Below are 47,981 nucleotides of genomic sequence, written 5' to 3'. Positions count from 1 at the left end.
GCTTACTTTTGGGAAAAACAGACCCGAAGTCCAGTTTTAAAGGACTTCGGGCAGGGTTTTTATTCTCTTTGGAGTTTTAGCGGACAGCAATAATAAAGATACATTATTATCACTCCAAATGTAGGATGAATCTTATTGGTTTTATCGGACAGCAATCATAAATATTCAGCCAAAAGTCATCGTTCTCCGTACGCCGTCCGATTGGGTGGCGTACGAAGTCCGGTCGGATTGCGTTCGGTGTCCGATCGGACGGCGTACGGAGAACGATGACTTTTGGCTGAATAATACCCATCTTAGGGCAAATAAAAATGTGCCAAGACCCTAAGATTATTGCTAACCTAACGAGTCTTGGCACATTCTAATTGATAATAATATTCTAATTGATTATTATATTCTAATAAGTCAATTACATAATGCTTATTTCGTCAACAAAGAGGAACGCCGGCTTTCCCTTTCCGCTATGCCATTCGGGTATGCTGCGCTCCGATGCAGCCTTCACCTTTACGTAGCGAGCCTTTGTAGGCTGGAAGTCGAGCTTGTGAGTGTAAACCTTGTCGGCTGCGTTCTCGCCCAATGCCGGCAACTGCTTTGCAGCCACCTGCTTGAACGTCTTGCCGTCCTGCGAAACGCTCACCTCGATGTCGCGTGCGTCGAAGATCCATGAGCCTTTATCCACGCAGGTGTTGAACTCTACGTGCGAGATTACAGAAGGTTTCTGCATGTCGATAACAGCCTCAAGGTCGTTCTCGCAGAAGCCGAGCCAGCGTCCGGTGCCGAAGCCCGTGTCGCCAAGCAGTCCGTCGGTCAGCGCAGCCGCACCGTTGTAGGTGTAGCTCTTGTGAGTGGGCTGCAGTAGTGTGACGGGGCAAGCCGTTGCCTTGTTGAAGTTTATCTCCTGACGGCTCACGCTGCTTCGTTTGCCGTCGCGGAAGGCAGCCGCGCAGATGTTGGCTGACTTCTGCAGAACGATGGCTCCGGTGTAGAGCTGGCTGTCGGCTGTCGGCTCCGTGCCGTCGAGCGTGTAGCGTATCTCTGCGTCGCCGGTTGTGGTGAGGTGTACTACAATCTCGTGCCACTTCGTGTCGGCGTCAACGTGTATGTCTACGTTGAAGAGATGCTTGGCGTAGTTGTAGCCCAAGTGGTCGTAGAGATGGGTGAAGTCGACGAGGCGGCTTGTGAAGTCGGCGTAGTTCTTCAGCTCGGGCTGGCTCCACTGCACCTCGCTCAGCGCCGCCATACGCGGCAGAGCCATGTACTGCATCTGCTTGAATGTAGGCATGTACTCGGTCCAGATATTCGCCTGCACGCCGATGATGTGGCGTGCCTCGTCGGCTGTAAGCTCCTTCGGCATCGGTTCGTAAGAGTAGACGCGCTCCAGCGGCAGGTAGCCGCCGATAGCCTCCGGCTCGTTAGCCTTGTCGAGCGACTGGTAGTAGTCGAAGTAGAGGTAGCTGTTCGGTGTCATCACCACGTCGTGATGCTGCTTTGCAGCCGCGATGCCGCCAGCCTCTCCGCGCCACGACATAACGGTAGCGCCCTCAGCGAGTCCGCCCTCAAGAATCTCGTCCCAACCGATGGTGTTGCGGCCGAGCGACTTGAGGTAGTTTGAGGCGTGTGTGATGACGTAGCTCTGCAGACGCTCCTCGGCTGTGTGGCCGTCCTTCGCCTCAAGATGCAGTTCCTTGATGCGCTCCTGACACTTCGGACACTTCTGCCACTGGGTCTTCGGACACTCGTCGCCGCCTACATGTATGTACTTCGACGGGAAGAGAGCCACAACCTCTTTCAGCACGTCGTCGACGAATTTCATTGTCTTGTCGTTGCCGGCGCAGAGCACGTTGTCAGACACGCCCCACATCTCCCAAACCTTGTACGGACCGCCGGTGCAGCCCAGTTCGGGATAAGCCGCAAGGGCAGCCTGCATGTGTCCCGGCAGGTCGATTTCGGGCACAATCGTGATGTAGCGGTCGGCAGCATACTTCACGATGTCGCGAATCTCCTTCTGTGTGTAGAAGCCTCCGTAAGGCTTGCCGTCATACTTGCCCGTGTTGTGGCCGATGACGGTTTGTGTGCGCTTCGAACCAATCTCGGTGAGCAGCGGATACTTCTTTATTTCGATGCGCCATCCCTGGTCGTCGGTGAGGTGCCAGTGGAAGCGGTTGATGTTGTGCAGGGCGAGCATGTCGATGAACTGGCGTATCTCGTCGGTGCTTACGAAGTGGCGCGACACGTCGAGGTGGGTTCCGCGATAAGAGAAGCGCGGAGCGTCGACGATGTGAGCGCACGGGATGGTCACCTGCGACGCCTTACCGCTTACAACGGGCAGCGACTTGCGCAGGGTCTGTATGCCGTAGAACACTCCCGCTGCCGTTGCGCCGGCGATGCGTACGCTCTTGGCGTCGATGTCGAGCTTGTAGCCCTCGGCGTTGTCTATCGACTTGTCGATTGTGAGCACGATGGTGGCAGCGTTCTTGCTGCTCTTTCCTACAACTGGGCGTACGCCGGTGGTCTGCTCGATGTATGAGGCGAGCAAGGTGGCGTTGCGCTTCATGTCGTTGCTTTTGCTTGCAACCACAATCGATGTCTTGCCGTTGAGGATGAAAGGCGCGTCGTTAGTTATGTCTACCTGCAGCGGTTGGGGCACGATGTTGAAGTCCGCAGTCTGTCCCGATGCGGAGCCGGGCAGGAGGAATGCCGATGAGACAATAGCTCCTGTCAATAGTTTCAGATTCATTGTATTGTTACTTTTGTTTTATTTTAGTAGAATTTGTAACGTTAGGATTTGTTTCTTTTCCCCTTTCATTCTCGTCGTAGGGATAGTGTCATTGGAAGTGCAGACCGTAGATTTCGTTAGGTTTCTTCCAAAATATATATCAGTATTGCAAAGTTAGTGGAAATTGGGGACAATACAAAAAAAACGACAGCAATAATGCCGAAACATCATTGCTGTCGTTCCTTGTGATATCTATATCTTAGGAGGATAGGGTAGGCGTGCTATCCGTCTCCTCCTATGATTAAGTTCGATTAGATCTGCTCGCTCCAATTCTCCTGGCTCTTGCGAACGTAGGTCTGGTAGCGGAGCTTAGCCATCTTCTCTGCCTGGCTGAAGAGTTCGTCAGCCTCCTTCGGGAATGCCTTCTGAACAGAGAGGTAGCGAACCTCACCAAGGAGGAAGTCGCGGAAGTTCTCCCACTTCGGAGCCTTAGAGTCGAGTGTGAACGGGTTCTTGCCCTCGTCAGCCAACAGCGGGTTGAAGCGCCAGAGGTGCCAGTAACCGCAATCAACAGCGAGCTTTTCCTCGTTCTGTGAGCGACCCATACCGCCCTTACGCTTCAGACCGTGGTTGATACACGGAGCGTATGCGATGATGAGTGACGGGCCTGGATAAGCCTCTGCCTCACGGATAGCCTTCAATGTCTGAGCGTTGTCTGCACCCATAGCGATCTGAGCTACGTAGATGTAGCCGTATGTTGTCTGCATGAGGCCGAGGTCCTTCTTGCGGATACGCTTGCCCTGAGCTGCGAACTGGGCGATAGCGCCGAGCGGAGTAGACTTAGACGACTGACCGCCGGTGTTAGAATAAACCTCAGTATCGAGTACGAGGATGTTAACGTCCTCACCAGAAGCCAATACGTGGTCGAGACCGCCGTAACCGATATCGTAAGAAGCACCGTCGCCACCGATAATCCACTGGCTGCGCTTTACGAGGTAGTGGTCGAGAGTCTTGAGCTCTGCGCAAACCGGGCAACCCTTCTCTGCACCAGCAGCGATGAGCGGCTTAAGCTCTGCAGCAGCAGCCTTAGAACCCTCAGAGTCGTTCATGTTAGCCATCCACTTGTCAGCAGCAGCTACGAACTCTGCAGGAACGTGCTCGTCAGCCTTAGCCTCCTCGAGGAGGTGGCAGATGCGCTCCTTCATCTTCTTGTTACCGAGTACCATACCAAGACCGAACTCGCAGAAGTCCTCGAACAGTGAGTTGTCGAATGCCGGACCCTGACCCTTAGCGTTGGTTGTGTAAGGTGTAGACGGGATAGAAGCAGAGTAGATAGAAGAACAGCCAGTAGCGTTAGCAATCATCTGACGGTCGCCGAAGAGCTGAGAGATGAGCTTAACGTACGGAGTCTCACCGCAACCAGAGCAAGCGCCTGAGAACTCGAACAGAGGCTGAGCGAACTGAGAGTTCTTCGGGCTCTGCTTGATGTCTACGAGATCCTGCTTAGAAGCTACGTTGTGAACGAGGTACTCCCAGTTCTGTACTTCCTTCTGCATATCCTCTGCGTCAACGTTGAACGGAACCATCTTGAGAGCCTTCTCAAGCTCGCCGGTCTCCTTGTTCTTCTTGCCCGGGCAAACGTCGGCACAGTTGCCGCAGCCAAGACAGTCGAGTACAGAAGTCTCAATGCGGAAGTGCATACCCTTGAGAGCTGCCGGAGCCTTGATCTCCTGTGTCTCAAGACCCTCGATGCCTGCAAGCTCCTCGTCGGTAAGAACGAACGGACGGATAGCTGCGTGAGGACATACGAACGAACACTTGTTACACTGGATACAGTTCTCTACGTTCCATACCGGAACGAATGCCTCAACACCACGCTTCTCGAAAGCTGCGGTGCCGTTCTGCCATGTACCGTCAACGGTGTCGTGCTTAATGAAGTCAGAAACCTTCAAGAGGTCGCCTGCCTGGCCGTTGATAGGACGAACGAGCTCCTTAACGAATGCCGGAGCGTTGTCTGCCTTAGCCTCCTCGTCAGCGAGGTTAGCCCATGCCGGATCAACAGTGAGCTGCTTGTACTCACCGCCGCGGTCGACAGCTGCGAAGTTCTTGTCTACAACGTCCTGACCCTTCTTAGAGTAAGACTTAACGATGAATGCCTTCATCTGCTCTACTGCGAGATCCAAAGGAATAACCTCTGTGATGCGGAAGAATGCAGACTGGAGGATGGTGTTGGTACGGTTGCCGAGACCAATCTCCTGAGCAATCTTTGTTGCGTTGATATAGTAAACTGTGATGTTGTTCTGAGCGAAGATGCGCTTTACCTTGTTCGGGATGAAGTTAACGAGTTCCTCGCCGTCGAAGATTGTGTTCAAGAGGAAGTAACCGTTCTTGCGCAGACCGCGTGTCACGTCGTACATGTTCAGGTAAGCCTGTACGTGGCAAGCCACGAAGTTAGGAGTATTTACCTGGTATGCGCTGTGGATTGGGCTGTCGCCGAAACGCAAGTGTGAGCAAGTGAAACCGCCTGACTTCTTAGAGTCGTAAGAGAAGTAAGCCTGGCAGTACTTGTTGGTGTTGTTACCGATGATCTGTACAGAGTTCTTGTTAGCACCTACAGTACCATCAGCACCGAGTCCATAGAACTTAGCCTCGAACAAGTCGTCGCCGCCCATCGGAATCTCCTCTTCCTCAGGAAGTGAAGTGAATGTAACGTCGTCAACGATGCCCACTGTGAAGTGGTTCTTAGGCTGCGGGAGCTCGAGGTTCTTGAATACAGCAACGATCTTAGCCGGTGTTGTGTCTGAAGAACCGAGACCGTAACGGCCACCAACGATAAGCGGCTTGCGCTCGTCGTCGTAGAGAGCCGACTTAACGTCGAGGTACAGCGGTTCGCCCTCTGCGCCTGGCTCCTTTGTACGGTCGAGCACGGCGATGCGCTTAACAGTTGCAGGAAGAGCCTTCTTCAGGTAGTCTACTGCGAACGGACGGTAGAGGTGAACAGCAACCATACCTACCTTCTTGCCCTGCTTGTTCAGGTAGTCGATAGCCTCGCGTGCAGGCTCTGTAGCAGAACCCATGAGGATGATTACGTTCTCTGCGTCCTCAGCTCCGTAGTAGTTGAAGAGGTGATACTCGCGACCTGTGATCTTTGTCATCTCCTGGCAGTACTTCTCTACTACCTCAGGGATGCGGTTGTAGTACTCGTTGCAAGCCTCACGGTGTGTGAAGAATGTCTCCGGGTTCTCTGCTGTACCGCGTGTAACAGGGCGCTCAGGTGTGAGTGCACGGTCGCGGAAGCGCTTGATGTAGTCAGGATTTACCAACGGACGGATGTCTTCCATATCCATCTCTTCGATCTTGTGGTACTCGTGTGATGTACGGAAACCGTCGAAGAAGTTGATGAACGGTACTGATGTCTCAAGTGTAGCAAGGTGAGGAACTGCAGAGAGGTCCATAACTTCCTGCACTGAACCAGAGCAGAACATTGCGAAGCCTGTCTGACGGCAAGCCATAACGTCCTGGTGGTCGCCGAAGATACAGAGAGAGTGTGAAGCCAGTGTACGTGCAGAAACGTTGAACACGCACGGCAGCAACTCGCCTGCAACTTTATACATGTTAGGAATCATCAGCAACAGACCCTGCGAAGCAGTGTATGTTGAAGTGAGGGCACCAGCCTGGAGTGAGCCGTGGAGAGCGCCTGCTGCACCAGCCTCTGACTCCATTTCCTGGATAGAAACTCGCTGACCGAAGAGGTTCTTACGACCCTTGGCAGCCCATTCATCTACATGCTCTGCCATCGGAGATGACGGAGTGATAGGATAGATAGCAGCTACTTCTGTGAACATGTAGCTCACATGAGCGGCAGCTGTGTTACCATCACAAGTGATAAATTTTTTTTCTTTAGCCATTTTACTAATTCTTTAATTAGTGAATACTTATAGTGGTTTTTAAACTTTTTCTTTCTAAGCCTTGTTTTCTAAGCCTTCTTAAGCCTTTCTAAGCCTTTCTAAGCCTTTATACTTTCCTTTTTACTCTTTTACTCTTTTACTTTTAATAGAGTAGTCCGAACACCCAGAGCGGAATTTTGTCTGTCTGACCGACGTTGAGGTCGTAGGTGGCGTAGAGTTGTTCTGAGGAGTTGCGTGAGCGTCGCATGTGGTTGGCACTCGTAACGTGGAAGTGCTGCTTGTTGTCGATGATGTATGCGGCGTCGCGGTTGCCCTGGTTTACGCTGTGCTCTTTCCAAAGCATATTCACGAAGAACGTTTCCATCACTTCCTGACGGTCTGCCACGATGGGGTAGATGCAGTACATGAGATTAGGGTTGTACATCATCACCTTCGAAGGCTTCTTCGGGAACTCGTCGCCAGGATGATACATTATGTTTATCAGGCGTGCGTCAGATAGGTATTTGATGTAGTTCATCACCGTGGCGCGACTTGTCTCAATCTCTCCAGCCAAGTTACTGATGTTCGGCGCTTTCAGTCCGTCTACAGCAAGCAGGTAGAGAAGCTTCTTTATTTTTGTGAGATATTTGAGTTCGATTTGTTTTATCAGAAGAATGTCCACTTCAGTCATCATGTTCATCGTCTTGAGCAGATTCTCCTCAAAGTTGCGGTGCTCAAGGAAGAAAGGATAGAAACCATGATGAAGATAGTTGTCGAAGTTGTCGGCAATGTCCACCTTTCTTGCTATTTCGTTAGCTATCTCTACATGATTGGCGAGTATGTCGTCGAGTGTGTGGACGGGTATGTTGTTGCCGGTCTTTAGGTTCAGGTATTCGCGGAACGAGAATCCGCGCAGATTATAGCTCTTTACGATGCCACAAAGTTCGGGGTTTTCCTCCTTCAGTCGCATCACGCTTGAGCCGGTAAAGACGATTTTCAGGTTAGGACATTGGTCGTAGCACTTGCGAAGCTCGCTGCTCCAGTTCTGCTGTTTGAACACCTGGTCGATGAGCAGCACCTCGCCGCCGTGATTATAGAAGTCCATAGCAAAATCGGCGATGCCGCGTCCCTGAAAGTAGAAGTTGTTCATGTTCACGTAGAGGCAGCGGCGGTCGTTTGTGTCGAAGTTCTCCTTGGCATACTGCAAGAGGAATGTAGTCTTTCCGATGCCTCGTGTGCCCTTAATGCCAATGAGACGATCGCTCCAGTCAATCTCGTCCATAAGATTGCGTCTGACTGGTGCGTCCGTATGCTCTACGAGGTATTTATGAGTTTTAAAGAAAGCTTCCATTACTCTGTCTGTTGTTTCAGTTGCTTCAGTTGCTTTGAATGTTTTGCTATTTATTATATAGTCTTCTATAGCTATGCAAAGGTAATATTAATTTCTTTATTTGCAAACTCTGTATTGCAAAAACTGCATTTTTTTTTATTTTTTGCATTTGCATCGTTTGCTGTGTGCTATAATGCGGATATGTAGCCGCTCGAATGTGAAATAAAAGTGGTATTTTTGCACTTGCTTACGAAGTAATAGAAAATCTTACGAAGTAATTAAAGATAATAACAGATGAAGTTACATATATTCAATCCAGAGCACGACATAGCTCTTGCTGCCAATCAAGAACGTTTTACAGCCCCTCATGCGGGTCGACGTCTGCGCACCGACTTAGGATTCATACCTGTTTTCTGGGCTTCTGAAGGCGACATGGTGCTTGTAGACGATGTTGAGGCTGCGATAGAAGCGCGTCGCCATCTGAGTAAGTTTGGCAAAGATGTTGTTTTCGTGACTTATGCCGACTTGAAAGCCTTTGCTTTTGAAGACGTGGAGAGTTTTCAGGTAGATCCGTGGGGCTGGGACCGCACGATAAAAGAGCAGTTGCTGCGTGCGAACAGCAATCTTCAACCATTCATGCCAAGCGACGAAACGCTTGCCGCCATTCGTGAGATGAGCAGCCGCCGCTTCGCTGCAGAACATCTTCTGCCTCTGCTGCGTGAAGCAGGCGAGGAAAAGACCGTAGGCGAAGCCCGTTACTGCACAACGATGGAGGAGGTGAAGCTGACAATGGCGCAGAACGGCAAGAGCGTACTCAAGTCGCCCTGGAGCAGTAGTGGTAGGGGAGTGCGCTATGTAGAAACCGTCGCACCCGACGCGCATCTCGAAGGATGGGCTGCGAATGTCGTAAAACGTCAAGGCGGCATCATGGTAGAGCCACTATATAATAAGGTGTACGACTTCGGACTGGAGTTCTTCAGCAACGCTGATGGCACAATCGACTTCAAGGGAATTTCGCTTTTCGCCACACGCGGCGGTGCTTACGTAGGCAACATACTTGCTACTGAAGCAGACAAGCGCGAGATGCTTTCGCGATATGCCGACCTCGCACTTGTGGATAGCGTCAGCGCGCGTATCTGCAATATTCTTTCAGCTCATTTCAATGGCGTGTATGAGGGCGCTTTCGGTGTAGACATGATGGCTGTAGCACGCGAAGACGGCGACGGCTTCATGCTTCATCCGTGCGTAGAACTCAATCTGCGCCGCACTATGGGACACCTTGCTTTGGCTCTTACGCCAACCATTGCCGAGCCACAGCGCATAATGAGCATCAGTTATGCCGACAAGTATCGCATGAGAATACACGATACAGCTAAGAATTTGCTGAACACATCAATGGTAACTCCTTAGCTATTACACATATTTAAGATTTTATGTGTAGTAAATATTGGTGGTTTTTCTAAGAAAATCAGTAACTTTGCATACGAAAAACATATAAATATACATACGATGAAACAGACAAAGATTGTTGCTTCTATTAGCGATCGCCGTTGTGATGTCGAGTTCCTCCGCAAATTGTTCTTTGCCGGAATGAACGTTGTGCGAATGAACACAGCGCATGCGACGCCTGACGGGATACGTAATATTATAAAGAATGTAAGAACAGTTTCGCCCCACCTTGCCCTTATGATCGACACAAAGGGTCCGGAGGTGAGAACCACTGGCTGCGCCGAGCCTATAGAGTACAAGACAGGCGATGTCGTTAAGATATTCGGTCGTCCGGGTATGGATTCTTCGCACGACATCGTAAACGTTTCTTACATCGACTTTGCCAAGGACGTTAAGGTTGGTGATCATGTGCTCTTCGACGACGGCGAACTCGACATGCTTGTTATAGAGAACGACGGACCGATGCTTGTGGCTCAGGTGCAGAACGACGGTGTGCTTGGTGCGCACAAGAGCGTTAACGTGCCGGGCGAGCACATCGCTCTGCCTGCCATCACGCCGAAGGACCACGACAACATCCTCCTCGCTATCGAGGAAGACATCGACTTCATCGCTCACTCGTTCGTGCGTTCTGCCGATGACGTTTTGGCGATACAGAAGATACTCGACGAGCACAACAGCGACATAAAGATCATCTCTAAGATTGAGAACCAGGAAGGTGTGGACAACATCGACGAGATTATCGACGCTTCTTACGGCATTATGATTGCGCGTGGCGACCTTGGCATCGAGGTGCCTATCGAGCAGATATCTGGCATCCAGCGCCAGATTATCCGCAAGTGCGTGATGAAGAAGAAGCCGGTTATCGTAGCTACCCAGATGCTCCACACGATGATCAAGAATCCGCGTCCTACACGTGCCGAGGTTACCGACATTGCCAACGCCATCTATTCGTATACCGATGCGCTCATGCTTAGCGGCGAGACTGCAAGCGGCAAGTATCCGCTTGAGGCTGTACAGACAATGGCTGCCATCGCAGAGCAGGCAGAGAAAGACCGCTCGGCGTTGGGAGACTACGACGTGCCGATGAACGACAACTGCTCGCAGCGCGAGTTCCTTGCGCATGCAGCTATTGAGGCTACGAAGAAGCTCGGCGTAGCTGGCATCATCACCGACAGTCTTACTGGCGAGACCGTGCGCCACCTGGCTGCATTCCGCGGTCCGAACCCGATTCTTGCCATCTGCTACAAGGATAAGACTCAGCGCTGGCTGAACCTCAGCTTCGGCGTTATCCCCGTTCATCAGAAGGAACACGCGCCGGCTGCATACATGTTCACAGCTGCTTTGCGTATGCTCAGACAGAAGGGCTATATCGGTTCTGACGATAAGATAGCATACCTTAGCGGTAGCTTCGGATTGGGCAACCCGACGGGCACAACATTCCTCGAAATAAATAAGGTAAGTCAGGTGTTCGACAAGTCGTACGAGTTCCACTTGCCTAACAAAGAATAACAATAACAATAGTTATTTATAGCTGTTTGGTAAAACTAATAGTGTTATCAAACGTGATAAAGTCATCGTTCGCGTTCGTGGTCTGATTGGACGGCGAACGCGAACCGATTGGACGGCGAACGCGAACCGATCGGACGGCGAACGCAAACCGATCGGACGGCGAACGCGAACGGTGACTTTTCTTTTATATTTAGCTGGTCGGCTAATGCTTTTTAGTTTCCTTTTCTTTTCTTTTATTCCTCAATGGTCGAGATGCTGTTCTCGAATCTGTGTACGCAGCAGCTTGCTACCTCCACCGGCGCATAGAAGAAATACTTCTTGTAGTTGCGGAACGTCTTTCTCATAGCCTTCGAGTTGTTCGACACGAAGATGCCGGAATTATGGAACTGCCATTCGTCTTGCTTTATCACGATAGGTGCGTCGAGGGCTTCGATAGCCATGTCGTAGGCTTGCGGTGTGACGCTGGTTATGAACGGAATCTCGTCGAGCTCGAATCCGAGCGTCTGTATCAGAATGCTTGCCTCCAACTGTGCAATCTTTGCAAGTTGCAGTCGGCTGAGCCATTTCTCGAGCTTGATAAAATCGATCTTGTCGCCGTCCTTACGCAGATAATCGCCGATGCGCACGATGTTTGCGAAGTGCAAACCGTTGGTAAGGATGGTCTGTGTGGTCTGTACGATGATGTCCAGGAAGTTTAGGGTCTCTATCGACGAGTCTTCGCTGAACGGTTCCGTCTTGCGTATCTTCTTCAGTCGGCTGTTCAGCAGAAGATTCTGCATTCTCGAGAAGCCAGCGTCGGGCAGATTCTGCAGTCCGCCCACGACAGGTATGTCGGCGCGGTCGGCAAAATACTCGCCCAAGCCGTGCGTCTCAGCCAGCTTAGCCAGTACGTTCCATTTGTATTTGGACATGGGCTCTATTTCTTCGCTCATTCCAAACACCGTATTTTGCAGAATACGGAAAAAGTTACGCTTTATTATATCCATATCAGAATTGTGAGATGTTGAGATGGTGAGATGGTGTGGGGTGTTGAGGTGTTGAGGGGTGTTGAGTTTGGTTGGTGCACTTGAGACAAGTGCACCCCCTGAGGGGAGTCGATGTTGAGGGGTGTTGGCTGTTACGAGTATCTGCGTGGCAGACGGAAGACGATAGCCACAACTACGCACAGCGTCAGAGCCATGGGGTAGAACAGATAGGGCATTATTCTGACGGGGTTCAGCTGTGTCAGTCCGGCAGCCATAAGCATCTGTGCGCCGTAAGGAATGAAGCCTTGTGCGCAGCACGAGCACGTGTCGAGCAGACTTGCCACCTTGCGCTTGTCCAGTTCGAAGCGTTCGCTGATGCGTCGTGCGATGTTTCCGGTGGAGATGATAGCCACGGTGTTGTTGGCTGTGCAAAGGTCTACGATAGCCACCATGAGTCCGATTACGGCCTCCGCTCCGCGTTTGCCTTTGATGCCTGCCGTTGTCTTGGCGATGATGAAGTCGATGCCGCCCTTCTTCTGCACTATCTCGAACACGCCGCCCGCAAGCATTGTGATGATGATGAGTTCGCCCATAGAGAGGATGCCGTCGCCCATAGAGTGAAACCACTCGAATACGTCGAAACTTCCGTCGAGCAAGCCGATAACGCCGGTGATAGCCAGTCCGATGGTGAGCACCAGCATCACGTTCATGCCGGCGATGGCTGTAGAGAGAACGGCTATGTAGGGCAGTATCTTCAGATAGTTGATGCCGTGTACATTCACGAGCGGCTGCATCTCCTGACCTAAGAATACGTATAAGGCGAGTGTGATGATGGCAGCCGGCAGCGTGATGAAGAAGTTGACGCGGAACTTGTCGTTCATCTTGCAGCCCTGCGTGCTTGTTGCGGCGATGGTGGTGTCGGAGATGAACGAGAGGTTGTCGCCGAAGAACGCTCCGCCTACAACTACAGCCGTCAGCAGCGCCACGTCGAGCTGCATGGTCTGTGCCAGTCCGGAGGCGATGGGTACAAGAGCCACGATTGTTCCGACGCTCGTGCCAATCGACAGACTGATGAAGCAGGTAGCAATGAAGAGTCCGGGCAGCACCATATTGCTTGGCAGCAGCGAGAGCATGGTGTTCACTGTGGCGTCGACGGCTCCTATCGCCTTTGCCGAGTTGGCAAAGGCGCCAGCCAGTACGAATATCCACAACATCGTCATAATGTTCGGCGAACTGGCTCCGCGGCTGAATACCGCAACGTTCTTCTGCAGATTCTTGCCGCCTGCTATAGCTACGGCGTATATGCCAGAAATCATGAACGCTACGCTTATCGGCACTTTATAGAAGTCGCCGGCTATTATTGATGTTACAAGATACAATGTGATAAAAACCAAAAGAGGGCTTATCGCAAGAACTCCTTTTAAATTGTTCATGTTTATTTTTATTCTACTTAGTCTATCCTTTTAATGTACTTAGTCTTTTCTTTTTGTCTTGGAACTGTGTCTTTGCCGTTTAGAGCTGTGTACGGCGGTAGAAGTCGACGTTCTCTTTCGTCAGAAGCTCTATAGGCATGTAGTTCACCGGCTGCACCTTCTTCTTCAGCACGATGGCCTTGAACAAAGTGTCGACGCAGCTGTATCCCTGCTGGTATCCGTGCTGCGCGATGATGAACGACATGCTTCCCTGGCGCAGACACTCGGCGTTCTTTGCCACCATGTCGTAGCCCATAATCTGTATGTCGCGCATGTTGTTGCGCAGCAGGAACTCGCCCACGATGTGCGCCTTCGAGTTGAGTGTGATGCAATGGTGTATGCTTGGATGCTGCTCAAAGAATTCTTTCAGCATGGCATCGTATTCGTTGCGTGTGCCTTTGAACGGCAGACACAGCTCCGTAATCTTTATCTGTGGGAAATGGTCGTGCATATAATGGCGGAAACCTACTTCGCGGTTCACCTGCTGCTTGCTCGTCACCTTTCCGTCCTTCATCTGTTTCAGGAGCATTATCTCCTTCTCGTTGCTTGCGATGAGCATGAGCATCTTGGCTGCGAAATAGCCGCTGCAGAACGAGTCCTGACCGAAGAACGAGAGCGGCTTGAGGTCGGGCATGTATGAGTCGAGCATTACAAACGGAATCTGTCGCTCGTGGAGAATATCAGTGAATTGTCTTGTTATGTCTATTTCCTGCGGCACTATGATGATGCCGTTCGGGTTCGACTCGAGACATTGCGTGTAGCAGTCGACAAACGACTGGTTGTTGAAACGCTCATAGTACATGATCTTTACGTTAATGTTGAAGTCGCGTCTTACCTCGATGGCTTTCTTCACGCCTTGTTCTATCTCCTCCCAGTAGGCTTCCGACTCGTGCTGCGGTATGAGCGCATAGAACACGTATGTCTTGTTGTAAGCCAGGGCGCTTGCATAGACATTGGGCTGATATTCCATCTCCTTAAGAGCCTTCTCCACTTTCTCACGTGCCGGTGCCGACACATTCGGGCGGTTGTGTAGTACGCGGTCTACTGTTCCGACCGACACGCCTGCTCTTTCTGCGATATCCTTAATTCTGATTTTCTCCATTCTTAATGGTTGTGCGTTTCTTTAGAGTTTGTTATTATATGATTGGCACAATAGGATATTGCTCCAATCCGCATATTATGTGCAAATTTAAAAAAAAATATTGAATTATTCACTCGATAAATGTAACTTTATTGCTTCGCTTGAAGATTTTCCGATTTACATGCGCTTGTCTGATAAAAATTTTGTTATTTTGCATCGAAATTCGAAACGTGTCGAATGTATTTTAGGTATTAAACACTATAAAGATGAAACTGTTCAGAAGTATAGTTGAACTTCAGAATGAGTTGTTTGAAGTTCGGAAGTCAGGAAAGAAAGTAGGTCTTGTGCCCACAATGGGCGCTCTTCATGAGGGCCATGCGTCGCTCGTAAAACGCAGTGTTGCGGAGAATGGGGCGACTGTAGTTTCTGTTTTTCTCAATCCGACCCAGTTCAACGACAAGAAAGACCTCGAGCGCTATCCGCGCACGCTTGATGCAGACTGCGCTTTGTTGGAGGCTTGTGGAGCCGATTATGTTTTCGCTCCGTCAGTAGAGGAGATGTATCCCGTAGAGGATAAGCGCCAGTTCGATTTCCCGCCCGTCACAACGGTGATGGAGGGTGCGCATCGTCCGGGCCATTTCAACGGCGTGTGCCAGGTAGTGTCGCGCTTGTTCTATATTGTACGTCCAGACCGCGCCTATTTCGGCGAGAAAGACTGGCAGCAGATTGCCGTAGTAAAGGCAATGGTGCGCTTCCTCAATCTCAATGTGCAGATTGTAGAATGCACCACGATACGCGAAGAAGACGGCTTGGCTAAGAGTTCGCGCAACACGCTTCTCTCAGCCGACGAGCGCGCCATCGCTCCGCGCATCTACGAGGCGCTGAAGGCGAGCCGCGAGTATGCCAAGACACACACACTGGCAGAGACCCACGAGTATGTAGTCTCTACAATCAACGCCGTAGACGGACTTGAGGTGGAGTATTTTTCAATTGTCGACGGCGACACATTGCTCGATGTAGCTAATTGGGACGACAGCGCGTATGTAGTAGGCTGCATCACGGTTTATTGTGGCAAGACCCCGATACGCCTCATTGACCACATCACCTATAAGAAATAAGATTCTCAGAAATATGATGATAGAAGTATTAAAGTCGAAGATTCATTGTGCGCAGGTAACACAGGCGAATCTTAACTATATCGGCAGCATCACCATCGACGAAGACCTCATGGATGCTGCCAATATGATTGAAGGCGAGAAGGTGCAGATTGTGAACAACAACAACGGTGAGCGCTTCGAGACCTACATTATTAAGGGCGAACGCGGCTCGGGCTGCATCTGCCTGAATGGTGCAGCAGCACGCAAGGTTGTTGTGGGCGACACCGTGATAATCATTTCCTATGCCCTCATGGACTTTGAGGAGGCTAAGACTTTCCGCCCCTCAGTCATATTCCCGGAGAATAATAAAGTGTAGAGTTTATGAGTTTTGAATTTTGAGTTTTGAGCTTTGAATTATCGGCTTCGCCGATTATGAATTATTCAGTTTTGAATTCTGAATTCACAACTCACAAGTCCCAACTCATAAATTCAAAATGCGCAAAGCGCACAATTCTTGCTCTGGCAAGCGGCAAAGCCGAGCGCAAAACTCAAAACTCAAAACTCAAAGTTTCATTCATGCCAGATAATCCTACTACAAAACGCTCTTCGAAAGCTGCGCCAAAGGCTTTCGACAAGAACTACGGCCATCTGCAGCCGCAAGCCATTGACATAGAGAAGGTGGTGCTTGGTGCGCTTATGATCGATAAGGATGCGTTCTCTATCGTGTCCGAGACATTGCGCCCCGAGACATTCTACGAACCGCGCCACCAGAAGATATACAACGCGATACAGACGCTCTCGATGAACGAGAACCCGGTCGACATCATGACCGTAGTAGACGAGTTGAAACGTGAGGGCACTATCGACGACGTGGGCGGTGCGCCTTACATTGTCGACCTCAGCTCGCACGTGGCTTCTTCGGCTCACATCGAGTATCACGCCAAGATTCTTGCGCAGAAGTTCCTCGCCCGACAGCTCATCTCCTATGCCAGCGTCATTGAGACAAAGGCGTTCGACGAGACGCAGGACGTAGACGAACTGATGCAGGAGGCGGAAGGCTCGCTCTTCGAGCTTTCGCAGCGCAACATGAAGAAGGACTACACGCAGGTAGACCCCGTCATCACCCGTGCCATCGACATTCTTCAGAAAGCGTCTGCCAACGCCGGCGGCTTGACGGGTGTGCCTACGGGCTTCGAGAAACTCGACGAGAAGACGAGTGGTTGGCAGAGTTCCGACCTTGTCATCATCGCCGGACGTCCTGCCATGGGTAAGACCTCGTTCGCCCTTTCGCTCGCTAAGAACATAGCTGTCGACTATCATACGCCTATCGCTTTCTTCTCTCTTGAGATGAACAACGTGCAGCTCGTCAATCGTCTTATCTCTAACGTCTGCGAGATTCCGGGCAACAAGATGCTTAATGGTCAGCTCTCCGACGACGAATGGGAACGCCTTGACAAGAATGTGCGCAACCTGCAGGGCTCGCCGCTCTACATCGACGATACGCCGGGCCTCTCTATCTTCGAGCTGCGCACCAAGGCACGTCGTCTTGTGCGCGAGAAGGGCGTGAAGATTATCATGATCGACTACCTCCAGCTTATGAACGCTAACGGTATGCGCTTCGGTAGCCGTCAGGAGGAGGTGTCGAAGATTTCGCAGTCGCTGAAGGGTCTCGCCAAAGAGCTTGACATTCCTATCCTCGCTCTCTCGCAGCTTAACCGTACAGTTGAGAACCGTGAGGGTTTGGAGGGTAAGCGTCCGCAGCTGTCCGACCTTCGTGAGTCGGGAGCCATCGAGCAGGATGCCGATATGGTGCTCTTCGTACACCGCCCCGAGTATTATCATATTCTCACCGACGAGAAGGGCAACGACCTTCGCGGTATGGCGCAGATTATCATCGCCAAGCACCGTAAGGGTGCCACGGGCGACGTGCTCCTCACGTTCCGTGGCGAGTTTACACGCTTCCAGGATCCGCAGAAGCAGGCTGCGCCTATCGTCGACGTGCCGTATGGCTCAGAGATTATCGGCAGCAAGATGAACGGCGGCGATGTGCCGTTGCCACCCGATATGATGGATGGTTCGCCCTTCGGAGATTCTTCTGAACCGGCACCGTTCTGATAAAAGTAAAAGAGTAAAAAGGGCTTTTAAGAGTAAAAAAGTAAAAGAGTAAAAAAGCAGAAAGCCAGTATAGCTTCTCACTTTTTTACTCTTTTACTTTTTTACTTTTGAATGTATTGCAGAATCTGTTCGGCGTGAATCTTCGTCTTTATTTCTTTCGGTGTGAAGATTTTCTGAATGATGCCATTCTCGTCAACGAGGTATGTTGTGCGGAGAATACCGATGGTTTTTCTGCCGCAGGCTACCTTTTCGCCCCAGCAGCCGAGTTGCTGCAAGAGTGTTGTCTCGGTGTCGGCGATTAGCGGGAACTGCAGTCCTTGGGTGTCGGCGAACTTCTTTTGCAGGGTCTGCTTGTCCTTGCTGACACCTATTATCTCGTAGCCGGCAGCAGCCAACTCCTCTTTATGCGCCTGGAGGGAACATGCCTCGGCTGTGCATCCGCTGGTGTTTGCCTTAGGATAGCTGTAAAGCACAATCTTGCGACCTCTGTAGTCGCTTGCCTTGATTTCGTGTCCGTCTTGGTCGATGCCAAGAATCTCGGGTATTTTGTCTCCTATGTTCATAATTTTGTTATGTTTGTTTTATGTTGCAAAGATATATGTTCAATCTGAGATAAACAAACTATGAGTTGAATAATGTTCATACTCTTATTCCACATTAATTCATAATTGCTCTCTTACAAAATATGGGAAAGTCGATTTGTCTGATTGTGGGGCAAATTCAAAGCCTTCGTAGCTGAAAGCTGAAAGTTCATCGGGAGTGGTGAGGCGGTTGTTCAGAACGAAGCGTACCATAGCTCCGCGGCACGACTTCGCCCATACAGCCTGCATCTTCAGTCTGCCGTCTTTCTGTCGCACATAGAAGAGAGGCTGTACGACCGTCACTTCCTTACATACCCTCTTCCAGTCGAATAGATGCTCATATTCCTCTGTGGAGAGATGCAGGAGGATGCCGTCGTCTGCCCACACGCAGTCTATTAGCACATCTGTCAGCCGGTCTTTCCAGAACTGATTTATGGGCTTGTCGTTTGTTGCTTCGAGCGTGACGCAATGCTCCATACGATAAGGCACAATACCGTCCATTGGGCGAAGCAGACCATATAGGAAGCACGTTATCCAGAGATGTTTTTGGGCGTATTCCAATGCCTCGTCGCTCAAGGTGCTGGCACGCAGATGCTTGTATGCCTGACCGTTGTAGGCAAGCAGGGCTGGCATCTTCTCGGCTGCCATAAAGTTCTGATAGCGTCTCCAGTTCTCAGTCGCTATCTTCTGGCTGCAATCCAGCTGCCGAGCCAAATCCTCAACGTCCATCCTTGCCATTTCTGCAGCCAGAGTGTCGGCTACGTTCTGGAAGAGTGGGGTGGAGAGCGGCTTTCTGTCCGTCTTGTCTAACATTATCTTGGCGTTTGCTAATAATATCTGCATGTTGTATTCTTATGCTCTTCGCTTTAAAATCAGTCGGTTTTTCTTTTTCTGCCGATCAGTCGATATCAATCAGTTGAAAGTGCTTGTTGAAGGTAAGGTCAATTCCGTTCGTCAGTTCCACCTCGTATTCCTTTTTGTTCAACTCAATCTTTCTCACAGCTTCTCCTCTATAATTCTCCTTCAAGTAGTTCTTGATGGGTTGCGGAATCAGTTGGCTGGGCACGATGCCTTGCTTGCAGTCAATCTCAGTAAGATTACCTTTCTTGTCGAACTCCAGCTTCGTGCCATTCCGTAGAACAACGTCATAGCTTCTGCTGACAACGCCAGACTCAATCGTAGCAAGCATCACCTTCTGACCATTGAAATGCTTTGTAAGCAAGGTCTGAGCTTTGGCAGGAAGTTCATTAACATTGATAGGTTTGTCGTTGCCCGCATTTGCTACGATATTGAATGACATCATGCAACAAATGGCAATCATCAAAATTCTCATAATTCTTTTCATAAGCTACAAATTAAAAATTTACAAATACCATACATTCAATTAGACGCAAATCGTTCGCGAAAGTTTATTACAAACATCCTTTTTCTTTCTGTTCTTCCTTTTTGTTCACAATCTGCGTGATGCGCCTGATGCTTCTGTTACGTTGGTTGATGATGAGCGGCACACGTTCTACCACCACCATAGAAGTGTCGAGGCCCAAGGCCTTAGGCTCGTCGATGCCTATCTTGCTGATAAGAGCGTAGAAACTCATCAACAAGTTCTGCTGACGGTTGGCGGAACTCTCCGGGTAGTATACGCGGTGGATGATGATGAACCGGAAATCGCCAGGTATTCCGTTCTTACGAAGCGAAGGATAGGTGCTTTTTAAATCTACCTTCTTGCTTGCCACAAGGTCTTCCACCACTTGTCGCAGATATAGACTCACACGAGGCTCAATGCGGAAACCTATGTGCATCGTCACACTATAGAGAGTGTCTGGCACCAGAGTTTCGCAGCTGTACTCCAACGTGTCTGGAGTATCTACAAACTCCATATTTATAAACCAGTAATGATCGGCACGCTTGGGCTGCTTGTTGATGATGGAATAGAGCAGTTTGTCGTCTACGGCGCCTTCCTTGTCGGCATGGTTTACATAGACAAGATTGGAGGCGTACTTGGGGATGCTCTCGTCGGCTTTGATGTCGGAGATAATCTGATAATAGTCATCCAGCGGTTTGGTGCAGACATAATGGCGGCGTATCTTCATGGCATGAACCCATACATACATCATCAGGAACAGGATTCCGCCAATGAGCATCGTACACCATCCTCCAGCGAGAAACTTTGAAAGGTTAGCTGCCAGAAAGATGGCTTCGATGGTGCAGTATGCGCCCATAAACAATATCGTGAGGACTCGTGCCACGCCCTTGCTGTGCAGGTAGAAACCGAGCAGAAGGGTGGTCATCAGCATGGTGATGGTGATGGCGAGTCCGTACGCAGCCTCCATGTGTGAGGAGTCGCGAAAGAGCAGTATGATGAGAACCACGCCGATGTACATGGCAAGGTTGATCATCGGGATATAGAGTTGTCCTTTTACATGGGTAGGATGCTTTATACGCATACGCGGCCAGAAGTGCAGGTTCATGGCTTCGCTCAATATGGAGAAGGTGCCGCTGATAAGTGCCTGACTTGCAACGATAGCCGCACCCGTGGCCATGATGATGGCGAAGAACAACATGCTCTGCGGCATTATGGAAAAGAACGGATTCACGGACAAGGCTGTTGGCACATGGTTCAGCACCCAAGCGCCCTGTCCCAGATAGTTGAGAATGAGCATGGTCTTTACAAATGCCCAACTGATGGTGATGTTCTTTCTGCCACAATGTCCCAAGTCGGAGTAGAGAGCCTCTGCACCAGTAGTACAGAGAAACACGGCGCCAAGGATTAAGAACCATTCTGGCGATTGTGTTAGCAGAACAACTGCGTAATAGGGATTGAAAGCCTTTAGTATCATGGGGTAAGACGTGATGCTGACGGCTCCCACCACGCCCAGCAGCAGAAACCATAGCAGCATGAATACCCCAAACGACTTGCCTATGCTCTCTGTGCCAAACCGCTGTACGAAGAAGATGATGGTGATGATGGCAAGTGTAATTGGGATGACCGGCAGATCAGGACTGATGCTTTCGAGTCCTTCGATGGCTGTGGTAACCGTGATGGCAGGGGTGATGATTCCGTCTGCCAGCAAGGTGCTGGCGCCTATGATGGCCAATATGTAAATCCACTTGCTCTTGAGTCGGCGCAGCAGGGCGTAGAGGGCGAGTATGCCTCCTTCGCCATTGTTGTCAGCACGCAGCGCCACACATACATATTTGATGGTGGTCTGTAGGGTGAGTGTCCAGATGATGCATGACAATGCGCCGAGGATGGTGCTTTCGTCGATGGTCTCGCCTGTATGGAGGATGGCTTTCATCACATAGAGTGGTGACGTTCCGATGTCGCCAAACACGATGCCTAAAGTGACGAGCAATCCCAAGAAGCTTATTCGATGATGGTTGCAGACTACCGATTTTTCTGTATCTTCTCTCATGTTTTTCTTTTTTTATTAAACAATGTTATCCTTTTGATTATTAAAATTTGCGTGCAAAGGTATAAACATGAGAGGTAAGATATGATTCGTTTAACAAGAATTATCTTATTTAACATCTGACAAAGTGATGAATGACATCATTCCGCAAACTCTTATCATCTTCTTGTTCACATCCGTGGTCGTCACCGTTCGCGTCCGCCGCCCGATCAAATTGCGTCCGCCGCCCGATTGGGTTGCGTTCGCCGTCCGATCAGATTGCGTTCGTCGTCCGATTGGATTGCGTCCGCCGTCCGATTGGATTGCGTACGGGTGACGATGACTTTAGCAAAAGAGTTACTATAGTCCGCATAGCATTCGGTAGGGGCAAAGCTCACACTTCTTTCTGTCGTCAGTGGGCGTGAAGGCGGCGTCGGGGGAATACATGTCGGCTACGGTTTCCTTCAGTTTTGTGAGGAACTCCTCCTCGTAGACTGTTACGTCGCTTATCGGGTGTTTGTCGATGCAGAGCGTCGGGTCGTAGCCGTTGGTTGCGGCTTGCTTTATGAATAGCAGCGCGGGGCTGACGGCGTCGTTAGCGGCGTTCCACTCCTTAGAACGGCTCACGATGAGCGAGTAGAGTATCGCCTGCAGGAAGTAGTTGGAGTGCTTGCTGGCGATGTTCTTCGGGTCGAACACCTCCTCGATGCTCTTTATCGCGCTCGACGGCTTGTTGCCCGTCTTGTAGTCGACCACGCGTATGCGGCGCTTGCCGGTCTGCTTGTCTGTGACGGCGTCGAGTCGGTCGATGATGCCGCCGATGGTGAGGTCGTACTGCTTGGTTGGTGCACTTGAGACAAGTGCACCCCCTTTAAGTGCACCCCCTGAGGGGATGGTGAACGACAGCTGCGTGTACACCTTCGCTTCTTCCTCCATAGCCAGGATGCTGAACGGGCAGAGCTGCTGGTCTATCTTCAGCAGCTTGGTGATATACTCTATTATCACCTCGCGGTTGATGATCTGCAGTCCGTTGTTGGTCTTGCATTCCTCCTCCTCGAAGGCGCGGTCTACGACGCTTGCCAGCAGTTTGCGGTTGCTGAGATAAGCCTGTATGTGAGCTTTCTCAATAACCGGACTATGGTCGGTGATATCTTTATATATAAGGTAAGCTGCGCGGTGGAAGATGTTGCCGAACATGCGGTTGTCGATAGTCTCGGGGTCGCTGTCAGGCTCCTTTATGTGTGCTATGTACTGGTAGTAGAACGCCAGTTTGCAGCGTATGTACGTGTTGATAGCCGAGGGCGAGAGCTTGCTCATTTCCTCGAGTTTGTCGATGGCGGCCTCGTCCTTCTCTATGGCTTTCGGCATGAGTGGCGTCGGCTGGTTCTTCGCCGTCAGACTATAGTGATCTATCTTCTGTCCGCTCTCCACGAGCAGCTGCAGCATGAAGCGGCTCATCTCGCCGGTGTGTCCGTTGTCGGTAGAGTTGTTGTAGGCGATGGTGATGTCGCCGGCGCGCTGCAGCAGGCGGTGGAAGTAGTAGGAGTAGATAGCCACCTTGTTGTCGATGGTGGTGAGTCCGTGCGCCTTGCGTATGGAGTAGGGTATGAACGACGAGTCGTTGACGCCCTTCGGCATGTTGCCTTCGTTGCACGATAGCAGCAGCACGTTGTCGAAGTCGATGTTGCGCGTCTCGAGCACACCCATTATCTGTACGCCCACAACGGGCTCGCCGTGGAACGGTATCGACGCTGCGCCTACGAGCTGCGACACCAGTCGGCGCAGCGTTGTGTTGTCGACCACGAGGTCGCCACTGTCTGCTAATGCCGCGAGGCGGTTGAGTATGGTGAACATGCGGAATACCGACTCTTGCGTGAGTGCATCGCCCTCCTGCTTTGTGGCTATGCCCACCTGCTTCACGAGTGTGGCAATGTGTTGTAGAAGTGCCGCACTTGTAGGAGGGTATGGCATTCCTGCCATACCCATGCACCCTGAATTATCTCCTATTGTTTGCTGTTCTTCTTTTTGGTGCACTTGAGACAAGTGCACCCCCTTTAAGTGCACCTCCTGGAGGTGGCGTGCGTAGGGATGCGCCATGAGCTTCTTAAGGTAGTGGGGGTTGAAGGCGGTGCCCTTCTTGCGCAAGCCGAGCGTGTAGAGGTCGAAGAGCAGCATCACGAGCGACGCTACGGGCGTCATGGCGAGCGGAAAACCGCTCGTGATATTCACCTTGTCGGCTTCGGGCGGCAGACTGTGCATTATGGGCAGCAGTATGCTCTCGTCGCACATCACGACGGCTGTCTTACGGCCAGCCTTGTAGCGGTCGTTCTCCAGGAGCCAGTTGCTCGCGAAGCGCGCCTGTGCGTTCTCCGTGGGTGAGGATATGAAGCGTATGCGTTTCGGTCGGCGCATGTTGGCGTAGATGTTGCGGTCGGTGTTGTCGAGCTCGTTTGGGAAGTCGGTTAGGTAAGCGGCGAACGACGCTGTGTTGTTCGGAACCGAAGCAGACTGCTGTGCTCTGGCTGTCGGCATGTAGTATTCGTCGAAGTCCCAGTAGAACTTCGCCTTGCCCTCCTTCATCAGTCGGCTGAACAGCACACGCTCCACCTTCTGTATGAGGTTGAAGCCTACGAACAGATACTTGTCGTACTTTAGGTGGAGCGTCTCCTCGCTTGCCACCTTTCTATATATGGCGCCCTCGTAGCCTATGCCCTGCTCGGTGAGGCGGCGGTTGTAGTCGTGGTAGATGTCGCCGAAGTGCGACCACAGACTGAGGAAGCGCTTCTTCAGTTCCGACTCGATGTCGTCGCTGAAGTTGGCGAAGAAGCGCTTCAGCATCTCTTTCTGCTCGTCGTCGAGATAAGATATGTCGTCGAGCTCGTGAATGTCCTTAAGGTTGCAGAATATGCTGTCGGCGTCTGCCATGTTCTTGTCGATGTCGTCGAAGTCGGCAAGCAGCAGCTGTCCCCAGCCGTAGAAGTGGTCGAGAGTCTCGTCGATGCCCGTACACTTCGTGAACGACTTGTGTATGTCGCATATCAGCTTTATAGGGTCGGCTGGCTTGAGGTCGGTATGCTGGCGGAAGAGGTCGCTGATAGTGATGTAGGCAGGGCTCCATACGGGCTGACCCGCAATACGTGCAAGATGCTCGTTGAGGAACAGAGCGGCGCGCTTGTTCGGGAACACCACGGCGATGCGCGAGAGGTCGGTGCCGTACTTGCCGATTATATCTTCTGCGACATATTCTAAGAATGTCTTGTTCATGTTGTTTTCCTTTTTTGTTAAACTTCAACGATGTTGTCCGAATAGACGTACCAGAGGTAGCCCTTCACGTCGGTGTAGCCCATGTCGTGTGTGAGCGATATGTAGCGCCGCACCTGGTCGGTGTGCTCGGGCTGCGGCTTGCCGAACTTGAAGTCGACGATCTGCACCTCGTCGCCGCGCTTCATCACGCGGTCGGGGCGGTGTTCCGTCAGCTTGTCGGTGTGTGGGTCGTAGCTGAGGATGGAACACTCGTTGAAGAGCGTCCAGCCGCCCCCGAACCACTCCTTCACCTTTGGGTTAGAGAAGCGCTTGTGCAGCATGTTCTTCAGTTTGTTCGGTGTGATGACGCTCTCGTCGAACAGACCTTCCATCTCCATGTCGTGCAGACAGCTGTCTACGTCGTCGGCTGTCTCGATGTTCGAGAACAGATAGTGGAGCAGCAGACCCGTCTTGATGTACGACTGCTGCTCGGCCTGCTCGTCGTCAGCCTCGTCGTTGATGAAGTCGCGACTCTTGTTGCTCTGCTTGAACTCTACGTTCGAGGCGTAGGTCTTCATCGGCAGCAGGATGTTCTCTACGTGCGGCGTGAAGATGTTCGGCTCCTCAGCCTTTTTCTTCTCCTTGGTGGTGTCTATCTCGCCATAAGTAAGGGTGATGTGGTCGGGTGTTGAGGTGTTGAGATTGGTTGGTGCACTTGTTCTTGGTGCACTTGAGACAAGTGCACCCCCTTTAAGTGCACCCCCTGAGGTGGTGAGATCGCCATCGAGCGAGCAATCGGGCAGCTGCATGTCGCTTATCGCTTGCTCTATCACGTACGAACGCAGCGATGCGTTGCCGCGGCGTGCGAATACAATGAGGCTGCGCTCGGCGCGGGTGAACGCCACGTAGAGCAGGTTGAGGTTGTCTACGCAGTTCTGCAGATGCTCCACGATGTAGTCGCGCTCGTATATAGTGCCCATCATCTGCTTTGCACTGAAGTCTACCGGCACAAGCGGCAGTTCGTTGAACGGCGCCTCCGTAGGCTCGCACCATATAGTGTTGGTCTTCTCCATGCGCCAGTCGCAGAACGGAATGATGACGTGCTTGAACTCCAGACCCTTACTCTTGTGTATGGTGATAAGGCGAATGCCGTCGATAGAGCGTGCCTGGATGGTGTTCGATGCGAAGTTCTCGTTCCACTCCTCAACGAAGTCGTCGAGTGTGGCTGTGTTTGAGGTGAGGAAACTGGTGAGGCAGTCGAAGAAAGCGTATACATAGGCGTCTTCGCCGCAGATGCGCTCAAGACTGAATATCTTGTAAAGACGTTCGGCAAGTTCGTAGATAGGCATCACGAGCAGTTCGTCGCTGTGGTCGCGGTAGCTGGCAGGCAACGCTTCCTCTACGCCCTCCTCGGTAGAAACCATGCGGTTGGCAGCTTCGAGGTCTACGCCCTTCACCTTCGTGAGGTAAGCCTTTGCGATGTACGCCCTTGTCAGCTTGTCGTCCTGGTGCGTCAGCGAGTGCATCGCCGCTACGAGGATGTTCAGCGCCGTAGAGTTGTCGAGACGGAAAGCCTCGTCAGACACAATCTTCAGTTCGGGACGCACACAGGCGAAGTGCTCCGCAATCTGCTGTATGGTGTTGTTGGAGCGCACGATGATGGCTATGTCCGAAGGCTCGGCGCCGAGTTCTATCAGATGGTCTACTGTCTCGACCGTCTTGTTCAGCGTGATGTCGGTGTAGTCGTCCTGCGGAAGCAGCTCGATATGTACGTATCCGGAGTCCTCGCGCTTGTCGGGCACCTGCTGGCACACGTCGGCGTACGCACTCTTCAGCTGTTCGGCAAGCTGCATGTCGTCCTCGCCGCAGCACTCCTTAAGATCGTCGAACTCTATCTCGGCGGCGCGCTCGAAGAAAGCATTGTTGAAGTTGATGACACGGCGCGACGAACGGTAGTTGTGTGTCAGCGTGCGTATGTCGAGCATGTCGCTCACCTGCGGAAACTCGCCCTTGATGTTGTTCAGCATACGCCAGTCGCCCGAACGCCAGCGGTAGATGCTCTGCTTCACGTCGCCCACAATCAGGTTGCCGTGCTCTTCGCTGTGGCTCATGCACTCCTCGAGCAGCACCTTGAAGTTCTGCCATTGCACGGTGCTCGTGTCCTGGAACTCGTCGATCATCACGTTCTCCAGATGCGAGCCTATCTTCTCGAAGATGAACGGTGAGTCGGTATCCTTGATGAGCGAGTGGAGTAGGGTGTGGGTGTCGCTGAGCAGGAAGCGGTTTGCCTCGACGTTCATCTCGCGCACCTTCCGCTCAATGCTGTTGAGCAGGCGCAGCTGGTTGAGATGCTTCAGCGTGAGCACCGCCGATGCGTACATCTTCCAGTTGCTCTTGCGCGTAGATTCAGCCTTTTCGAGCAACGGCACGATGGTCTCCTCGGCGAAGTGGCGCAGCGATTGCGGCGCACTCTTCTTTGTCCAGCAGTCGGCAGAGCCTTCGTCGAGCGCCTTCTGCACTCTGCCCGTGATGATGCTCTCGTCGTATTGTCCGTTTTGCAGTTTGATGAAGTAGCCGGCAGGTCCCGACTTGCCGTAGCTAAGGTCGGTGATGTCAACGCCCTCCGTTTCGAGAGCCTCGAAGAACTCCGCCGCAACGCTTTTCAGTTCCGCTTCGGCTTCGTCGCGTATGGTTCTGATGCGCTTGGTGTACTGCTCGAAGAAGCCCTTCTCGTGCAGCAATGTGTTAAGCTCCTTGCTCTTTGTCTTGTAGAACTCGCGGAAGATGTTCTCGCCGAACGACTTTATGTAGCCGATGACGTTCCAGTTCTTGTCGTCGTCGATGTTCTCCTTTATATAACCGAGAATCCACTTTAGCAGTTCGTCCTTTTCGCCCAGTTCGTCGATCATCTCGTCTACGGCGATGCTCTCAATCTGTCGGTCGTTAAGCTCGATGCGCAGGTTGGCCGTGAGGTCGAGCTCGCGTGCAAGATTGCGCAGCACGCTTTGGAAGAACGAGTCGATGGTCTCGATGCGGAAGTAGCTGTAGTTGTGTACAATATTAAAAAGAGCGATCTTGGCGCGATCGGACATAAACTGTTCGGTCACACCAAGCTCGCTCTTTATCTTTTCTATATAATCCTTCGACTTCGGGAGTTGCTTCCATATACCATAAAGCTGACTGAGGATACGTGTCTTCATCTCCTCAGTAGCTTTGTTCGTAAACGTAACAGCGAGTGTCGAACGGAAACTCATCGGGTTCTTGATGAGCAGCTTTATGTATTCTACGGATAGCGTGAATGTCTTTCCGCTACCCGCACTTGCTTTGTATACGGTAAGTGCTTTCTCTTCTGTCGGTGTCATAATGAATTGTTAGTCAATACGTGTGATAGTCATGGCGATGTCCTCAGTAGGACGGTCGGCACGGTCGGTGTCGACGTTCTGTATAGCGTCTACAACGTCCAGTCCTTCCTCTACCTCTCCGAACACGGTGTACTCGCCATCGAGGAACGGAGTGCCGCCAACAGTCGTGTAAGCCTCCATCTGCTCTGCGCTGAAGCCAACGGGATTCTGCTTACATATCTCCTTCGCCTCTTTCATAAGGCGCTCCTGCATCTCCTGCAGTCCGGCGCGGTCGCGGTTCTTGCGCATCTCCATAATCTCCTTCTTGTAGTAGGTCACAAGATCGTTAAAGGTGATGGTCTCTTGGTTCTGCTTCATCTGCTTCTCCATCTGTTTGAGCTGTCCCTGGTTGTACTTCTCGCCGAGCACGATGTAGAACTGGCTGCCGCTCGACTCCTTGTTGGGGTTTACCTCGTCGCCTAAGCGTGCTGCAGCAAGAGCTCCGCGCTTGTGGAAGTGTGTAGGTGTGAACTCAGCCTCAATAGTGTAGTCGGGTCCGCCTGCACCAAGCTGCTTTCCCTTCGGCGCATTCTTGCTGTCGGGGTCGCCGCCCTGCACCATGAAGTCCTTGATGACGCGATGGAACAGCGTTCCGTTGTAGAAGCCCTCTTCAACGAGCTTCAGCATATTGTCACGATGTTTCGGGGTGTCGTCGTAGAGGCGCACGATGATGTCGCCCTTCGGTGTCTCGATCTTTATCTTTGCCATTGTTATAATATATATGTATTTGATTAATTGTTTATACTTGTGAGTTCTGTTGTCAGTATTTGTGAGATTTGCCGTCTCTATGTATTGGAGATTAATATGCAAAATTAATTATTATTTCTGTGAATGGCAAACAAACTGGGCATAATAAAAAGATGTGTTATTAGTAAGTAAATAGCAGGATATTTCATTACAAATAAAAAAGTTTATATTTTTTCGGAAAAATAGTTCTATGTAAAAATAAAAGTATACCTTTGTAAACAATTTGATTAAATAAAACTAATTTGTTATGGTTAAAATCACTTTTCCTGATGGTTCTGTTCGTGAGTATGAACAGGGCGTGACGGGGTTACAAATCGCCGAGAGCATTTCGCCGGCTCTCGCTCGCAACGTTGTATCTTGCGGTGTCAATGGCGAAACCGTTGAACTCAACCGTCCTATCAACGAGGATGCTACTATCGCTCTTTACAAGTTTGAGGACGAGGAAGGCAAACACACTTTCTGGCATACTTCTGCCCACCTCTTGGCTGAGGCGCTGAAGGAACTCTATCCTGGCATTCAGTTCGGCTTTGGTCCGGCTGTGGAGAATGGCTTCTTCTACGACGTAATGCCGAAGCAGGGTGATGTTATCAGTGAGAACGACTTCCCCAAGATTGAGGCTAAGATGAAGGAACTCGCTAAGAAGAACGAAGCTGTCGTTCGTCGCGAAGTGTCAAAGGCTGAGGCTCTCGCAGAGTTCAAGGCTGATGGTCAGGAGTACAAGTGCGAGCATATCGAGGAAGACCTCGAGGATGGCACAATTTCTACATACACACAGGGCAACTTCACCGACCTTTGCCGTGGTCCGCACTTGATGAACACAGGTGCTATCAAGGCTGTGAAGATTACAAGCGTAGCAGGTGCGTTCTGGCGTGGCGATGCAAAGCGCGACCAGATGACACGTATCTACGGTATCTCGTTCCCGAAGAAGTCGATGCTCGACGAGTATCTCCTCATGCTTGAGGAGGCTAAGAAGCGCGACCATCGCAAGATTGGTAAGGAGATGGAACTCTTCATGTTCTCTGACCGTGTAGGTAAGGGTCTGCCTATCTGGCTTGCTAAGGGTACACAGTTGCGTCTGCGCTTGCAGGAGATGCTCCGCAAGATGCTTAAGCCGTACAACTACGAGGAGGTTATCACTCCGGGTATCGGCGGAAAGAGCCTTTACGTAACATCGGGCCACTACGCTCACTACGGCAAGGACGCTTTCCAGCCTATCCACACACCTGAGGAGGACGAGGAGTATATGCTCAAGCCGATGAACTGTCCGCACCACTGCGAGGTGTTCGCACGCAAACCGCGTTCGTACAAGGATCTGCCGTTGCGCATCGCAGAGTTCGGTACCGTATTCCGCTACGAGAAGAGTGGCGAGCTTCACGGCTTGACACGTGTTCGTACCTTCACCCAGGACGATGCTCACATCTTCGTGCGCCCAGAGCAGGTAAAGCAGGAGTTTGAGAACATCATCGACATCATCCTTAAGGTGTTCCGCATCTTCGGTTTCGAGAACTACGAGGCACAGATTTCACTTCACGACCCGAAGGATACTGAGAAGTACATCGGTAGCGAGGAGATTTGGGCTGAGAGCGAGAACGCTATCCGCGAGGCTTGCCGCGAGAAGGGTCTTGAGACTCGCGAGGAAGTAGGCGAGGCTGCGTTCTACGGTCCGAAGCTCGACTTCATGGTGAAGGATGCTATCGGCAGACGTTGGCAGCTTGGTACAATTCAGGTTGACTACAACTTGCCGCAGCGCTTCAAGCTCGAGTATACTGCAGAGGACAACTCTAAGCAGACACCGGTTATGATTCACCGCGCTCCGTTCGGTTCGCTCGAACGCTTCACAGCCGTACTCATCGAGCATACAGCAGGTCACTTCCCGTTGTGGCTCATCCCTGATCAGGTGGCTATCCTCCCGATTTCGGAGAAGTATAACGACTACGCTCGCGAGGTGAAGACATTCTTCGACAAGGCTGGCGTACGCGCACTCATTGACGACCGCAACGAGAAAATCGGCCGCAAGATTCGCGACAACGAGCTCAAGCGTGTTCCGTACATGGTTGTAGTTGGCGAGAAGGAGGCTGCAGAGGGTCTCGTTTCTATGCGTAAGCAGGGTGGTGGCGAGCAGGCTACCATGACTAAGGAAGAGTTTGCAAAGCGCATCTGCGACGAGGTTGCAGAGCAGCTGAAGCTTGCTGAGGATTAAAATCATATATTCTATAATTATCAATGCCCATTAATCAGACTTCGATGTCTGACTAATGGGCATTTTTTTTGTTAATATGTTGAGGGCGTTTCTTTGTTAATTCGTTGAAACGAAGTGAATAAATGGGCGGCAAATCTTTGCTATTTCGCATATAATAACTAATTTTGTACTTATGAGTGAACCATTAGCTGAAAGAATGCGCCCGCGCTCGTTCGACGATTATGTCGGACAACAGCATTTAGTGGGCAAGGATGCCGTCCTGCGCAAGATGATTGAGAGCGGACGCGTGTCCTCCTTTATATTGTGGGGACCGCCCGGAGTGGGCAAAACCACTCTCGCACAGATTATTTCGCATCGTCTTGAGACACCGTTCTACACGCTTAGTGCCGTGACGAGTGGTGTTAAGGATGTGCGCGACGTGATAGAGCGTGCCAAGAGCGGACGCTTCTTCAATTCGGCTTCGCCCATTCTCTTCATCGACGAGATTCACCGCTTCAGCAAGTCGCAGCAGGATTCGCTGCTCGGCGCTGTGGAGCGAGGCATCGTCACGCTCATAGGTGCCACCACAGAGAACCCGTCGTTCGAGGTGATACGCCCGCTGCTCTCGCGCTGTCAGCTGTATGTTCTGAAACCTTTGGAGAAGGAAGACCTGCTGCAACTGCTCAATCGTGCTGTTACAACCGACGTTGAACTCTCGAAGCTCAATATCCAGTTGAAGCAGACCGACGCCTTGCTGCGCTATAGCGGTGGCGACGCCCGCAAGTTGCTCAACATCCTGCAACTCGTCGTTGAGTCGTGTCCTGGCGATCAGATAGTGATAGATGACGAAATGGTTGTGGCGTGCCTGCAGCAGAACCCGCTTGCATATGATAAGGAAGGCGAGATGCACTACGACATCATATCGGCGTTCATAAAGAGTATACGCGGAAGCGACCCTGACGGCGCACTCTACTGGATGGCGCGCATGATAGAGGGTGGGGAAGACCCGCAGTTCATAGCCCGTCGCCTCGTCATTAGTGCGGCTGAGGATATCGGACTCGCCAACCCCAATGCGCTTCTGCTTGCCAACGCCGCCTTCGACGCGGTGATGAAGATTGGTTGGCCCGAAGGACGCATACCTTTGGCTGAGGCTGTGGTGTATCTCGCTACAAGTCCGAAGAGCAACTCGGCGTATCTCGGCATCAATCACGCCTTGGAGATTGTGCGTCAGACTGGCAACCAGCCCGTTCCGCTCCATCTGCGCAATGCTCCGACGAAGTTGATGAAGGACCTCGGCTACAGCGATGGCTACAAGTACTCGCACGACTATCCCAACCACTTCGCGCCGCAACAGTATATGCCCGACGCGCTTAAGGACACACGCATTTGGCAACCGCAACACACGCCCATCGAGGAGCGCCAATACCAGCAAATGCTCCAGTGTTGGGGCGACAAATATAAAAACCAATAATTTTACAGGAATATGAAGATTGTAGTATTAGACGGTCAGGGCGTCAATCCTGGCGATATCTCTTGGAATAGAATTGAAGAACTCGGCGAACTTACCGTTTATCCGCGCACTGCGCCCGAAGAAGTGTTGCAGCATGTTGGCGACGCAGAGATTGTGCTTACTAACAAGACGGTGTTCGCCGCCAACATCATAGCCCAGCTCAAGAACACGAAGTATATCGGTGTGCTTGCCACAGGCTACAACGTGGTAGACACAAAGGCGGCACGCGAGCGTGGCATCGTTGTGACGAACATTCCGGCGTACAGCACGGACAGCGTAGCACAGATGGTGTTCGCCCACCTACTCAATGTCTCTAACCATGTAGAACACTATGCTGAGGAGACGCGCAACGGCGTATGGAGCCGTTGTCCAGACTTCTGCTACTGGAACACGCCGCTCTTCGAGCTTGCCGGCAAGACTCTCGGCATTGTCGGACTCGGACATATCGGTATGAAGGTGGCGCAGATAGCGCAGGCTTTCGGAATGAACGTGCTTGCCTATACAAGCAAGAGCCCCGACCAGCTGCCCGAATGGATTCGCAAGACTACGCTTGACGGACTCCTTGGCGCTTCTGATGTCGTGTCGCTGCATTGTCCGCTTACAGACACAACGCGCGAGCTGATGAACAGCGCTTCTATCGAAAAGATGCGCGACGGCGCGATACTTATCAACACTGGTCGCGGACCGCTCGTGAACGAGGCTGATGTTGCCGACGCACTTGCTTCGGGCAAGCTCGGCGCCTATTGTGCCGACGTGCTCTCAAGCGAACCGCCATCGGCGTCTAACCCGCTTATCGGTGTGCCGAACGCATTCATCACGCCGCACGTGGCTTGGGCTACGCTTGAGGCTCGTCTGCGCTTGATGGACATCGCCGTATGCAACATCAAGTCGTTCCTCGCAGGATCACCCACTAACGTTGTAAACTAAGAATGATGCCTACAGAAGATATCTACCAGCCCTTGCTCAATGTCATCGAGTTTCTCGGTACCTTCGCATTCGCCATCTCCGGCATCCGCCATGCCGCAGCCAAGCGCTTCGACTGGTTCGGCGGCTTCGTCTGTGGCGTTGCCGTAGCTATCGGCGGCGGTACGCTACGCGACATAATGCTCGGCGTAACGCCGTTCTGGATGACATCATCCATATACCTCATCTGTACGTTCATGGCGCAAATGTTCGTCATCGTCTTCGCGCGATCGCTGAAGCGACTCGACAACACGTGGTTCTTCTTCGACACGCTCGGCCTTGCGCTATTCACCGTGGCAGGCTTGCAGAAGACGCTCGACTGCGGCCATGCCTTCTGGGTGGCAATCATCATGGGCACAATCACAGGTTCTGCCGGTGGCGTGATACGTGACGTGCTGCTGAACAACGTGCCCGTAATCTTTCAGAAGGAGATATACGCTATGGCGAGTATCATCGGCGGACTTGCTTACTGGGCGCTCGTAGAGCTTGGTTGCGACATGACAATCTCCGTCATCATCGCCTTCCTTCTCATCGTAGTCATACGCATCCTCGCCGTGAAGTATCACATCTCGCTGCCCGTGCTGCGGGGAGAGGAATAAGCACTACATATTATTATATAAAGATAAAGCCCGACAACATGGAGCAGACACTCCGTGTTGTCGGGCTTTTTATTGTTTGTGTAGCGGAGTCCTTAAGGCTCCGCTACAGACTTGCCACATGATTTGCTAAATAAGATTTGCCGAATTGTCGCCAATCTTACTTGATAAGGTCAACCGAACGCTTCAGGAACGAGTCGAGTGCCGCACCCTTCAGCATGCCGTTCTGCAGCAATGCGAGGTCGATGAGCTGATGAACCACCTTGTTGCCGGCAGCGTATGCGGCGATGATGCCGTTCTTCTTTGTGCTCTGCTCCTCAATAGACTGCTCCGTGTTCTTAAGGTCGTCCTTCTCCTCCTGCGAGATTTCCTCAGGCTTCTTGCCGTTCTGACTCTGGTGCAAAGCAGCGAGGCGTGCTTCGAGACCCTTCAGTTCGCTCTCTACCGGCTGCAACTCTGCTGCGCATGCTGTCTTGCCGTCTTCGAGCACCTGCTTGATGAGCGGGTGATCGCTGTTGAGCACGAGGTTGAACGCATCAGGCATCTGTGCGTAGAACGCCATGCCAGCCTGGAACTTGCTTGCCTCCTTCATACGGCGCATGTACTCGCTCTGTGTGATGATCACCGGCAGCGTCTGCTCACCGAGAGCCTGCACGTCTACGTAGAACTCGGTCTTCTCCATCTTTGGCAGCTGTGAGCGGAACGCCTGCTCAAGGTTGGTACGCTCGTCCTTAGCGAGTTCGCTCTCCTTCTTGTCCTCCTTCTGTATGAGGCGGTCTATGATGTCGGCGTCCACACGCGAGAAGCGAGTCTTCTCAAGCTTCTGCTCGAGCATCGAAACCATCGGGTTGTCGAGCTGTCCGTCGAGCAGCAATACGCTGTAGCCCTTAGCCTTGGCAGCCTCGATGTAGCTGTACTCGCCCTCTTTGTCGTTGGCGTAGAGATAGACGAGGTTGCCTTCCTTGTCGGTCTGGTTGTCCTTGATGAGCGTCTTATACTCGTCGTATGTGAAGTATTTGCCGTCTACATCCTTCAGCAGCGCGAAGTCCTTAGCGCGGTCGTAGAAGTCTTCCTGCGAGAGCATACCGTAGTTGATGAAAATCTTCAGGTCGTCCCACTTCTCCTCATAGTCCTTGCGGTTCTCCTTGAAGATAGCTGCGAGACGGTCTGCCACCTTCTTTGTGATGTACTTCGAGATCTTCTTTACGTTGGCGTCACTCTGCAGATAAGAACGGCTCACGTTCAGCGGAATATCCGGCGAGTCGATGACGCCGTGGAGCAGGGTGAGGAACTCGGGCACGATGCCTTCCACCTGGTCGGTCACGAACACCTGGTTGCAGTAGAGCTGAATCTTGTTGCGCTGCAGCTCGATGTTCGACTTGATGCGCGGGAAGTAGAGAATGCCGGTGAGGTTGAACGGATAGTCGACGTTGAGGTGAATCCAGAACAGCGGCTCGTCCTGCATCGGGTAGAGTGTGCGGTAGAACGACTTGTAGTCTTCGTCTTTCAGCGTGCTCGGCGCCTTTGTCCAAAGCGGCTCAACGTTGTTGATGATGTTGTCCTCGTCGGTCTCCTGCTGCTTGCCGTCCTTCCACTCGGTCTTCTTGCCGAATGCAACGGGCACAGCCATGAACTTGCAGTACTTGTTCAGCAGCTCCTCAATCTTCTGCTTCTCGAGAAACTCCTTGCAGTCGTCGTCGATGTGCAGCACGATGTCCGAACCGCGGTCTGCCTTTTCCACGTCCTCAATCTCGAACTCAGGGCTACCATCGCAGCTCCACTTCACAGCCTTTGCGCCCTCTTTGTAGCTGCGTGTGATGATGTCCACCTTCTTGCTCACCATGAACGACGAGTAGAAGCCGAGGCCGAAGTGTCCGATGATAGCATTGGCGTTGTCCTTGTACTTGTCGAGGAAGTCGGTAACGCCAGAGAATGCAATCTGGTTGATATATTTGTTAATCTCCTCCTCGGTCATGCCGATGCCTCGGTCGCTGATGGTCAGCGTGCCTTTCTCGGTGTCGAGGCTTACGCGCACGGTGAGGTCGCCCAGTTCGCCCTTGAAGTCGCCGCGTTCGGCAAGCGTCTTCAGCTTCTGTGTAGCGTCGACGGCGTTAGACACCATCTCGCGGAGGAAAATCTCATGGTCTGAATAAAGAAACTTCTTGATGACAGGGAAGATGTTCTCTGTCGTTACTCCAATATTGCCTTTCTGTGCCATAGTATGAATTTGTATTTTTACTTTTAAGTTTTGTTTTTCTGATTTATAATCATAAACTCTTATTACAAATAGTGTGCCATTGCGACAGAAAGGCTCAAATTATGGGCAAACCAGGGCTATACAGACAGTTTTTAGTGTGAAGTGTGCCAAAAGTTGTCATTGCTTTCAGAATTTTACATATCTGAGTACGCTACGGATATTTGCATTTTTAAATGTTTTTAGCTTTTCATCTTTTTACTCTTATATGCAAATATTGTTTTGAAAACTTCCGCGAAAAAACTCATTATAGAAAAGTCAGAAGCGTAAAACGAGCGTTTTTGTGGTTCGGCGCAGCGAAAAATCTGCAAAAACCGAGACTTTTCAACCTAAAACGATAGGTTTTGCAAACTTTTCGTGAGACTTTACAATATAAAACGTGAGACTTTACCCGGTAAAAGCATAGCTTTTACATGGTAAAGTCTCACGATAAGTTTGGTTTTACATAAGAAAAAATTGCACACTTTCACGTTTATCGCCGCAAGACGTTGTAAACCATGTGTTTACGGTTGCACGCTCAAAACTCGCGAAAAACCGACAACGTATTTTGTTTTTGATTTTGCGGGCACTCCTGAGCGGTTAAAACGTGCAAATATTGTCTTGGCAAAAAGTATGCCAATAAAATGAAAGAGTTACGGCAGGTATGCTGTAGCCTCCTATTTATCCGTCAATTTCAGAAAGTTCGAGCCAGCGCATCTCTTTCTCCTCCAGCTCGTCCTTCACGAGCGGCAGGCGCTTGCTTTTTTCTGTCAGTTCGTCGATGGAGAGCGTGCCGCTGCATAGCGCCTCTTCGATGGTCTTCTGCTCTTTTTCGAGCGCAGCAATCTCCTTCTCAAGGCGTTCGAACTCGCACTTCTCCTTGTATGTCTTCTTGCGGCGTTGCTCGCCTACGAATTCGCGCTTCTCCTTCTTCTCCGAGTCGGCAGCGTTGTTCTTCGCGTCGGCTTGTTCCTTCGGTTTCAACGACTCCCACTCGCGGAACTGCGTGTAGTTGCCGGGGAAGTCCTTTATCTCGCCTTCGCCGCGGAACACGAGCAGGTGGTCTACAATCTTGTCCATGAAGAAGCGGTCGTGCGACACGATTATCACGCAACCGGGGAAGTCTTGCAGATACTCTTCGAGCACCTCGAGCGTCTGTATGTCGAGGTCGTTGGTAGGCTCGTCGAGCACGAGGAAGTTGGGGTTGCGCATCAGCACCGTGCACAGATAGAGCTTGCGACGCTCGCCGCCGGAGAGCTTGTAGACGTAGTCGTACTGCTGCTCGGGCGTGAAGAGGAAGTGCTGCAGGAGTTGCGTTGCGGTGATGTGCTTGCCGCCGCCGTAGTCTATGTAGTCGGCGATGTCGGCTATCACGTCAATGACGCGCTGGTCGTCGCGGAACTTCATGCCGTCCTGCGAGAAGTAGCCGAAGCGCACGGTGTCGCCCACGTCGAAGCGTCCGCTGTCGGGCGCCACTTCGCCGAGCAACATCTTTATGAATGTAGACTTGCCCGTGCCGTTGTTGCCCACGATGCCCATCTTCTCGAAGCGCTGGAAGTTGTAGTAGAAGTCCTTCAGTATTACCTTCTCGTCGAACGCTTTCGAGACGTACTGGCACTCGAATATCTTCGAACCGATGTACACGTTCTTCGACTTCAGACGCATCTGTCGTTCCTCGATGCGCTGCTTCGCCTTGCTCTCGAGGTCGTAGAACGCCTCCTCGCGGTAGCGTGCCTTGTGTCCGCGTGCCTGCGGCTGGCGGCGCATCCACTCGAGTTCGCGGCGGTAGAGGTTGTTGGCGCGCTCTATTTCGGCGCGTGTGGCGTCGATGCGCTCCTGACGCTTCTCCATGTAATACTGGAAGTTGCCGCGATATGAATAGACGGTATGGTTGTCGAGTTCGAGGATGATGTTGCAGACACGGTCGAGGAAGTAGCGGTCGTGCGTCACCATGAGCAGCGTCTTGTTGCCGCGCTGCAGATAGCCCTCAAGCCATTCTATCATCTCGAGGTCGAGGTGGTTTGTAGGCTCGTCGAGGATGAGCAGGTCGGGCTCGGTGATGAGCACGTTGGCGAGCGCGATACGCTTCTGCTGTCCGCCGCTGAGCTGTCCCATAGGCTGCGTGAGGTCGGTGATGTGCAGCTGCGTGAGTATCTGCTTAGCCTTCAATATGCGGTCGGGGTCGCCCTGATGGTTGAAGCAAGCGTCGAGCACCGACTCTTCGGGGTCGAACTTTGGCTGCTGTTCGAGAAAGCCAACCTTTATGTCGCGGCGGAAGATGATGCTGCCCGAGTCGACACTCTCCTTACCCGAGAGCAGCGAGAGCAGGGTAGACTTGCCTGTGCCGTTCTTGGCTATCAGACCTACGTGCTGGCCTTCGGCTATAGAGAACGAGATGTTCTCGAACAGAACGTGCGCACCGAACGCTTTCGATATGTTTTGAACGTCAAGTAATGGAGTCATTTATTCTGCGTCTTTAATTTCGTTCAGTATGTTTCCAATGTAGTCGAGCACCTCGTCGCGACCGGTCTTTTTCTCCGAACTGGTAATGAAGTAGGGCGGCAGCTCCTCCCACTGCTCCTTAAGCGAGTTCATCCACTTCGCTGCGTTCTGCTTGGCACGCACAGGTCCGAGCTTGTCGGCCTTGGTGAAGATGATGGAGAAGGGCACCGAGCTCTCGCCGAGCCAGTTGATGAAGTCGGTGTCTATCTTCATCGGGTCGTGGCGGATGTCGATGAGCACGAAGGTGTTCACCAGTTGCTGGCGCTGCAGAATGTACGATGTAATCATCTGGTCGAGCTTCTTCTGCACCGTCTTCGAACGCTTTGCAAAGCCGTAGCCCGGAAGGTCTACCAGATACCAGTCGTTGTTGATGATGAAGTGATTGATGAGCAGAGTCTTGCCCGGTGTGGCAGAGGTCTTTGCAAGGCCCTTGTGGTTGCAGAGCATATTGATAAGACTCGACTTGCCTACGTTAGAGCGTCCGATGAACGCGAATTCGGGCTTTGTGTCTTTAGGACACTGGCTCACGGTGGCAGCCGATATCGTGAATTCTGATTTCTTTATATCCATATTCTATGTGTTTCGTTTTTTAGTGAATGAATTGTTATTCGTATTGCATTGTCTGCGTCATGTGTATTATTCGTAACGCATTGAACGTGCGGGGTGGATGTGCGAGATGAGGTAGCTCGGAGCTATGAGCACCACGATGGCTATTAGCATTGTGGCTACGTTGAGCGCCACGACGAATAGCCAGTTTATCTCCACCGGAACGGTGTCGACGTAGTAGGTCGTGGGGTCGAGCTTAGCAAAGCCGGTGAAGTGTTGCAGTATGACGAGACCTAAGCCCAACAAGTTGCCCCAAAGCAGACCCTTGCCGATGATGAAAGCGGCGAACCAAAGGAACGTGTGGCGCACCGTCTTGTTGCGTGCACCGAGCGCCTTGAGTATGCCGATCATCGTTGTGCGCTCAAGTATGATGATGAGCAGACCGGATATCATTGTGACAACCGCAACGGCAGTCATGATGGCGAGGATTATCCACACGTTGAGGTCGAGAAGGTCGAGCCATGAGAATATCTGTGGCGACAACTCGCGTATCGTTTTCGACGAGTAGGTGGCGCCGTTGCAGTCCATTGTGCGGTTCACTTTCTTCACGATGATGTGCTCCGTGTCGTCGAGCTTGCTGAAGTCGGCTACGGTAAGTTCGGCTCCCGACACCTGACCGGGACTGAAGTTGTTCAGCTTAACGGCTGTATACAAGTCGCAGAAGCAGATAGCGTTGTCGTATTGCGAGAGGTTGGTCTGGTAGACGCCCGTGATGGTGAAGCGGCGTGCTCTCACTCCGTTCTCGTCAATGAAGTAGGCGAAGATGCGGTCGCCGCACTTTGTCTGCAGCTTGTCTGCCATCGACTTCGATATGAGAATCTTGTTGCCGCTCTTCTCACCAGAGAACTGCGGTATGTAGCCTTCCACCATATTGCTGTGGATGAACGTTGTGTCGAAGGCTTCGTCAACACCCTTGAATGCAACTCCAAGGAAATCGTTGTCGGTCTTCAGTATGCCTTGCTTCATGGCGAAACGCTGCACATGGCTCACGCCGTCAATGTTTTTCAGCACATTTACCATCGAGTCGTTGATAACGATAGGCTGGTCGGTGGCTGATGTCTGCAACGCATAGAAGTTGGCTATCTGTATATGACTGCCGAAGCCTACAACCTTGTCGCGTATGGTATGCTTGAAACCAAGCACTACGCACACGCTGATAATCATCACAGCCAGTCCGATTGCTACGCCCATCGTGGCTATGCGTATAGCGGGCTTCGATACCTTTTGGCGGTCACTTATCTGGTTGGAGTATATGCGGCGGGCTACGAAAAGCGGAAAGTTCATAGTCTTCTGTTTGGTAGTTAAAAAATAAGGAGCTAAGAAGTTGAGCCGTTGTTATGGCTTGTTGTATCTGCCGTAAAAACGCTGGGCTTAACTTCTTAACTCCTCAATTCTTATGTTCTATTGTCTTAATATCTAAATATATTTATTTTTGAATGTTCTTGATGCTCCGATTAACATGAATGTATTAATCGTTGCTGTCCACTCTGCCTGGATATGCCTCAAGAGCCTTGCGCAGAACGATGAGCGCACGCTCAAGGTCTTCCTTCTTCAGCACGTAGGCGATGCGCACCTGATTGATGCCTGCACCCGGTGTGGTGTAGAAGCCTGCGGCAGGAGCCATCATGACGGTCTCGCCCTCGTACTGGAACTCCTCAAGACACCAGCGGCAGAATTTCTCGCTGTCGTCTACAGGCAACTTGGCTACGGTGTAGAAGGCGCCCATAGGTATCGGCGAGTAAACGCCCGGTATGCGGTTGAGACCATCGATGAGACACTTGCGGCGCTCTACGTATTCCTCGTAAACGTCGCGGTAGTAGTCCTCGGGCGCATCAAGCGATGCCTCGGCTACTATCTGACCAAGCAGAGGAGGAGAGAGGCGCGCCTGGCACAGCTTCATTACGGCTGCACGCACCTGCGGGTTCTTCGTAATCAAGGCTCCGATGCGGATGCCGCACTCGCTGTAGCGCTTGGAAACGGAGTCGATAAGTATCACGTTGTCCTCGATTCCTTCAAGATGGCAGGCTGAGATGTAAGGCGAACCGGTGTAGATGTACTCACGATAAACCTCGTCCGAGAACAGATAGAGGTCGTACTTTTTCACCAAGTCGCGAATCTGGTTCATCTCGCGGCGTGTGTAGAGATAGCCTGTAGGGTTGTTCGGGTTGCAAATCAGAATGGCACGTGTGCGCTCGTTGATGAGTTCCTCGAACTTCTCCACCTTAGGCAGCGAGAAGCCTTCCTCTATGGTTGTGGCGATTGTGCGGATCTTTGCGCCTGCCGAAATAGCAAAGGCCATATAGTTGGCGTAAGCTGGCTCAGGGATGATGATTTCGTCGCCCGGGTTAAGGCACGACATGAACGCGAAAAGCACCGCTTCAGAACCACCGGCTGTAATGATGATGTCGTCTGCCGACACATTAATATTAAAGCGCTTGTAATAACCGGTCAGTCGCTCGCGGTATGAGAGATAGCCCTGCGACGGCGAATATTCGAGCACACTACGGTCGATGTGCTTCAATGCGTCGAGTCCTACTAGTGGAGTGGGCAGGTCGGGCTGTCCGATATTGAGGTGGTAGACTTTCACGCCACGCTTTTTGGCGTCAACTGCCAAAGGCGCTAATTTGCGAATCGGCGATTCGGGCATTTCAAGTCCTCGTGTTGAGATTTCTGGCATTTGCGTATTTGTTTATTGTTATATTATTTCTTTGAGTATTATGCAAAGTTACGACAATTAGAAATAAGTGCAAAATTTTTATACCTAAAATTCTAATATTAGCCAAGTAAATGGTACACTCCTCCTGCGTATAGCTTGATAACACCTTTCAATTCGAGGCTGAACAAGAGTGCTGAGATGCTGCCAATAGGCAGTCCGGTCTGCACGGCGATGATGTTCAGTTGCAGGTCGTTGTTCTTTTGCAGCAGTTCTACTATGCGCGTTTCTTCGGCTGTCAGTTCGGGAAACAGTTGGCGTTCGATGCCTTTAGCCCGAGCTTCCTTCACTTTGTTATCCTGCTCCCATCCCATTGCGTTTACAAAGTCTTCGGCGCAGGTTATCAAGGCAGCCTTGTTGTCGCGTATGAGTTTGTTGCAACCTTCGCTGTATGGCGAATTCACGTTGCCTGGAAAGGTGAAAACGTCGCGGGCGTAGCTTTGTGCGATGTCGGCTGTTATCAGACTGCCGCCGCGTGCCGCACTCTCCACCACGATTGTGGCGTCGGAAATGCCTGCTACGATGCGGTTGCGTCTCACGAAGTTCATCTTGTCGGGGTTTGTGTTCGTAAGAAATTCCGTCAGAAGTCCGCCGTGCGAGAGCATCTCTTTTGCTGTGTCACGATGGGCGGAAGGATAAAGCATGTCCAAGCCGTGTGCCAATACGCCTACGGTGTCGAACCCGTTCTTCAGAGCGTTACGGTGTGCGCAGATGTCCACTCCATACGCCAGACCGCTCACGATGAGCACATCTGGGCAAAGCTCTTTAAGCGACCGGCAGAAGTTGTTGATGATATCTTGTCCGTAGGCTGTGCAATGGCGTGTGCCTACAACCGACACGATGCGACGCTGGTTGAGGTCGGCATTGCCACGATAGAAAAGTACGATTGGGGTATCGTCGCAGTTGCGCATTCGTTCTGGATAATCGTCGCATGCCATCGTCAATGGACGAATGGCATGCGCGTTATCAAATTCTAATTCAGCTTCTGCACGATGCAGGGCTTCGGAAACATCGCTCAGCGCATTAATAAGGCGTGGAGAAGCGTCGCTGATAACGTCCTTGATGTTATTGCGGTTCTCCATAATAGCTGTTGCCGAACCGAGCTTGCGGTATAGTTGCAAGCAGGTGGCTGTATTGAAATAGCTAATGCGTGTTAATGCTATAGCGTAAAGTGTTTCCTGTGAAAAAGACATGTGTTTTCTGTATATCCTTATATTGTTATGCGTGCAATAATATGTTTTATGATATTATTGCACGCACTATTTAACATGCATGTATTACTGCCATGCGTGCATCTCTCCGAGGAAGAAGAGCAATAAGTAGCCAAGTACCAAACCGATGATACCCATTGTCAGACCAATCTTCATCATCTCGTTCTGCTTTACCAAACCAGTTGAGTGAGCGATAGCATTTGGAGGTGTAGAGATAGGCAGAGTCATTGCGACAGATGCTGCTACAGCAATACCGATAAGTACGGTAGGTGTGCCGCCGATGCTCTCAAGCGAGTTGCCCATACCCTTACATACAACGGCAAGGATTGGTACGAGGAGTGCTGCCGTTGCGGTGTTTGAGATGAAGTTTGAGAGAAGGTAGCAGATGATACCTGAAGCAAGCAGGATAACTACCGGCGACCATGAGCTGAACGGAATGCTCTTGATTACGTTCTCTGCGAGACCCGACTCGTTGAGTGCAAGTCCGAGTGCGAAACCACCGGCTACCATCCAGATAACGCTCCAGTTGATTTCCTCCAAGTCGCGTGCCTTGATTACGCCAGTGAAGGCGAACACAACGATTGGCACCATTGCTACTGTGTTTGCACCTACACCGGTCCAGCGGTCGCAAATCCACAACAATACAGTAACGATGAATGTTCCGGCAACTACAATTGTGCGCCAGTTGTGCTGCACTTCGCCTTCAATCTCAAGCTCGATGGTCTTCTTTTTGAACGGGAAGAACTTCTTGAGCAAGAACCAACCGATAAGGAGCAAAACGATTGTAAGCGGAAGCATGTACATCATCCATTCGCCGAAACCGATACCGAGGTTCAAGCCTGTTGGTGAGTTTAGGTATTTCAACGCGATTGCGTTAGGAGGTGTGCCGATAGGTGTTCCCATACCGCCGATGTTGGCAGCAACTGGGATAGACAGCGTAAGAGCTACGCGGCCTTTGCCTTCAGGCGGGAGAGCCTTGAAAACCGGTGCAAGGAATGTGAGCATCATCGCAGCTGTAGCGGTGTTGCTGACGAACATTGAGAATACGCCGGTGATGAGGATGAAGCCGAGGAGCACATTATCGCTCTTGTTGCCGAAAGGCTTAAGCAGAGTGCGTGCCAGAAGCACGTCAAGTCCCGACTTTGTTGCTGCGATAGCGAGGATGAAACCGCCGAGGAAGAGGATGATTATCGGGTCGGCGAATGTAGCCATAAGAGCGCTATGGTCGAGCAGTTCTTCCTTTTCAATGCCTGAACGGAAGAAGTGGAACGCATTGTCGGATGTTGTGAATAGCAACAAGCCGATAAGCGATACGGATGTTGCCCAAGGCGAAATGGCTTCTGTTACCCACAGGATTGTTGCCAGTGCGAACACTGCGATAATGCGTTGCTGGATAACGGTGAGCCCTTCAATTCCGAAACTGCTTGTAGGTAGGTTCCAGAGCACAATTGTGACAAGAACCGCTAAAGCGAAGAGTAGGGCATTTTTCTTGCTAAAGTCTCCTTTGAGGAGGTTTCTTTTTTCTGTTGCCATAAAGTTTTAATAGGTTAGAATTATTTGTTTTTATAGTTATTAGTAATTCCGCAAAGTTAAGCAAAATAAATTCTCCGTCAAAACTTTTCTGAATAATTTATTTTAAAAGCAGTTAAGCCTCGGTTAATTGCATTCTTGTAATAGTCTATACAAACAAAGAGCCGCTCCATACAATGATGGAACGGCTCTTTGTCTTTATTTGCTATTGAATTAAACGTCATTCAATCTTATGGTATTGAATTATGTCTCTTCAAATTAGTCGTTATTGAATTTCTCGCGCGCCTTTCTCAGTATCTCTGACACGCTTGCAGCTTTCTTAGTAGATCGCTGCCACTGTTGCTTGCGCTCCTCGTAGTCGCGTCGTTGGCGTTCAAGAAAGTTGTCTGCCATAAATCTGCTTATTTGAATTTGCTGTATATGACAGTGATGTTGATGGCACCATTCTGATTCTCGCTTCCGCCAACCAGTTTTGTGCTTGAGATAGACATATCGTGTGTGAGGTTTGTCATTTCGCCTGACGTGTTGTAAGTCGGAGTGACCGGAATGATAACCACCTTATCCCAATCCTTGTTCTGCTTGTTCTCGCTCATGTAGCGTACCAGACTTCCGATGTTGTTGAACGTGTACTGGTTCGTCGTGCTGCTGTATGTAGCAAGGAACGATGTCTTGTAGTTGGCTACCTGCTTGTTCTCGAAGAACGAGTACATCTCAGCCTTCGGGATCATCAGCAGAGTGGTGGGGATATTGAGCGCATAATCGCTGTTTACAGTTGAATTGATGCGCGACAGACTAACCTTTGCAGTATTGATTGTGTCGTTCTCGTGACCTCTCATAATCTGCTCAACCGGAATTGTCATCTCTGTAAAGATTCCTGCAGGCGACTTTATGTAAGTGCAAGAGTTATCTTCGGCGAGTCGCTTGATGGCGGCCTTGTCGTTGATGATATTCGTTGTCTGCAACACTTCTTCTGTACCAGGGAACGCAGCTGTAGAGACGATGATGGTGTCTTTCTTTGCGCCATCCGTGGTCGTCGTGGTCGTCTTATGCTTGAAGTATACGTTCAACTGGCTGAGATATACATGTGCCATAGCTCCCAGTCCGCTTCGGGTCTTGAAATAGAAGCCCGGTGTAACCTTATTAATAAAGGTATAGGCGTTCTTGAAGTCCTCCTTCTTGTCGTAGAAGTGGCGCATGATGTCTGTACCGAACGAAGCGTCGAGCGGTATGCGTATCGACTTGATGTAGTCGGAACTGTTGCGAGTAGCAGCGTCAACATTAAGGTCTACGAGAGTGTACACTTTGTTTACACCGTTGCTCTTGTTCACGAAACCTTCTTTCTCTGGATTGAAGTTAGAGTAGTACGTCTTTTCCGGTATAGGCTTCGACAGCTCGTAAGCCGTGAGCTTCATTGGTGCCAGCGAATCGCCGTAATACTCTTTGTAGTAGAGCCGGATGTCGCAAGAGTCTGCAACGATTTTGCCGTTTACGAGGCTCTTGATGCTGTCCTTTTCAGGAAACTCGAATCCTTCGGGCAGATAGAACTGCGTCATGAAGTCGCTGCTGAGGTAAGCGCCCGTCTCCGGATCGCGCACCTTGCCGATGTAGCCGGTGTATGTTCTTGCCAAAACCGAGTCGGCGACGATTGAGCGTGTTTTTATCTCGAAGGTATCTGTGACTATATTCAGGCCGTCGCTGCCGTCAATGAGCGTACCACTGCCGATGTCGCCAGTGGTATCGTCGCATGACGTGAATATAAAAGTGGCAAGTGCTAAACCCGCCAAAAACTTTAGCTTCATATTCAAAATGTATTGATTTTGATTGTCAGCCCTACAGTTTCTCGTAGAATTCCTTGTAGGCCTCTGTGTAGTTTTCTCCAGGATATTTCAGGATAGGCAAGCCCTTGCTCTCAGCGTATGCCAGCAACTCCGGATTAGCGTTCTCCTCAGCCTCGATTACAGCATCGCTATTGTCGATAGCCAGTTTGCAGAACTCCATGAAGTCGAAGTCGTCCTTGTATGCGCTGAGACTGTCAACGGTGATGTCCTTAAACTCAAGACAGTTCTTGAAGTTGTTGCCGATGTCCTTTGATAAGCCGTCCTTGAAAATTGACGTTACGATTTTTGTGTCGTTGAATGTCGGTTCGTCGTTGTATGCAGCCTTGATGAAGAGCGGCACGATGTACGACATCCAGCCTTGGCAGTGGATTACTTCAGACGACCATCTGAGCTTCTTTACTGTTTCCAATACGCCACGTGCGAAGAAAATAGCTCTTTCGCCGTTGTCGTCGTATTCTTCGCCATTTTCATCCACAGCCATCTTGCGCTTCATGAAGTAGTCGTCGTTGTCGATGAAGTACACCTGAAGGCGTGTCTGCGGAATGGATGCTACCTTGATTATCAGTGGATGATCGGTATCGTCGATGACGAGATTCATTCCTGAAAGGCGTATTACCTCATGAAGTTGTCCTCTGCGCTCGTTGATATTGCCCCATTTGGGCATGAACGTGCGAATTTCGAAACCTTCTTCCTGCATTTTTGTCGGAAGGTCTCTACCCATGATTGAGAGTGCTGTTTCGGGTACATACGGAGCAATCTCCTGATTGATAAAAAGTACTTTCTTTGCCATGCTTTGATATTTAATATGTGCGAAAGTCGCGTTGTTTCGGGCCTCGTTGGCTCAAGCATACGTGCATGCACAAATGCAAAGTTACAAAAAAAATCTCAGAAAACGCTTGTTTTGTTCGTTTTACCCCGTTTATGGGTTTGTTTTTTTAATGTAATTCTTTCTTATTAAGAAATTATTGCACAATAAGTTGTGTTTTTAGAAGAAAGATAGTGCGTATTAAGAATATATCGGGTGGGGTACGGGTTTGGGAATAGTGTGCTGTATGATGATAAGTTGTCATTAGTGTCCCGTTAAAATCGGGACCAGTTAAATATTAATCAAATAACCCCGG

The 47,981-nt window shown here is 51.0% G+C and carries 32 protein-coding genes; 9 read left to right on the top strand and 23 right to left on the bottom strand.

The window, feature by feature from the left end; translation table 11 throughout:
• Positions 1–406 precede the first annotated feature (406 nt).
• From KTQ90_RS04660 to KTQ90_RS04650, 3 genes are all read right to left on the bottom strand, one after another.
• Complete coding sequence (locus KTQ90_RS04660) at positions 407–2,734, bottom strand: glycoside hydrolase family 20 protein (protein WP_217317373.1); 2,328 nt, start codon at positions 2,732–2,734, stop codon at positions 407–409.
• A gap of 290 nt (positions 2,735–3,024) precedes the next feature.
• Positions 3,025–6,621, bottom strand: a complete 3,597-nt coding sequence (gene nifJ / locus KTQ90_RS04655; protein WP_217317372.1) for a pyruvate:ferredoxin (flavodoxin) oxidoreductase — start codon at positions 6,619–6,621, stop codon at positions 3,025–3,027.
• Positions 6,622–6,763: 142 nt separating this feature from the next.
• A complete protein-coding gene (locus KTQ90_RS04650; RefSeq protein ID WP_217317371.1) occupies positions 6,764–7,951 on the bottom strand; it encodes an ATP-binding protein in 1,188 nt (395 codons plus the stop codon).
• A 273-nt stretch (positions 7,952–8,224) separates the two neighbouring features.
• On the opposite strand from KTQ90_RS04650, the gene KTQ90_RS04645 reads away from it, so the two are divergent.
• Both KTQ90_RS04645 and pyk read left to right on the top strand, forming a co-directional pair.
• The gene (locus tag KTQ90_RS04645) at positions 8,225–9,340 is read left to right on the top strand and encodes a hypothetical protein (protein ID WP_217317370.1); all 1,116 of its coding nucleotides are present in this window, start codon (positions 8,225–8,227) and stop codon (positions 9,338–9,340) included.
• A gap of 99 nt (positions 9,341–9,439) precedes the next feature.
• Positions 9,440–10,888 carry a pyruvate kinase gene (pyk, locus tag KTQ90_RS04640; protein WP_217317369.1) on the top strand — a complete coding sequence of 483 codons (1,449 nt, stop codon included), beginning with the start codon at positions 9,440–9,442 and terminating at the stop codon, positions 10,886–10,888.
• A gap of 233 nt (positions 10,889–11,121) precedes the next feature.
• Here pyk and KTQ90_RS04635 read toward each other — a convergent pair whose 3' ends face one another.
• The 3 genes from KTQ90_RS04635 to KTQ90_RS04625 form a co-directional block, all read right to left on the bottom strand.
• Entirely contained in the window at positions 11,122–11,820 is a 699-nt protein-coding gene (locus KTQ90_RS04635; RefSeq protein WP_022157952.1) for a hypothetical protein, read from the bottom strand.
• Positions 11,821–12,005: 185 nt separating this feature from the next.
• On the bottom strand, positions 12,006–13,286 hold the full coding sequence (locus KTQ90_RS04630; RefSeq protein ID WP_217317368.1) for a Na+/H+ antiporter NhaC family protein: 1,281 nt from the start codon (positions 13,284–13,286) through the stop codon (positions 12,006–12,008).
• Between the two features lie 79 nt (positions 13,287–13,365).
• Entirely contained in the window at positions 13,366–14,427 is a 1,062-nt protein-coding gene (locus tag KTQ90_RS04625; protein ID WP_217317367.1) for a LacI family DNA-binding transcriptional regulator, read from the bottom strand.
• A gap of 245 nt (positions 14,428–14,672) precedes the next feature.
• On the opposite strand from KTQ90_RS04625, the gene panC reads away from it, so the two are divergent.
• The 3 genes from panC to dnaB all read left to right on the top strand — a co-directional run bounded on the left by panC (position 14,673) and on the right by dnaB (position 17,618).
• Positions 14,673–15,524, top strand: a complete 852-nt coding sequence (gene panC / locus KTQ90_RS04620; protein WP_217317366.1) for a pantoate--beta-alanine ligase — start codon at positions 14,673–14,675, stop codon at positions 15,522–15,524.
• 13 nt (positions 15,525–15,537) lie between these two features.
• Complete coding sequence (gene panD / locus KTQ90_RS04615) at positions 15,538–15,879, top strand: aspartate 1-decarboxylase (protein WP_007897649.1); 342 nt, start codon at positions 15,538–15,540, stop codon at positions 15,877–15,879.
• 200 nt (positions 15,880–16,079) lie between these two features.
• The gene (gene dnaB, locus KTQ90_RS04610) at positions 16,080–17,618 is read left to right on the top strand and encodes a replicative DNA helicase (RefSeq protein WP_217317365.1); all 1,539 of its coding nucleotides are present in this window, start codon (positions 16,080–16,082) and stop codon (positions 17,616–17,618) included.
• Positions 17,619–17,719: 101 nt separating this feature from the next.
• Here dnaB and KTQ90_RS04605 read toward each other — a convergent pair whose 3' ends face one another.
• From KTQ90_RS04605 to KTQ90_RS04575, 7 genes are all read right to left on the bottom strand, one after another.
• Positions 17,720–18,181, bottom strand: coding sequence for a peroxiredoxin (locus KTQ90_RS04605; RefSeq protein ID WP_217317364.1), 462 nt, complete (start codon positions 18,179–18,181; stop codon positions 17,720–17,722).
• Between the two features lie 99 nt (positions 18,182–18,280).
• The gene (locus KTQ90_RS04600) at positions 18,281–19,042 is read right to left on the bottom strand and encodes a YaaA family protein (RefSeq protein ID WP_217317363.1); all 762 of its coding nucleotides are present in this window, start codon (positions 19,040–19,042) and stop codon (positions 18,281–18,283) included.
• Between the two features lie 55 nt (positions 19,043–19,097).
• Positions 19,098–19,502 carry a PepSY-like domain-containing protein gene (locus KTQ90_RS04595; protein WP_254360393.1) on the bottom strand — a complete coding sequence of 135 codons (405 nt, stop codon included), beginning with the start codon at positions 19,500–19,502 and terminating at the stop codon, positions 19,098–19,100.
• A 109-nt stretch (positions 19,503–19,611) separates the two neighbouring features.
• On the bottom strand, positions 19,612–21,612 hold the full coding sequence (locus KTQ90_RS04590; RefSeq protein WP_217317361.1) for a KUP/HAK/KT family potassium transporter: 2,001 nt from the start codon (positions 21,610–21,612) through the stop codon (positions 19,612–19,614).
• Positions 21,613–21,948: 336 nt separating this feature from the next.
• On the bottom strand, positions 21,949–24,852 hold the full coding sequence (locus KTQ90_RS04585; RefSeq protein ID WP_217317360.1) for a PD-(D/E)XK nuclease family protein: 2,904 nt from the start codon (positions 24,850–24,852) through the stop codon (positions 21,949–21,951).
• 17 nt (positions 24,853–24,869) lie between these two features.
• Positions 24,870–28,193: a UvrD-helicase domain-containing protein gene (locus KTQ90_RS04580; RefSeq protein ID WP_217317359.1), complete on the bottom strand. Its 3,324-nt coding sequence runs from the start codon at positions 28,191–28,193 to the stop codon at positions 24,870–24,872.
• 9 nt (positions 28,194–28,202) lie between these two features.
• Positions 28,203–28,940 (bottom strand): peptidylprolyl isomerase, encoded by a 738-nt coding sequence (locus KTQ90_RS04575; RefSeq protein WP_217317358.1) that lies wholly within the window; start codon positions 28,938–28,940, stop codon positions 28,203–28,205.
• 286 nt (positions 28,941–29,226) lie between these two features.
• Here KTQ90_RS04575 and thrS point away from each other — a divergent pair, with 286 nt between their 5' ends.
• The 4 genes from thrS (at position 29,227) to KTQ90_RS04555 (ending at position 34,230) form a co-directional block, all read left to right on the top strand.
• Positions 29,227–31,179, top strand: coding sequence for a threonine--tRNA ligase (thrS, locus tag KTQ90_RS04570; RefSeq protein WP_022157549.1), 1,953 nt, complete (start codon positions 29,227–29,229; stop codon positions 31,177–31,179).
• A 172-nt stretch (positions 31,180–31,351) separates the two neighbouring features.
• The gene (locus tag KTQ90_RS04565) at positions 31,352–32,629 is read left to right on the top strand and encodes a replication-associated recombination protein A (RefSeq protein WP_217317357.1); all 1,278 of its coding nucleotides are present in this window, start codon (positions 31,352–31,354) and stop codon (positions 32,627–32,629) included.
• A gap of 12 nt (positions 32,630–32,641) precedes the next feature.
• The gene (locus KTQ90_RS04560) at positions 32,642–33,595 is read left to right on the top strand and encodes a D-2-hydroxyacid dehydrogenase (protein WP_217317356.1); all 954 of its coding nucleotides are present in this window, start codon (positions 32,642–32,644) and stop codon (positions 33,593–33,595) included.
• A 2-nt stretch (positions 33,596–33,597) separates the two neighbouring features.
• Positions 33,598–34,230 carry a trimeric intracellular cation channel family protein gene (locus tag KTQ90_RS04555; RefSeq protein WP_022157546.1) on the top strand — a complete coding sequence of 211 codons (633 nt, stop codon included), beginning with the start codon at positions 33,598–33,600 and terminating at the stop codon, positions 34,228–34,230.
• A gap of 157 nt (positions 34,231–34,387) precedes the next feature.
• On the opposite strand, the gene htpG is transcribed toward KTQ90_RS04555, so the two are convergent.
• The 10 genes from htpG to KTQ90_RS04505 all read right to left on the bottom strand — a co-directional run bounded on the left by htpG (position 34,388) and on the right by KTQ90_RS04505 (position 47,650).
• Positions 34,388–36,445 (bottom strand): molecular chaperone HtpG, encoded by a 2,058-nt coding sequence (gene htpG / locus KTQ90_RS04550; RefSeq protein WP_217317355.1) that lies wholly within the window; start codon positions 36,443–36,445, stop codon positions 34,388–34,390.
• A gap of 696 nt (positions 36,446–37,141) precedes the next feature.
• Positions 37,142–38,923, bottom strand: coding sequence for an ABC-F family ATP-binding cassette domain-containing protein (locus KTQ90_RS04545; RefSeq protein ID WP_217317354.1), 1,782 nt, complete (start codon positions 38,921–38,923; stop codon positions 37,142–37,144).
• Complete coding sequence (yihA, locus tag KTQ90_RS04540) at positions 38,924–39,532, bottom strand: ribosome biogenesis GTP-binding protein YihA/YsxC (RefSeq protein ID WP_022158402.1); 609 nt, start codon at positions 39,530–39,532, stop codon at positions 38,924–38,926.
• Positions 39,533–39,598: 66 nt separating this feature from the next.
• Entirely contained in the window at positions 39,599–40,852 is a 1,254-nt protein-coding gene (locus tag KTQ90_RS04535; protein ID WP_217317353.1) for an ABC transporter permease, read from the bottom strand.
• A gap of 184 nt (positions 40,853–41,036) precedes the next feature.
• Positions 41,037–42,245, bottom strand: a complete 1,209-nt coding sequence (locus KTQ90_RS04530) for a pyridoxal phosphate-dependent aminotransferase (protein WP_217317352.1) — start codon at positions 42,243–42,245, stop codon at positions 41,037–41,039.
• A gap of 98 nt (positions 42,246–42,343) precedes the next feature.
• Entirely contained in the window at positions 42,344–43,474 is a 1,131-nt protein-coding gene (dprA, locus tag KTQ90_RS04525; protein WP_217317351.1) for a DNA-processing protein DprA, read from the bottom strand.
• 84 nt (positions 43,475–43,558) lie between these two features.
• Positions 43,559–45,025 (bottom strand): SLC13 family permease, encoded by a 1,467-nt coding sequence (locus KTQ90_RS04520; protein WP_217317350.1) that lies wholly within the window; start codon positions 45,023–45,025, stop codon positions 43,559–43,561.
• 255 nt (positions 45,026–45,280) lie between these two features.
• Complete coding sequence (locus tag KTQ90_RS04515; protein ID WP_022158408.1) at positions 45,281–45,415, bottom strand: hypothetical protein; 135 nt, start codon at positions 45,413–45,415, stop codon at positions 45,281–45,283.
• Positions 45,416–45,423: 8 nt separating this feature from the next.
• Positions 45,424–46,821 (bottom strand): DUF4270 domain-containing protein, encoded by a 1,398-nt coding sequence (locus tag KTQ90_RS04510; protein WP_217317349.1) that lies wholly within the window; start codon positions 46,819–46,821, stop codon positions 45,424–45,426.
• A gap of 31 nt (positions 46,822–46,852) precedes the next feature.
• Positions 46,853–47,650: a glycogen/starch synthase gene (locus KTQ90_RS04505; protein ID WP_217317348.1), complete on the bottom strand. Its 798-nt coding sequence runs from the start codon at positions 47,648–47,650 to the stop codon at positions 46,853–46,855.
• Positions 47,651–47,981 lie beyond the last annotated feature (331 nt).

This window comes from Leyella stercorea, from assembly GCF_019052365.1.
Taxonomy (GTDB): domain Bacteria; phylum Bacteroidota; class Bacteroidia; order Bacteroidales; family Bacteroidaceae; genus Prevotella.
This window is presented reverse-complemented; position numbering and strand designations above follow the sequence as displayed.

Coding starts and splice junctions, on each gene's coding strand:
- KTQ90_RS04660 (WP_217317373.1), bottom strand. CDS start 2,734: ATGAATCTGAAACTATTGACAGGAGCTATTGTCTCATCGGCATTCCTC.
- nifJ (WP_217317372.1), bottom strand. CDS start 6,621: ATGGCTAAAGAAAAAAAATTTATCACTTGTGATGGTAACACAGCTGCC.
- KTQ90_RS04650 (WP_217317371.1), bottom strand. CDS start 7,951: ATGGAAGCTTTCTTTAAAACTCATAAATACCTCGTAGAGCATACGGAC.
- KTQ90_RS04645 (WP_217317370.1), top strand. CDS start 8,225: ATGAAGTTACATATATTCAATCCAGAGCACGACATAGCTCTTGCTGCC.
- pyk (WP_217317369.1), top strand. CDS start 9,440: ATGAAACAGACAAAGATTGTTGCTTCTATTAGCGATCGCCGTTGTGAT.
- KTQ90_RS04635 (WP_022157952.1), bottom strand. CDS start 11,820: ATGAGCGAAGAAATAGAGCCCATGTCCAAATACAAATGGAACGTACTG.
- KTQ90_RS04630 (WP_217317368.1), bottom strand. CDS start 13,286: ATGAACAATTTAAAAGGAGTTCTTGCGATAAGCCCTCTTTTGGTTTTT.
- KTQ90_RS04625 (WP_217317367.1), bottom strand. CDS start 14,427: ATGGAGAAAATCAGAATTAAGGATATCGCAGAAAGAGCAGGCGTGTCG.
- panC (WP_217317366.1), top strand. CDS start 14,673: ATGAAACTGTTCAGAAGTATAGTTGAACTTCAGAATGAGTTGTTTGAA.
- panD (WP_007897649.1), top strand. CDS start 15,538: ATGATGATAGAAGTATTAAAGTCGAAGATTCATTGTGCGCAGGTAACA.
- dnaB (WP_217317365.1), top strand. CDS start 16,080: ATGCCAGATAATCCTACTACAAAACGCTCTTCGAAAGCTGCGCCAAAG.
- KTQ90_RS04605 (WP_217317364.1), bottom strand. CDS start 18,181: ATGAACATAGGAGACAAAATACCCGAGATTCTTGGCATCGACCAAGAC.
- KTQ90_RS04600 (WP_217317363.1), bottom strand. CDS start 19,042: ATGCAGATATTATTAGCAAACGCCAAGATAATGTTAGACAAGACGGAC.
- KTQ90_RS04595 (WP_254360393.1), bottom strand. CDS start 19,502: ATGATGTCATTCAATATCGTAGCAAATGCGGGCAACGACAAACCTATC.
- KTQ90_RS04590 (WP_217317361.1), bottom strand. CDS start 21,612: ATGAGAGAAGATACAGAAAAATCGGTAGTCTGCAACCATCATCGAATA.
- KTQ90_RS04585 (WP_217317360.1), bottom strand. CDS start 24,852: ATGAACAAGACATTCTTAGAATATGTCGCAGAAGATATAATCGGCAAG.
- KTQ90_RS04580 (WP_217317359.1), bottom strand. CDS start 28,193: ATGACACCGACAGAAGAGAAAGCACTTACCGTATACAAAGCAAGTGCG.
- KTQ90_RS04575 (WP_217317358.1), bottom strand. CDS start 28,940: ATGGCAAAGATAAAGATCGAGACACCGAAGGGCGACATCATCGTGCGC.
- thrS (WP_022157549.1), top strand. CDS start 29,227: ATGGTTAAAATCACTTTTCCTGATGGTTCTGTTCGTGAGTATGAACAG.
- KTQ90_RS04565 (WP_217317357.1), top strand. CDS start 31,352: ATGAGTGAACCATTAGCTGAAAGAATGCGCCCGCGCTCGTTCGACGAT.
- KTQ90_RS04560 (WP_217317356.1), top strand. CDS start 32,642: ATGAAGATTGTAGTATTAGACGGTCAGGGCGTCAATCCTGGCGATATC.
- KTQ90_RS04555 (WP_022157546.1), top strand. CDS start 33,598: ATGATGCCTACAGAAGATATCTACCAGCCCTTGCTCAATGTCATCGAG.
- htpG (WP_217317355.1), bottom strand. CDS start 36,445: ATGGCACAGAAAGGCAATATTGGAGTAACGACAGAGAACATCTTCCCT.
- KTQ90_RS04545 (WP_217317354.1), bottom strand. CDS start 38,923: ATGACTCCATTACTTGACGTTCAAAACATATCGAAAGCGTTCGGTGCG.
- yihA (WP_022158402.1), bottom strand. CDS start 39,532: ATGGATATAAAGAAATCAGAATTCACGATATCGGCTGCCACCGTGAGC.
- KTQ90_RS04535 (WP_217317353.1), bottom strand. CDS start 40,852: ATGAACTTTCCGCTTTTCGTAGCCCGCCGCATATACTCCAACCAGATA.
- KTQ90_RS04530 (WP_217317352.1), bottom strand. CDS start 42,245: ATGCCAGAAATCTCAACACGAGGACTTGAAATGCCCGAATCGCCGATT.
- dprA (WP_217317351.1), bottom strand. CDS start 43,474: ATGTCTTTTTCACAGGAAACACTTTACGCTATAGCATTAACACGCATT.
- KTQ90_RS04520 (WP_217317350.1), bottom strand. CDS start 45,025: ATGGCAACAGAAAAAAGAAACCTCCTCAAAGGAGACTTTAGCAAGAAA.
- KTQ90_RS04515 (WP_022158408.1), bottom strand. CDS start 45,415: ATGGCAGACAACTTTCTTGAACGCCAACGACGCGACTACGAGGAGCGC.
- KTQ90_RS04510 (WP_217317349.1), bottom strand. CDS start 46,821: ATGAAGCTAAAGTTTTTGGCGGGTTTAGCACTTGCCACTTTTATATTC.
- KTQ90_RS04505 (WP_217317348.1), bottom strand. CDS start 47,650: ATGGCAAAGAAAGTACTTTTTATCAATCAGGAGATTGCTCCGTATGTA.